Here is a 55,862-nt window from a genome sequence, read left to right on the forward strand (position 1 = left end):
GTCAGTTTCCCGACGTTATTCCGAACCCAAGGGCAGATTCCCACGCGTTACGCACCCGTGCGCCACTAGACCCGAAGGTCTCGTTCGACTTGCATGTATTAGGCATGCCGCCAGCGTTCGTTCTGAGCCAGGATCAAACTCTCAAGTTTGATGTCCGATACATACCAGCCGGAATAAGGCCAATATATACCGCTCATTTCCAGGAGCCATTCCTGCACAATATAGTCTTGTGGAATATATTGAGACATATAGACAACCTACCAAGCAAGCTCAGTAGGCTCCAATAAGGAACGGCTTGAATTTAACCGATCACATGACGCCTGAAAGCCGCCACAGACCGGAGCCGCCGCCCACATGTCCCTTCATCTGACCAACAATGTCAAAGAACCGACAACTAAAGAGGGACAGCCATTCTTCCTCGAAACTGGTTCCGAGGGAGGGCGTCCCGTCCATGTTGGCGACCGTCTGGCGCAGCGCCGCAAAGGCACCGTCCCGTCCGGTGAGAGGCCCTCTAGGCCCCACCTCTGAGTCGGTCAATGACTTTTTTCAAAAACGCGCTCCGATCGCCCATATGGACGGCAGAGAAATCGAAAAATCAGAAAAGCGCCACAGGCATGTAACCTCCATCCCGATCAAAGGGAGCCTTCAAGCAGCCTTCAAGCGGATAGATGGGATCTTATCTTTTATCGTCTGTACGAGAGGGCAGATTCATCGCGATTTCCCTTGCACTCAGGAACCATGCTTGGCACGGTGGAAAGGCATCGGAAATCATGCTTTTCAACAGGATGTTCGGCATCGATCCGCCTTCGGTGATTGACGATCCCTCATGACCACCGCCCCCATTCCCAGCTTCTACCTCTATGGCGAACCCCAGCGCAGCGTGGCGGAAGGCTTCGTCCATGTCGAAAGCCTGGACGATCGGTCCCGCCCCAGCGAATGGACAATCCGCCCGCATGTCCATCGCGACCTCAACCATATCATCCTGATCGGCGAAGGCGGCGGCGCGATGCAGGCGGAGGCGGCGCAGGTCCGTTTCGACGCGCCCTGCCTGCTGCTGATCCCGGCCGGCATCGTCCACGGCTTCACCTGGCACAGCGAGTCGCGCGGCCATGTCACCACCATCGCCGACGCCTATCTACGCCATCTGGTCACTCGCGACGCCGATCTTGCCCCGCTCTTCACCCATCCTCATGCCGTCCCCCTGCCGGTCGGGGACGGCTCTGTGGCCCAAGACATCATCATGCGCATGGCGCAAGAACTGGGCTGGTCCGGCCCAGGCCAGCGCGCCGCCGTCGAATCCGCGCTCCTCTCGCTGATGGTCTTCGCCCTGCGCCACGCAACACTGGCGCAGGCGGCCCGGCCCGGCACCGCGCGCCAGGCCGCACTGGTCGCACGGCTGCGCGAACGGATCGAACAACGCTTCCGCCGGCGCGAACCCGTGGCGGATCACGCTAAAGCGCTCGGCGCCAGCCTCACCGCGCTGCGCCAGGCCTGCGCGCAGGTCGCGGGCAGCGGCCCCGCCCAGATGCTCGACGACCGCGCCTTGCTGGAGGCGCGCCGCCTGCTCCTCTATTCCCAGCTGTCGGTGGCGGAGATCGCCTATGCTATCGGTTTCGAAGACCCGGCCTATTTCTCACGCTTCTTCACCCGCCATATCGGCCAGCCGCCCCGCGCCTATCGCGCCGCGCGGACAGGTTGACGGCGCGCGCCGCGCTCTTACATAGCCAGCCATGACAGCGGAAAAGCTAACCGACCTGCTCGTGGCCCGGCTGGTCCGCGACCACGGCAAAAGCAAGCATCACTGGCGCAAGGTGGTGGGCAAGCTCAGGCTCTACAGCACCGCCACGCATCCCCATTGCAACTGGAATGCCACGCCAACCGGCAGTTTTCAGGATGTAGCGCTGATCGAGCGTCTGCTCGACGACCTGCGCATGACGCACCCGCTGTTGAACGCATGACGCTCGTCTAGCCCTCTCCCGCCTTTCGCGCAAAAGGGCGGACAAGAACAGTCCGCTTCCGGTCGACAGGCGTCAAACTCACCCATTTGCCGAGTCCCTCCTAACGCTCCGCCACCAGCAGCTTGTCGATCTTGCGCCCATCCATGTCCACAATCTCGAATCGCCATCCCTGGTCGTCGATAAAATCGCCCACTTCCGGCAACCGTTTGAGCAGCCACAGCGCATGGCCCGCCACCGTCGCATAGTCGCGGTCTTCGGACAGGTCGATGCCGATCCGCTCGGCCAGTTGGTCAATCGGCATCTGCCCCGACACCAGCAGGCTGCCATCGTCCCGCTCGACCATGTCCGGGTCGTCATAGGCGTCGCGGTCCGACGCGAAATGGCCCGCAATCGCCGACAGCAGGTCGGCCGGGGTCACGATCCCCTCGAAATGGCCATATTCGTCATGGACCATCACCATCGGCACGTCGGACCGGCGCAGCACTTCCAGCGCGTCCATCGCATCGACCTGGTCCGGCACCACTTCCGCCCGGCGCATCAGCGCCCCGACATTCAAGGATTCGCCCCGGAACAGCGCGGTCATGATGTCGCGCGCCTGGACGATGCCGATGATGTCCTCCACCGACCCGCGCCCCACCGGCAGGCGGGTGTGCGGCGTTTCCAGCAACCGGGCGCGGATGGTCGCGTCGTCGGCGGCGATGTCGATCCAGTCGACGTCCATCCGCTGGGTCATCACTTCGCGCACCGGCCGGTCGGCCAGCCGCACGACGCCCGATATGATCGCCCGCTCGCTTTCCTCGATGATGCCCGACTTGCTGGCCTCCGCGACGATCAGGTGCAGCTCCTCGGCGGTCACATGATGTTCCGATTCGCGGTCCAGCCGCAGTAATTTGAAGATCAGGCTGCTCGACCCGTCCAGCACCCAAACGATCGGCGCGGTGATCTTCGACAGCCACAGCATCGGCGTCGCGACCAGCACCGCGATCGGTTCGGGCGCGCGCAGCGCGAATTGCTTGGGCACCAGCTCGCCCACGATCAGCGACGCATAGGTGGTCAGGCCGATGACCAGCGCGAACCCGGCATTTTCCGCCAGATTGGGCGACAGGCCCAGCATCTGCAAACGCTCGCCCGTCGGCCCGCCCAGGCTTGCGCCCGAATAGGCGCCCGCGACGATGCCGATCAGGGTGATGCCGATCTGCACCGTGGACAGGAACTTGCCCGGATCGCTGGCCAGCGCCAGCGCGGTGGTCGCGCCCTTGCGCCCTGCCTTCTCCATCCCCTGCAACCGCGGCTTGCGCGCGGAGACGATGGCCAGTTCGGACATGGCGAAGACACCATTCAAGGCGACGAGCGCCAGGATGATGACAAGATCGGCCCAGGGAAAGGGCGTCGGATTATGGAGGGGGATCGTGGCCATGGTGGTCAACTACCTCCTATAACCGCTAATCTTTCAATTTCACAACATCCCCCTCATCATCGGTTCAGTTCGCATGTGGAACAAACGCCATGTTCGACCATTATGAGGGGCAGTCGCTCCTACAGGCGCGAAAAAGACAAGGGAACAGGATCATGAGGATTTCTCACCGCATCATCGGCGCCGCAGGGCTGGCCGCCATGCTCGCCACCACGGCCTGCACGACGGACCCGACCACGGGCCAGCGCAGCATTTCGAAGGCGGCGATCGGCGGCATCGGCGGCGCGCTGGGCGGCTATCTGCTCGGCGATCTGGTCGGCGGCCGCAACGACCGCACCGAAAAGATTCTGGGCGCGGGCATCGGCGCCGTCGCGGGCGCGGGCATCGGCGCCTATATGGACGCCCAGGAACGCAAGCTGCGCGAAGAAACCGCCGGCAGCGGCGTGGACGTGATCCGCGACGGCGACAATCTGCTGCTGCGTATGCCGTCGGGCATCACTTTCGCCTATAATCAGGCGGATGTTCAGCCCCAGTTCCAGCCGACGCTGAACGACGTCGCATCGGTGCTGGCGCAATATCCCAAAACCTATATCGACGTGTACGGCCATACCGACAGTGACGGCGCCGACGCCTATAACCAGACCCTGTCCGAACGTCGCGCCCAGTCGGTCGCCAGCTATCTGGCTGGCAAGGGCGTCCAGTCGGCCCGCATCGGCACGCGCGGCTTTGGCGAGACCCAGCCGATCGCGTCCAACGCGACCGAAGAAGGCAAGGCCGCCAACCGCCGCGTCGAAATCAAGATCGCCCCGGTCACCGAAGCCGACGTGAAGGGCTAAAGCCCCTCCCCTTCAGGTTCAAACGAGGCACGTGACTCGTTTGAAGGGTTGGGGTGGGGCGTGCTCCACCCCTCACCCTCAAAAACTCGCCTTCAGCCCGTCGATCACGAACTGCGCCGCCAGCGCGGCCAGCAGCACGCCCAGCAGGCGGGTGATCACCGCCTCGATCTTGCGCCCCAGCAGCGCCATCAGCGGTCCCGCCGCGATCAGCGCCCCCAGCATCAGCGCCAGCGTCAACACCACCGCGCCCAGCACCACGCCGCGCTCGGCCATGCCATTGGCGCGCGACATCAAGAGCATCACCGTCGCGATCGATCCCGGCCCGGCGATCATCGGCATCGCCATCGGGAATACTGACACATCCTCGACATGCGGCTCTTCGGTGCTGATCTTGTTCGCCCGGTCCTCGCGCCGCTGGGTCCGCTTTTCGAACACCATGTCCATCGCGATCATGAACAGCATGATGCCGCCTGCAATGCGGAAACTGTCGAGCGCGATGCCCAGCACGCCCAGCAACTGCTTGCCCCACAGCGCGAAGACCAGCAGGATCGCCGCCGCGATGCCGACCGCGCGGATCGCCATCGCCCGCCGCTGCGCCGGGCTCGCCCCGTTGGTCAGGCTGGCATAGATCGGCGCGCAGCCCGGCGGATCGATGACGACAAACAACGTCACGAAGGCGGAAATGAACAGCTCGATCATGATTCCGCCCTCACCTTGTCGTCGATCACCGTCTCATAGGCCGCGCCGGTCCACATGCGCACCGTCACCTGCCGGCCGCCGTCGGTCGCAACGTCCGCGGTCCAGATCAGGCTCTCGTCGGGCGGTGGCGGCGCATCCCCTTGCTTGACCGACGAAGGCGGCGGCGCATCCCCCTGCGGGCCGCGCTTGCAGGTTGCGACTTTGCCGCTCAAAAACTCCGGCGTCGCGCGCGCGGTGGCCAGCCTGTCGCCATGATCCATGATCCATTGCCAGCGCCCCTTCTTGTCGCGCCGCCAGATGGTCGTAAAATAACCGACCGCTCCGTCCGGCCGGGTCCAGTTGCCGGTGCTGGCGGCCAGATTGCCGTCGCACGACACATAGGCCACCGATGGCGACCAACGCACAGACGCGGCCGGATTGGCCTGTTTCTTCAGCCATTCCTTCGCCACCACCTTCTGCGGCACGAACATCACGGCGTCGTCCGCGGCCGTCTGCGCAAAGGCGGTCCATTGCCCCTTCTCCTGCGCCAGCCGGTTGAACGCGATCTCCGCCGCGATCACGCTGCTGGGATCGGGCTGAAAACGCAGCGGCGGTTTGGCGGCGACCAAAGCCGCCGCACCCAAAAGCAACAGCCCCAGCCGCGCCGTCACAACCCCTCCGGCTTGCCCAGCCCCGCCCGCGCATGGGCCGCGACCAGCGTATTGCGCAACAGCACGGCGATCGTCATCGGCCCGACGCCGCCGGGCACCGGCGTAATCGCGCGGACATGGGCCAGCGCCTCGGCCGTGGCGACATCGCCCACAATCCGGGCCTTGCCATCCTCGGTATCGGTCACGCGGTTGATGCCGACGTCGATCACGGTCGCGCCCGGCTTGATCCACTCGCCCTTCACCATTTCGGCGCGGCCCACGGCGGCCACGACGATGTCGGCGCGATGCACCACGCTCGCCAGATCGCGGGTGCGGCTATGCGCGATCGTCACGGTGCAGCTTTCCGCCAGCAGCAACGCCGCCATCGGCTTGCCCACGATGTTGGACCGGCCCACGACCACGGCCTCCAGCCCGGACAGGTCGCCCAGTTCGTCCTTCAGCAGCATGATGCAGCCCAGCGGCGTGCAGGGCACCAGCGCCTCCTGCCCGGTCGCCAGCTTGCCCGAATTGACGACATGGAAACCGTCCACATCCTTGGCCGGATCGATCGCGCCGATCACCGCCGCCTCGTCGATATGCCCCGGCAACGGCAATTGGACCAGGATGCCGTCGATCCGCTCGTCATGGTTCAGTTCTTCGATCAGGTCGAGCAGATCCTCCGCGCCGATGCTGTCGGGCCGCTTGAATTCGAAGCTTTCCATGCCCGCCGCGACCGTCATCTTGCCCTTGGACCGGACATAGACGCTGCTGGCCGGGTCTTCGCCCACCAGAACCACCGCAAGCCCCGGCTTGCGCCCGGTCGCCTCGACGAAGCCCGCCACGCCTTCGCCCACCGTGTCGCGCAGGGTGGCGGCGAACGCCTTGCCGTCGATGATCTTGCCGATGGTCATGTCTGTCCTACCCATGTTTCGATAAGCGCGGTCAGGCGCGCCGACGCGCGGCCGCCACCGATGATGCGCAGCCGCTTTAGCCGGTTGGTGTCGCCCGATTCCAGCAAAATCGCGCTGCGCGGCCAATCCAGCCCTTTCGCCAGCAGCGCGATCAGCGCCGCATTGGCCCGGCCCTTTTCCGGCACGGCGCGGACCCGCGCGGACAGCCAGCGCGCATTGCGCTCATCGATCCAGCCACCGCCTATATCCTCTTTCGCCGCACCCGGCGTCAGCCGGACGGCGATCAACAGGTCGTCGCCCGCTATGGTCCAGACGGGGGTCGGACAGACAGGATTCAGGCCGCGGCCCGCATCAGCGCCGCGAACAGATTCTCGCGCACCGGCCCCTGCAATATGATGACCGCCAGCAACACCACCATCGGCGACAGGTCCAGCGCCCCCAGATCGGGCAGCACCTTGCGCACCGGACGATAGAGCGGCTCGGTCATCCGGTCGAGCGCATAGAGGCCGTTGCGGACATATTCGTTCGACGTATTGATGACGTTGAACGCGATCAGCCAGCTCAACACCGCCTGCACGATGATGATCCACCAGATCGCCTCCAGCACGATATAGACGATGCCGTTCAGGGCGTTGAGAAGTTCGAACAAGCTACCGGCCTTCCATGCTGCGCTGCCGCGAATGTAATGTCGTATCTAGCTATCTGCCCCCTGCGCCACAAGCGCCCGACGCGGCTTATTCGATCAACGACAGGTCAGCCCGTGGGCATCGTCCCCGGCCGGATATGGCCGAACATATGCGCGACATAATCCGCTTTGCCCAGAGCAACCCCTTGCGCCCGCAGGATCGCATAGGCGGTCATGACGTGGAAATAAAATTGGGACAGCGTCCAGTCGCGCGCATATTGCTCCGCCGTCAGGTCCAGGATGATGCCGTTGGGCAGCGCGTGGGCGATTTGCGTACCCGCAGCCCCGTCCAGCGCATCGGCCGACAGGCTTTGCAACAGGGCGAGCGCCTCGCCGATCCGCGCCTTCGCCTCCAGAATCGAACCGGGCCGCTCGCCCGCCTCGCGCCCTTCGTTCAGCAATCCGTCCAGCGCGGCGGGGAACGCCTCGCCCTGCAACCGATAGACCGCCTCATGCGCCTGCACGCAGGCGAAGCGGATCTGCGTCGCCAACGGAAACATGTCGGGCGCCAGTCGCGCCGATAGCAACGCCTCCGCCTGCGCGGCGGGCAACTGCGCCTGCGCCTTGTCCAGCCAGCCCGACAAAGTGCCCAGCATCTGGCTAAAGGTCGGGACGATCAGCGAAGTCAGCGTCATCAGCCGTTCCTTATTTCCGCACCAGCGTACCGGCGCCCTGGTCGGTGAAGATTTCCAGCAGCATCGCGTGCGGCACCCGCCCGTCCAGGATGACCGCGGCGTCCACCCCGCCCTCGACCGCGCGGACGCAGGTTTCCAGCTTCGGGATCATGCCCCCGCTGATCGTGCCGTCCTGCTGCAACACGGCGATCGCCGCCGGGTCGAGGTCGCTCAGCAACTGCCCCTGCTTGTCCAGCACGCCCGCGACATCGGTCAGCAGGAAGAAGCGCGACGCCTTCAGTTCCGCCGCGATCGCACCCGCCATGGTGTCGGCATTGACATTATAGGTATGGCCATCGGTGCCGATACCCACCGGCGCCACGACCGGAATGATGCCCGCCTGCGCCAGCGTGTCCAGGATGCGCCGGTCGACCGACACCGGATCGCCGACGAAGCCCAGATCGACATTGCGCTCGATCCCCGAATTGGGGTCCGCCTCGCGCCGGCCGCCGACCTTCTCGCACAGGACCAGCCCGCCATCCTTGCCCGAAATGCCCACCGCACGACCGCCCGCCCCGGCGATCCAGCCGACGATTTCCTTGTTGATCGATCCGGCCAGCACCATCTCGGCGATCTTGGCCGTCTCCGCGTCGGTCACGCGCAACCCGCCGATAAACTGCGATTCGACGCCCAGCTTCTTCAGCATCGCGCCGATCTGCGGCCCGCCGCCATGGACGACGACGACATTGATGCCCACCGCCTTCATCAGCACGACATCCTCGGCGAAATCGCGCGCGGCTTCGGGATCGCCCATGGCATGGCCGCCATATTTCACGACGAAGGTCTTGCCCGCATAGCGCTGCATATAGGGCAGCGCCTCGACCAGGGTTTCGGCCTTCGCCAGGAGCGCGGGATCGGGGGCGTGCTTGCTGTTCATGCGCGGGCGCATAAGGCTAAAGGACGCCCGCTGCAAGGTTTGCGCATCGCCCGCCGGCGCACTTTGGAGCGGGAACCTTCAACCTAACTCGCCCCGTTCGTGCTGAGTAGGGGCTGAGCGAAGTCGAAGACCCGTATCGAAGCATCAAGCGCTACGTATAATCCTTCGATACGCCATTTCGACTTCGCTCAATGGCTACTCAGGACGAACGGATTTAGCGCATGTCGTGCGAGGGAAGCGGAAGAAAGTCAAATAATTAGTTCGCCAACTAACGAGAATCATGAACCCGCCACAACTGTCGCACTCCCTGTCTCAGTTGCGATCCAGCCGCCGCCCCAGCGCCACCAGCAGATAGATGACAGGCGGCACCAGCAGCGCCGACAGCAGCACCTTGGCCAGCATCTGCCCCAGCAGCAATTCGCCGATCGGAAACACCCCGTAAAAGGCGATCGTCACGAACAGCAATGTGTCGACGATCTGCGACAGGATGCTGGCGACCGCCGCCCGCAACCACAATAGCCGCGCGCCCTCCCTCCCTTTCAGCATCGCGAACAGGGTGACGTTCAGCGTCTGCGAAATGCCATAGGCGATGATCCCGCCTGCCCAAATGCGCGGCGTCCCGCCCATCATCATCGCGAAGGCTTCGGCCCTTTTCGGGTCCATGTCGCCCGCCGCAGGCGCGGCCAGCACGAGGATCGACAGCAGGATCGACGCGATCAGCGGCAGGAAACCGATCTGCACCAGCCGGTTCGCGACCGCGCGGCCATGCAATTCGGCCACCGCGCTGGAAATCGTCACCAGCAGCAGGAAGGCGAAAATCCCCGCCTCCACCGCCAGCGGACCCAGCCCCACCATCGGCCCGACCCCCGCCAGCGGCCCCAACGCGACCTGCTTGTTGCCCAGCACGCCGGCGATGCAGACCATGCCGCCATAAAAGATCGAGAAGGCGAAGAGCGAACGGCTGATGGGCGCGGGGGAAGCAGTCATCGGCCGCCCTTACCGGCAATTACCGCGTAGGGGAAGACAGGTGACGACGGGCCGGAGGGGCGACGGCGCTGACCTCCGTTCGTCCTGAGCCTGTCGAAGGACGCAGCCTCACCTTGCCTAACAAAGCAAAGCCTCCACCCTCACCGCAACAACCGATATTTAACCCCCATCGCCTGCGCCAGATTGCGCAACCGCCGCTCGACCGTCTCGCCATAGAGGTCGGCATCCGAATCCCGCAGTTGCAACTCTATATGCCCCTCCGTCCGGCTCAACCGCGACACCGCCAGCGGCCCTTCGACCCCGCCCGACAGGCGCTGGGCCAGGCGGATCGCCAGCCCCCACAGCGCCGCCCGGCGCAATAATTCGGGCTTCGCCAACAACTCCACGCCCGGCGGACAGCTCATGCCCCCGCCGAAATGGCTATGCAGCGCCTGCGCCAGCATCGCCCGTTCCGGCGCGGTGATCCCCACCCAATTGCTGTGCAGCGCGATCTCCACTCCGCGCTCGGCGCGGAAATCGGGATTGGCGCGCCATCCGACATCGGCCAGCAGGCAGGCGGCCCGGCGGATGCGTCGCGCAGCCGCATCGTCGTCGGCGAACAGCGGCGCAATCCACTTGTCGATCCGGTCGCCATGGCCGCGAAAACGCGCCTGCGCCTCCCCTTCCGCCTCGGCCGCGACCAGCAGCGGGTCATCCGCCCTTATATCCTCCGGCAAAGCTTCATACAGCAGCCCTTCGCGCAGGCCATAGGCCGACACGACCAGCCGACTCGCCTTTAACTGCCGCACCACGACCGACAGCAGGGCGGCCGCGTCGGGCAGCGTCGGCACGCGCGATCCGGTCATCGCCGGGATCTGCTTCAACCGGGTGCGATCGACATGGCTGACGATCCGGGTCAACTGCTCCGCCCGCGCGGCGGTCATCTCATATTGGTGGACGACGGGCAGCGGAAAGCTGGTCAATTGCATGTCGAACCGCGCCAGCGCGCGCCACGACCCGCCGACCAGATAAAAGGGCAGGTCCGGTTCCGGCGTCCATCCCGCCTTCTCCAGCATCTTGACCACGATCCGCTCCAGCATCCGCGGCCCCTTGGCCCGGATTTGCGGCAGGCGCAGCACGCCCAGCGGCAGCGAAATCGTCTGCTCCACCGCTCCGTCCCGGATGCGCGCCAGCTCCAGGCTGCCGCCCCCCAGATCGCCGACGATGCCGTCCGCGTTCGGGATGCCTGACAACACCCCCATCGCCGCGCCGATCGCCTCCTGCGCCCCGGTCAGCAATTCGACCGTCAGCCCCATATCCTTGGCGCGGGCAATGAACTCGCCTCCGTTGGTCGCGTCCCGCACCGCGGCGGTGGCGACGCAGCGTATCTCGGTCACCTTCATCGCCCGGCACAGATGGGCGAAGCGGCCAATGGCGCGCAGCCCCCGGTCCATCGCCTCCGGCTCGATCGCGCCTGTCTTCGCCAGCGACGCGCCCAGCCCCGCCATCACCTTCTCGTTGAACAGGGTGAAAGGAATGCGGCGCGGCCCGTCATAGACGACCAGGCGCACGCTGTTCGATCCGATGTCGATGATCGCGGTGCGCGCATGGGCCGGCTGCGGCGACGTCGCCATGCTCTCGGCGACGGCGCGAACCCGGCTCAGCATCGAATTCATCAGGCGCGTCCACGCAGGCGCAACGTCGGCACCGTTTCATTATCCAGCGCCGCGCCGCGCCCCGACAGCGACGGGTTGGTCATGAAATACCGGTGCAGGTTGAACGGTTTGTCGCCCGCCTCCAGTCGGGTATAATGGCCCTCGCTGTCCAGCGACCAGCTTTGTTCGGTGTCGATCAGGTTGGCGACCATCACCTGGTCCAATATCTGGTCATGCACCGTGGGGTTCTCGATCGGCGCCATGAACTCGACCCGCCGGTCGAAATTGCGCTGCATCCAGTCGGCCGAACTGATGAAGACCTTCGCGCCATTATTGGGCAGCGCCTTGCCGTTGCCGAACACCGCGATGCGGCTATGCTCCAGGAAACGGCCGACGATCGACTTCACCCGGATATTCTCCGACATGCCCGGCACCCCCGGCCGCAGGCAGCATATGCCGCGCACGATCAAATCGATCTGGACCCCCGCATTGCTCGCGGCATACAGCTTCTCGATGATCGCGGGATCGACCACGCTGTTCATCTTCGCCCATATATTGCCCGGCCGCCCGGCGCGGGCATGGTCGATCTCCGCGTCGATCAGGCGGCACAGCGTATCGCGCAGGTCGCGCGGCGACATGACCAGCTTTTCCAGCCGCTCCGGCTCGACATAGCCGGTGATATAGTTGAACAGCGCGGCGGCGTCCCGGCTATAGGCCGGATCGGCGGTGAAGAAGCTGAGGTCTGTATAGATGCGCGCCGTGATCGGGTGATAATTGCCCGTGCCGAAATGGCAGTAGCTGCGGAACTGCTCGCCCTCGCGCCGGATCACCATCGAAATCTTGGCGTGCGTCTTCCAGTCGATGAAGCCATAGACCACCTGCACGCCCGCCCGCTCCAGCGCGTCGGCCCACATCAGATTCTGCTCTTCGTCGAACCGCGCCTTCAACTCGACCACCGCGGTCACGGACTTGCCCGCCTCGGCCGCATCGATCAGCGCCCGGATGATCGCGGACTGCTTGCCCGCACGATACAGCGTCTGCTTGATCGCCACCACATCCGGGTCGACCGCCGCCTGTTTGAGGAAGGATACGACGACGTCGAACGCCTCATAGGGATGGTGGACGACGATGTCCTTGGCCCGGATCGCGGCGAAACAGTCGCCGCCATATTCGCGGATGCGTTCGGGAAAGCGCGGGGCATAGGGTTCGAACTTCAAATCCGGCCGGTCGGCGTCGACGATGCCGGACAGGTCGCCAATGCCGACGAACCCCTCGACCTCGACCACCACCGCTTCATGGCCCTGGAGCATATCCTGCAACATCTCCTCGACCGGTTCGGGGATGCGCTCCTCTATCTCCATGCGGATCACCCGGCCGCGCCGACGCCGCTTGATGGCGCTGCGGAAATGGCGGACCAGATCTTCCGCCTCTTCCTCAATCTCTATGTCGCTGTCGCGGATGATGCGGAACACGCCGCTGTTGCGCACGCGATAGCCGGGGAACAGGTCGGCCGAAAAGCGCCGGATCACCGCCTCCAAAGCCATGTAGCGCGCTGCATCGCCCGGAATCCGCACGAACCGCGCCAGCGTCGGCGGGATCATGACCAGCTCGCGAATCGGCTGCTTGTCCGACAAGCGCTGCAGGTCGAAGATGATCGACAGCCCCTGATTGGGGATGAAGGGGAAGGGATGCGCCGGGTCGAGCGCCTGAGGCGTCAGGATCGGGAAGATCTGCGTCAGGAAATGCTCGCGCAACCATTGGCCGCAGGCCTCGTCCATCTCGCTCGCTGGCCCGATCACCTCGATGCCAACCTGCGCCAATTCGTCGTGAACGGCGCCCCACACCTTCTGCTGCGCCAGCATCAGCCGCGTGCTTTCCTCGGTCAGCGCGGCCAGTTGCTGCGCCGGGGTCAGCCCGTCGGCGGAACGCAGGTCGACATCCTGCAACTGCTGCCCCTTCAGCCCCGCGACCCGGACGGAGAAGAACTCGTCCATGTTCGCGCCGGATATGGACAGGAAACGCAGCCGCTCCAGCAACGGATGGGCGCGGTTCATCGCCTCCTCCAGCACCCGCTGGTTGAACGCCAGCCAGGACAGCTCGCGGTTGAAATAACGGTCACTGGGCAGCGCCAGGCTGGCGGAGGGATCGGCTTCGGCCACGGATTACTCGCGTTGCGGAGGAGGGGGATCGGGCGGGACTATAGGCAGAAAGCCTGCGGCTTGCAGAGCCTCTTTCGCCAGTGCGACAGAAATCTTGCGTCCAGATGACAATGCGGCGCGGTCCAGCAAATGCGTGACCGCCGCGATTGCGCCATAGCTGCGCTCGACCCGGCGCACCAGCCAGTCGGGCAAGTCGGCGGCATAGCCCGCCCCGGCGGTATCGAACGCCCGCTCGATCAGCGCGCGGGCCAGCGCCTCGTCCGGCTCATGGATCGCGACATGGGTCACGGCCGCCAGCCGCGACCGCAAATCGGGCAGCGCCACGGTCCAGCTCGCCGGCGGCGCCAGCCCCACCATCAGCAACGGCCGCCGTTCGGTCTGCGCCGCGTTCCAGGCATGGAACAGCCGATGCTCGTCCTGCCCTTGGGCATCGTCGATGATCTCGCCGCCGCTGATCCGCGCGAAATGGCGCGCCAGCGTGGATCGGCCCGATCGCGGCGGCCCGGTCAGCACGCTCACCGACAGCGGCCAGTCGCGCCACCGTTCCAGATGCGCGACCGCCTGGGCGTTGGCGTCGCTGACCAGAAAGTCGCCATCACCCGCGCCACCATGCCATTCGAAGGGCAGGCTGATCTGGCTCATTGCGGGGGCGGGGACGCCTGTCGCCGCGTAATCCGCAGCGTCGTGCCGGACACCGCGACGCTATAGCCGCGCGCCTGCAACCCCGCGCGCAGCATGTCGGCCGTGCCGTCGAAGCTGACCTGCATCACCGACGTGCCGCCCAGCGCCAGGCTGCTGGTATTGGCGGCCCGCACGCCGGGGATCGACCGCACCGTCGATTCGCCCGCGCCGATCGACCCGACATCGGGCGTGTCGAACTGGATGGAGAAGCTCGTGCCGGTCGTGACCACGCTCGGCAGTTCGACCGCCTCGACCGGCGCCTCGACCGCATTTTCGATCTCCAGCGCGGCCGGATCGACCGGCTCCTCGATGATGAGCGAGGGGTCGGGCCGCAAGCGGCCATCGTTCAGCGCCCGGATATACAGCTCGTCGATCCGCCGCGCGCCCTCGTCCATCATCTTGGGCAAACCGCTGTCGTTCGACGCGCGCAGCGTCACGCTGCCGATCAGGCTGTTGTCGGGACCATAGCGGGCGGTGAAAGTGCCGGTCACCGGCCCGCCGGGATAGGCCCGGTCGAGCCGCGCGATCGGGATCACCACGTCGGCGGCGCCATATTGGTCGAGCAGCACCCGCCACCACAAGCGCCCGCGCCGCCCGGTCTGGCCGGCGTTCAGCAGGATGGGATCGGCGATCGATCCCGCCACCCGGACATAGTCGATCGCGCTGTCGCCGGTGCGGTATCGCGCCCAGGCCTTCTGCCATTCATTGGTGCGCTCATAGGATACGGCCGATCCGCCGTCCCACAGCACCGGGATCACCAGCAGGGGCGGCGACCGCATCACATTGCCCGACACGCCCAGCAGCGCGCCCGTGCGCGCCCGGTCGAACAAGATGCCCAGCGTCGCGACATAGCGGGTCGGCCCGGCCTGCTCATAATCGATCTCGATGCCCGAAACCATCGCCTCGATCTGCGAATCGGACAAAGCGGGCGCGCCGCCGCCGCCATGGGTCCGCGTCCACAGCATCCGCCACGCCTGCCGCTGCGCCATGCGCCACCCGGTGTAGCGGGCCGTATCGGCATCCTTGGCGAACACATCGACCTTGACCCCGCGCACCTCGAAATCGCCGCCGCTGGCGATCGGCGGCACGCCGCGCTCCCCCTCCATCTGCGCGAACAGGGCGGCGGCCGCGAGGCCGAGCGCAATGGCGAACAGGATCTGGACGGGCCGCGAGAGCAGGCGCACAAGGGCTGCGGGGCGGGTTAGGGACTGGCTCAGGCTCACGCGCGCCCTTTTGGCGACAATTGCCCGCCATGCCAAGCGGCAACGCAAGACTTATCCCCACCTCCGTTCGCCCTGAGCCTGTCGAAGGGCGTTGCGTGCGCCCTTCGACAGGCTCAGGGCGAACGGAGCAAAGTGCTGGACCGCGCGAAACTCGACATATTGCTGTTTCGACCGTAGAGCGCTGCCTCATGAGCGACAACGAATCCTACAGCTACGCCAAGGCTGGCGTCGACATCGCCGCGGGCAACGCCCTTGTCCGCGCCATCGCCCCCTTGGCCAAGGCGACCCGCCGCCCCGGCGCCGACGCCGAACTGGGCGGCTTCGGCGGCTTTTTCGACCTCAAGGCCGCGGGCTATGACGACCCGTTGCTGGTCGCCGCCAATGACGGGGTCGGCACCAAACTGAAACTGGCGATCGACCATGACCGCCATGATGGCGTCGGCGTCGACCTGGTCGCCATGTGCGCCAACGACCTGATCGTCCAGGGCGCCGAGCCCCTCTTCTTCCTCGACTATTACGCCACCGGCAAGCTGCAGAGCGGCGTCGCCGAGCGCGTCATCGCCGGCATCGCGCAGGGCTGCCGTATCGCGGGCTGCGCGCTGATCGGCGGCGAAACCGCCGAAATGCCCGGCATGTACGCCGATGGCGATTATGACCTGGCCGGTTTCTGCGTCGGCGCGGTCGAACGGACCAAAGTTCTGACCGGCAACCGGGTCAAGGCGGGCGACGTCCTGCTCGGCCTCGCTTCTTCGGGCGTTCATAGCAACGGCTTCTCGCTGGTCCGCCGCCTCGCCGCCGACAAGGGCTGGAAGCTCGATCGCCCGGCGATCTTCGATCAGGACGTGCTGCTGATCGACGCGCTGATGGCGCCCACGAAAATCTATGTGAAGAGCCTGCTGCCGCTGGTGCGCGCCGGCATGATCCACGCCCTCGCCCACATCACCGGCGGCGGCCTGCTGGAAAATATCCCGCGCGTCCTGCCCGACGGCTGCCACGCGACCGTCGACGCCGACAGGTGGGAACAGCCGCGCCTGATGGCCTTTCTTCAGGCGCAGGGCCATATCGAGCCGGCAGAAATGGCGCGCACCTTCAATTGCGGCGTCGGCATGGTGCTGGCCGTGGACGAAGCCCATGTCGCCGCCGTCACCAAGGCGCTGGAGGATGCGGGCGAAACCGTCTTTCGCATTGGCGCCGTCAGCGAAGGCGACAAGGGCTGCACCGTCAAGGGCTGCACCGAAACCTGGAGCGCCAAAGCCGACTGGTCGGCGACCCATCTGGGCTGATCTAACAATCCCCCTCCCTTCAGGGAGGGGTCAGGAGAGGGCATGTCGGATATGCACAAAGCAAAAGTCGGCGTCCTGATTTCCGGCCGCGGCTCCAACATGGCCGCCCTGCTCTATGCGGCCAAGGCGCAGGATTGCCCCTATGAGATCGTCCTGGTCGCCGCCAACGATCCGCAAGCCCCCGGCCTGTCCCTGGCCGCTGCGGAGGGCATCGCAACCTTCGGCCAGAGCCACAAGAGCCTAAAGCGCGCCGAATTCGACCAGATCATCGACGCGCAACTCCGCGCGGCCGGCGCCCAATATGTCGCGCTCGCGGGCTATATGCGCCTGCTCTCCCCCGCATTCGTATCGGCATGGGAAAACCGGATGCTCAACATCCACCCCAGCCTGCTGCCCAAATATAAGGGGCTGGATACGCACCAGCGCGCCATCGACGCGGGCGACAGCCATGCCGGCTGCTCGGTCCATATCGTCACGGCCGAACTGGACGACGGCCCGGTGCTGGGCCAGACCCCGGTGGCGATCCTGCCCGGCGATACGCAAGACAGCCTCGCCGCCCGCATCCTGATCGCCGAGCATCAGCTCTACTCCCGCACCCTCGCCGACTTCGTCACCCGCGAACGCCAGCCCGACTGGCTGCTGGGCAAGGTGCGCGAAGCCGCTCTGGCCCTGCCGCAGGCGGACGAGATCGTCTCTCACGGAATGCCCTGCTTCGGCATCGTGAAAGGCAAGAAATTCGCTTACTTCACCCGCGACCATCATGGCGACGGCATCATCGCCGTGCTGGTGAAGACCACCGCGCCAGAGGAACAGGCGACGCTGATGGAAGCCGACCCGGACCGCTATTATCGCCCCGCCTATTTCGGCGCCGAATGGGTCGGCATCCGCCTCGACCTGGGCGACACCGACTGGGATCATGTGGCGGAACGGCTGCGATCAAGCTGGCGGCAGGTCGCACCGAAGAAGCTGATGGGCCTGATGGATATCGCCGACGAGTTTTGATCCTCTTCCTTTTGCCGGCTTCGATCCCCATAGAGTTGAGCCATGACCGACAGCCCTGCCCCCGCCGCCATCCAGATCCGCAACCTCACCAAAGTCTATAAGGGCGGCAAGCGCGCGCTCGACGGCATCAACCTCTCCATCCCGCGCGGTCAGATTTACGGCCTGCTCGGTCCCAATGGCGCGGGCAAGTCGACCACGATCAACATCCTGGCCGGCATGGTGAACAAGAGCGCGGGCGACGTCAGCATCTGGGGCTTCGATATCGACGCCAGCCCGCGCAACGCGAAGAACAGCATCGGCATCGTGCCGCAGGAAATCGTCTTCGACCCCTTCTTCACCCCGTTCGAGACGCTGGAAAATACGGCTGGCTTCTATGGCGTGCCCAAGGACCGCCGCCGCACGATGGAATTGCTGCGCGCGGTGCATCTGGACGACAAGGCCCATGCCTATGCCCGTACCCTGTCGGGCGGCATGAAGCGCCGGCTGCTGGTGGCCAAGGCGATGGTGCACAGCCCCCCGATCCTGGTGCTTGACGAGCCGACCGCGGGCGTCGACGTGCAATTGCGCCAGCAACTGTGGGCCTATGTCCGCGAACTCAATGCGCTGGGCGTGACGATCGTGCTGACCACCCACTATCTCGAAGAAGCCGAGCAATTATGCGACCGCATCGGCATCATCAACCATGGCAAGGTCATCACCGACAAGCCGACCCGCGAGCTGATCGCCATGGCGCAGGAGAAGGTCGTGCAGGTCACGGTCGATCGCGACGTGACGGTGATCCCCGACGCACCCTGTTTCGAGAAAATAGACCTGTCGGACGACCGCACCCTGACCATCACCTATATGAAGGACCGCGCCAATGCCGGCCAGGTGCTGAGCGCGGTGCAGGCCAGCGGCCTCGCCATCGTCGACGTGGTCACGCGCGATCCGGACCTGGAGGATGTCTTCCTCAACCTGACGGCGGCGGCTTAGGACAGGCGCCATTGCACCGTTCGCCCTGAGCTTGTCGAAGGGTCGTACTTGCCTTCAAAGAAGGGCTGGGCTTCGACAGGCTCGGCCCGAACGGAAATAGAAAAGCGCTAGGACGAAGATGACCACCACCACCCACGACGTCATCATCATCGGTTCCGGCGCGGCCGGGCTGACGGCCGCCATCAACCTCGCGCAGGACCGCAAGGTGCTGGTGCTGGCCAAGGGCGCGCTCGATGGCGGGTCCACCAACTGGGCGCAGGGCGGTATCGCCGCCGTACTCGACGCGGGTGACAGTTTCGAGGCGCATGTCGAAGATACGATGGTCGCGGGCGCTGGCCTCAACGATCGGGCCACGGTCGAATTCGTCGTCTCCGAAGCCCCCGCCGCCATCGACCGGCTGGCGCAATTGGGCGTCCCCTTCAACGAAGGAGAGGCGTTTGGCGAACGCTGGCACCTGACGCGCGAGGGCGGCCACAGTCATCGCCGCATCGTCCATGTCGACGACGCCACCGGCCATGCCGTACAGATCGCGCTCTTGAAGGCCGCCCGCGCCAATCCCAACATCACCCTGGTCGAAGATCTGATCGCGATCGACCTCATCACCTCCCGCCATGGCGAACGCTATTCGGGCGACGGTCATGTCTGGGGCGTCTACGCCTTCAACAAGAAGACCAAGCGGGTGGATGCGCTGCTCGGCAAGGCGACGATCCTGTGCACCGGCGGCGCGGGCCGCACCTATCTCTTCTCCACCGCCCCGCGCGGCGCGACCGGCGACGGCATCGCCATGGCCTGGCGCGCGGGCTGCCGCGTGTCGAACATGGAAATGAACCAGTTCCACCCGACCTGCCTCTACAATCTGGAGATCAAGAATTTCCTCATTACCGAGGCCGTGCGCGGCGAAGGCGGCCACCTGAAACTTCCCCCCGGCGTGCCTGGCGGCGGCGAGCGTTTCATGCCCCGCTTCGATCCGCGCGAGGAGCTGGCCCCGCGCGACGTCGTGGCCCGCGCCATCGACCATGAAATCAAACGCCTTGGCCTCGACTATGTCCATCTCGACATCAGCCACAAAGACCCGGAATTCGTGAAGCACCACTTCCCGACCATCTATGCCCGGCTGCTGGACCTCGATATCGACATTACCAAGGAGCCAATCCCGGTCGTCCCCGCGCAGCATTATACCTGCGGCGGGGTGGTGATCGACCTGGACGGCCGCACCGACCTGCCCGGCCTCTATGCCGCGGGAGAGGTCAGCGAGAGCGGCCTGCACGGCGCCAACCGCCTCGCCTCCAACTCGTTGCTCGAATGTTTCGTCTTCGGCGAGGCGGCGGCCAGGCATATCCGCGCCCATTGGGACGAGCTGCCCGCTCCGCCGCCGATCCGGCCCTGGGACGAAAGCCGCGTCACCAACAGCGACGAGGAAGTCATCGTCCAGCATAACTGGAAAGAAATCCGCCGCTTCATGTGGGACTATGTCGGCATTGTCCGCACCACCAAGCGGCTGGAACGCGCCCAGCACCGCGTCGCCCTGCTGGCGCAGGAGGTGGACGATTATTACGGCAATTTCCGCGTCACCCCCGACCTCATCGAACTGCGCAACCTGCTCGAAGTCGCCCGACTGATCGTCCGCTCCGCCCTCCACCGCAAGGAAAGCCGCGGCCTCCACTATACGCTCGACTATCCCGAAACGCTGCCCGACGCCATCGACACGGTCCTGGCGCCATAAACGCCGTCAGACCGCCAGAAAATCCTTCAATGCCGCGTTGAAGCGCGTCGGCTGGTCACCCATCACCATATGGCCGCTCGGCCCGATCGCTTTCAAAAGCGTGGCCTTGCGGGGCGCATAAGCGGTACGGAAGCGGCTGGTGATGGCGGCGGCCTGATCGGCGTCGCTGCCCACGGCATAGACCACCTCCAGCGGCGCGGCGAGCTGCGGCAATTGGGGCGTCAGGTCGATATTGGCCAGGTCGCGCAGCGCATTGGCGATGACATCGGGGTCGCTGCCCCTGGCGCCGGGCGTCTGCGCGACCATCTGCCCCAGATAGCGCCGCCCCGCCTGCGTGCCCGTCAGATAACCGCTCAACTGGTCGGCCAGAAAGCCCATGCCGCTGGCCGTTCCACCCACCATCGCCGCGCCGGCGGGCAGCATATCCACCACCATCACCCGACGCGCCAGGCCTTTGAGGCCCAGCAGCATCGCCAGCGTACCGCCCATGCTATGCCCGACGATCGCCGGGCGTTTCAGCCCGGCCGCGGCGATATAGCGGGCGATCTCGTCTGCGACCGACTGGATCAGCGCCCCGCTGGCGTTGGCTTCCGGGGCCAGCCCGGCAAAGCCGCGCACATGGACCAGATGATAGCGATAGCCCGGCACCCCGCCCAGCACGCCGTTCCAGATGCCTGGGCCACTGGCCAGGCCGGGAATCAGGATGACGTCGGCGCCAGAGCCACGCACCGTCATCGCGATCCGGCGCGACGCGAACGGCGCAGCCTGCGCCACCCCGCTCCACATTGCGCCACCTGTCGCCAGCGCGCCCAACATCAGCGCGCGCCTGTCCATCTTCGCATCGTTCATGCCGCCCTCTTGCCCACCCGGCCCTGAACCGCAAATGAGCGATGGCGCATCCTGTCAATCGGTTGCATCATTCATCCTCCTTACATCGCGTTTGTGGAATCATTCGTCGCATCGGTCTTGCCGGACAAGCGGTAGACCGCCCCTATGTCGCCAAGAGAGTGCGGGGACGCTAATGACATTGCAAAAAAACCGGGGCGGTTCCGCGCGCCTGGTCCTGTTGATCGCGGCGCTGTCGGCCTGTGTGAGCGCGCCGGAACCACCAGCGGCACGGGCCGCTGCCGCGCCACCGCAAGAACCGCAACCCACCACCAACACCTGGCCGATCCGCCAGGTCGCCAATCCGCCTTTGCCCTATCGCGACATCGACCAGAATGAAACGCCGCCGCCGGCGCTGGTCAGCGTCGTGCGCAATCTGGGCCAGAGCTTTCATGGCAAGGTCGGCATCGCCGTCCGCCGCATCGGCGCGGACTGGACCGTCGCCTGGAATGGCAATGCCCTCTTCCCGCAACAGAGCGTGTCGAAACTGTGGGTGTCGATGACCTTCCTCGACGCGGTGGATCGCGGCAAGCTGCGCATCACCGACACGACCACCATCACCCGCAACGACCTGACTCTGTTCCATCAGCCCAGCGCGGCGCTGGTGGCCAGGGAGGGCGGCTGGACCACCAGCTACTCCGACCTGATGCGCCGGGCGATGACGCAGAGCGACAATACCGCCAACGACACGCTGCTGCGCGCCGTTGGCGGGCCGGAGGCGGTGCGCAGCTTTCTGGCCCGGCGGATGATCAAGGATATCCGCTTCGGCCCCGGCGAACGGCTGCTGCAATCGGCCACGGCTGGGCTGGACTGGCGGCAGGATTATTCCGTCGGCCGCAATTTCTACGCCGCCCGCTCGAAACTGCCCATGTCGGTGCGGCAAAAGGCGCTGGACAATTATCTCGCCAGCCCGCCCGATGGCGCGGCCCCGTCCTCGATCGTCCAGGCGCTGGCGAAGCTTAAGGAGGGCCAGATGCTCTCCCCCGCCTCCTCGCGCTTGCTGCTGTCGATCATGGCGGAGGCCAAGACCGGGCCGCAGCGGATCAAGGGCGGCGTGCCGCCGGGCTGGCACTATCTGCACAAGACCGGCACCGGCCAGGATCTTCCCCCGCGATCGACCGGCTATAACGATATCGGCATCATGAGCGCGCCTGATGGCGCAAACTATGCCGTAGCGGTGATGATCGGATCGACCACCGTGTCGATCCCGGAACGCTGGGCGCTGATGCAGGCGGTGGCGAAGGCGGTCGTGGCGAATCACGAACCGCGATAGCCGGGCTGGAGGGGCGGCGCGTAACCCGCTATCCCCCTCCCCATGACCCAGAATCACCTCTATCTCGTCGATGGCAGCGGCTATATCTTCCGCGCCTATCACCAGCTTCCCCCGCTCACCAATCAGCATGGCCAGCCGGTCGGCGCCGTCTATGGCTACACCACCATGCTCTGGAAGCTGGCCGAGGAACTGGGCAAGGCGGAAGGCCCGACCCATATGGCGGTCGTGCTGGACAAGGGATCGCACACTTTCCGCAACGACATGTACGACCAGTATAAGGCGAACCGACCGCCCGCGCCCGAAGACCTCGTCCCCCAGTTCCCCATGATCCGAGACGCCACCCGCGCCTTCTCCCTCCCCTGTATCGAAGAAGCCGGGTTCGAGGCGGACGACATCATCGCCACCTATACCAGGGCGGCGGTCGCGGCCGGCTGGCACGTCACCATCGTCAGTTCCGACAAGGATCTGATGCAGTTGATCCAGCCTGGCGTCGACATGTACGACACGATGAAGAATGAACGGCGTGGGCCGGACTATGTCATGGGCAAGTTCGGCGTGCAGCCCGAACAATTGGGCGACGTGCTGGCGCTGATGGGCGACAGCGTCGACAATGTGCCGGGCGTGCCGGGCATCGGCCCCAAGACCGCGTCGAAGCTCATCACCGAATATGGCGACCTGGAAAGCGTGCTGACCGCCGCGCCGGCCATGAAGAAGTCGAAGATGCAGGAAAACCTCATCGCCCATGCCGACATGGCGCGGCTGTCGCGGCGGCTGGTGGCGCTGCACGACAGCATGGACCTGCCCGAACCGCTGGACGACCTGACGCTCAAGGGCATTCCCAAGGAACCGCTCCAGCAATTTCTGTCCCACCACGGCTTCAAGACGCTGCTCAATCGCCTCGGCGCGCCCGCCGCCGCCGTCGCAGTAGCCAGCGTCGCCGCCACGACCGCAGCCCCCGCCGCCCCAGCCGCTGTCGAACATCCCCCGATCGACTGCGCCCTGTACGAAACCGTCACCACGGTCGCGCAACTGGAAGCCTGGATCGCCGAAGCGCAGGCGCTGGGCGTCGTTGCGGTCGACACCGAAACCGACAGCCTCGACAGCATGGAATCGGGCCTGGTCGGCATCAGCCTGTCCACCGGGCCGGGCCGGGCCTGCTACATCCCGCTCGCCCACCGCTCCGCCGACGACATGTTCGGCGAGGTGCCGCCGCAAATCCCGCTCGACGCCGCGATCCGCCTGCTCCGCCCGCTGCTCGCCGACGACGCCGTGCTCAAGGTTGGTCATAATATCAAATATGATCTCAACGTCCTCGCCCGCGTCGGGCTGGAGGTGACGCCGATCGACGATTCGATGGTGATGAGCTTCGACCTCGACGCCGGCAAGTCGCTGGGCGGCCACGGCATGGACGAAGCGGCCAGCGTCCATCTCCAGCACACATGCATCAGCTTCAAGGAGGTGACCGGCACCGGCAAGAAGGCGATCAGTTTCGCCCATGTCCCGCTGGACAAGGCGACCGCCTACGCCGCCGAGGACGCCGAAGTCACCTGGCGGCTGTGGCATAAATTGTCGCAGCGCCTGGCGGCCGAGCGCGTCACCCGCGTCTATCAACTGGTCGACCGGCCGCTGATCCCCGTCGTCGCAGGCATGGAGCGGCACGGCATCAAGGTCGATCGCGAGCAGCTCTCCCGCCTGTCCGGCACCTTCTCCCAATCGATGGCGGGGCTGGAAGCCGAAATCTACGAACTGGCCGGCCACCCCTTCACCATAGGATCGCCCCAGCAGCTTGGCGTCGTCCTGTTCGACGAAATGGGGCTGAAGGGCGGCAAGAAGGGCAAGAGCGGCACCTATTCCACCGACGTCACCGTGCTGGAAAAATTGAAGGCCGAAGGCTCGGCGATTTGCGGGCTGGTGCTGGAATGGCGCCAGCTCTCCAAGCTCAAATCCACCTATACCGACGCCCTGCAACAGCAGATCAATGCCGATACGGGCCGCGTCCATACCAGTTACTCGCTGACCGGCGCGCAGACCGGCCGCCTCTCCTCGACCGACCCCAACCTCCAGAATATCCCGATCCGCACCGAAATCGGCCGCCAGATCCGCCACGCCTTCGTCGCCGAACCCGGCAATGTCATCCTCGCCGCCGACTATAGCCAGATCGAGCTGCGCCTCGCCGCGCACATGGCCGACGTGCCCGCGCTCAAGGAGGCGTTCGAACAGGGCGAGGACATCCACAACCGCACCGCCCAGGAATTGTTCGGAGAGGTCAATCGCGACACCCGCGGTCGCGCCAAGACGATCAACTTCGCCATTCTTTATGGCATCTCGCGCTGGGGGCTGGCGGGCCGGCTGGAAATCAGCGCGGACGAAGCGCAGGACATGATCTCCAAATATTATGAGCGCTTCCCCGGCATCAGCGTCTATATCAACGAAACGCTGGAAAAGGCGCGCGCCAACGGCTTCACCGAAACGCTGTTCGGCCGCAAGACCTGGTTCCCGCGCATCACCGCGCCGATCCAGCACGAACGCCAGGGAGCCGAACGCGCCGCGATCAACGCCCCGATCCAGGGCACCAGCGCCGACATCATCAAACGCGCCATGGCGCGCATGGGACCGGCGCTGGAGGCGGCAGGGCTGCACCGCGTGCGGATGCTGCTTCAGGTCCATGACGAACTGGTGTTCGAACTGCCGCAAGGCGACGTCGAAGCCGCCAGCGCGGTCATCCGCAGCGTCATGGAAAGCGCCGCCGAGCCGATCGTGACACTGAGCGTGCCGCTAGGCGTGGAAATCGGTGCCGGGCCGAGTTGGGGTGCTGCGCATTGACGACGGAACGAGAAGAGAGATTCGCTCAATGCGCGGAATAAGCGCAGAAAATTAGGAGCCGGTTTTGCCCTTTTCGCACGAGTACGCCATGCATCCGCGCATTCCCGACCGTCCGGAAACGCCCTACCCCGCCTCCGCCAGCACCAGCGCGAATAGCCCTTCGTCGTCGGTCCACTCGGCCGTCGGCTCCCATCCACCTGCGCGCAGCAGCAGGCGTTGATCGCGCGCGCCATATTTATGGCTGCTTTCGGTATGGATCGTCTCGCCCGAATCCATGTGGAAACATTGACCCGCAACATGGAAATGCAGCGGCCGCCGCGCTTCCAGATGCATTTCGATCCGCGCCTTTTCGTCGTTCCAGATGGCGCGATGGGCAAAGCCGTCGATCGGCAGGTCGCCCTCCAGTTCGCGGTTGATCCGCTCGATAAGGTTGAGGTTGAAGGCGGCGGTCACGCCCTGCGCATCGTCATAGGCCGCAATCAGTCGATTACGATCCTTGATCCGGTCCATCCCGATCAGCAGCTTGGCCTCATCGCCCAGCAGTCGGCGCATCGCCCGTAGCAGATCGACCGCGGCGTCCGGCTCCATATTGCCGATCGTCGATCCAGGGAAGAAGCCCAGTCGCGACATTCCAGCTATCGCGGCGGGCAAGGCCAGCGGCCGGTTGAAGTCACCCACCACCGGCAGGACCGGCAGACCGGGAAAGGCCGCCGCCAGCGCCGCGCTGCTCGCGTGCAGGAAGTCGCCGCTGATGTCGATCGGCACATAGGCGGCAGGCGCGATCGCACGCAAAAGATGCGGCGTCTTGCGCGAACTGCCCGCACCGAATTCCACAACCGCGCGCCCTGCGCCCACCGCTGCGGCGAAATCCGCGCCATGCCGCTCCAGCAGGGCGGTTTCGGTGCGGGTGGGATAATATTCGGGCAGATCGGTGATCGCTTCGAACAATTCCGACCCGCGCCGGTCATAAAACCATGTCGGCGGCGTAGCCTTGGGACTGCGCGACAGACCCGTTACAATGTCATGGTAGAACGCCGGATCGATCGAGCGGGCGTTTTTGGGGGCGTCCTGCGTCAGCAACATGGCGCTTACAGATCCTTGGCCAGCCGCAGTCCGGTGAACTGCCAGCGGTGATGGGGGTAAAAGAAATTGCGATAGCTGCCCCGCGCATGGCCGCGCGGAGTGGCGCAACTGCCGCCCTTCAGCACGAACTGGCCGGACATGAACTTGCCGTTATATTCGCCGACCGCGCCCGGCGCAGCGCGAAAGCCGGGATGGGGGCGATAGGCGCTCCCCGTCCACTCCCACACATCGCCGAACATCTGCGTCAGCGCGGAACCGTCTTCTGCCGGCTTTGGCCTGGGGCAGGCGGGGCCGTCCAGTTGGTTGCCGCTGACCGCCGCGACATTTTGCGCCGCGCTTTCCCATTCGGCTTCGGTCGGCAGTCTCGCCTCGGCCCAGCTGGCATAGGCGTCGGCTTCATACAGGCTGATATGTGTGACCGGCGCGGCCGGATTGACCGGCTGCCGCCCGTCGAGGCCAAAGCGGGTCCAGCCCTGTTCGCCGTGCTTCCAGTAAAGCGGCGCATCCACGCCCCCGCCCTGGACCCAGGCCCAGCCGTCCGACAGCCAATGCGCCGGGTCACGATAGCCGCCATCCTCTATGAAGGCGATCCATTCGCCATTGCTGATGGGCCGGTGCGCGAGCGCGTGCGGACGCAACACCGCTTTGTGCCGCGGTCCCTCGCAATCGAAGGCGAAGCCGCCGCGTCCGTCCTCGCCAATCTCGACCAGGCCTTCGCGCCCCTCGATCCAGTGGAGCGGGCCGGGCAGGGCTACTGGCGCGGCGCTGGGTGCGCCAAACAGCGCCGGCTCCAGCGGATTGAGCGAAAAGAGGTGCAGCAGGTCGGTCAGCAGCAATTCCTGATGTTGCTGCTCATGCTGCAGCCCCAGCATGACCAATGCTCGCGCAGATTGCGGCAGCATACCCAGCGCACCGATCAGCGCCGCGTCGATATGCGCGCGATAGGCGCGAATGTCGGTCAGCGAGGGGCGGGTCAGCATCCCCCGCATCGGCCGGGCGTGGCGCGCGCCCTCCGCCTCATAATAGCTGTTGAACAGAAAGGCGTAGCGCGGATCGAACGGCCGGTATCCCGCCACATGGTCGCGCAGCACGAACGTCTCGAAAAACCAGGTCACATGCGCCAGATGCCATTTGGCTGGCGATGCGTCGGGCATCGACTGGACCGTGGCGTCGGCGTCCGACAGCGGGGCGGCCAGAGCTTCGCTTAGGGCGCGGACGACGCGATAGCGCTCTTCCAGGTCGTCCTGATGCGCGTCCGTCCAGCTTTTCGCCATGCCTGTCCTTTCCGATACGGTTGCGCCGTTCTCTACCAGGGACAAGCGCATAAGGCGGCGGGCGGTTCCAGACAGTGATCTTTAGGGCAGGATCACAACTCCTGCAAAATCGGCGCGGCGCGGCAGACCCGATCGCGGCCCGACTGCTTGGCTTCGTACAGCGCATCATCGGCGCGGCGCAGCGCCGCATCGAGTTCGCCGCCGGTCCAGCGGCACACGCCGGCGGAAAAGCTGATCGGCCGGTCCTGCACGCGGCCGATCGGTTCGCTGCGCATCCGGCTGGCGATCCGCGCCAGCGACCAGCTTGCCTCGTCCTCGATACAATCCTGGAAGAAGATGGCGAATTCCTCCCCGCCCCAGCGGGCGACCATGTCGACGCGGCGAACCAGTGCGGACAGGCGGGTGGCGAAGCTGGCCAGCACCCGGTCGCCCTCCTCATGGCCCAGCAGATCGTTGACCCGCTTGAAATAGTCGATGTCGATGATCGCGATACAGCCCCTGCGCCGGTCATCCGGCAGCGCGTCCATATGGGCCAGGAAGCCGCGACGGTTGGCGATGCCGGTCAGCGGGTCTTCATGCGCGGCCTGATGCAGGTCGTCCAGCCGCTCGCGCGTGGCGCTGGCGACGCGCTGCACTCCCGCGTAGAGGGTATGGATGACGTCGCCGACGTCCGGCAGCGCAGGCGCTTCGCCTTCGCCGCGATGCAGCGTCTGCGCCAGCGCATGGATCGGATTGAGCAGCGCGCCGATGCCCAGCAGGGCTATGCCGGTGCCGATGACCGTGGCCATCGTCAGCAGGATGAATTCGGCGAGCGCGATGCGGCCGCTGGCGAAGCCCCAGCCTAGATAGGCCAGCAACGGCATATGGGTGGCGACGAAACAGAGGGTGAAAAGGCGCAAGCGGAGCGAACGCGGAAAGATGAAGGATGTGGCTAGGTAGAAATGCATGACGGTCCCCCGGACGGTGCGTTTGGAGCGCAACGTCCGGGGACGGTCTAAATGCCGCCTGAAGAAACAGGGTTAAGCCGATGTTACCGGATGGCCCGTGCGGCGGGCGAGTCGAGCGGAGTCAGCGCGATGCGCCCGGCACCCATTTGACGTCCGCCGCGCCATTGTCGTTCAGGCGACGCGCCAGCACGAACAGCAGGTCCGACAATCGGTTGAGATAGGCCAGCGCCTGGGCATTGAGCGCGACCTCCACGGCCGCGGCGGTCGCGCTGCGTTCAGCCCGGCGCGTGATCGCGCGGGCGAGGTGGACGGCGGCGGCAGCCGGCGAACCGCCGGGCAGGATGAAGCTGTCAAGCGGGGCGAGATCACCGTTCATAGCGTCGATCTGCTGCTCCAGCCGGGTTACCTGGCTGGCGATGATGCGCAGCGCCCAGGGTTCGTCGGCGCCGTCGGGAATCGGCGTCGCCAGGTCGGCGCCCAGGTCGAACAGGTCGTTCTGGATGACGGTCAGCCAGGCGGCTTCGGGCCGCTCGCCCAAGGCGACGATGGCCAGGCCGATCGCGCTGTTGGCTTCATCGACATCGCCCACGGCCTGCATCCGCGGCGCATATTTGGGCAGGCGCGATCCATCGACCAGGCCCGTCGTGCCATTGTCCCCGGTCCGGGTGTAGATTTTGTTCAGCTTGACCATCTTTGTAGGCACGCCCTTTGGCAACCGAATGAATTTGAAGCACCCGTTCGTCCTGAGTAGCCATTGAGCTTGTCGAAATGGCATATCGAAGGACATGGCGCGGTATCCATGTTCGATATGGACCTTCGACAAGCTCAGTCCCTACTCAGCACGAACGGCGTGACAACAGGGCAAGTTGCTGGCCTCAGCCATGCCCCTTGGCCATCAGCAAGATCGCCACGATGATGATCGCCGCGGCCTGGAACAGGATGCGGTTCATCATCATCTTATTCTGTTTCAGGCTGGACGGCCGCACCGCGCCTTCGGGCAGGTTCAGCTCTTCCTTCGTGGTCTGGAGAAAGGCGACGATGCCCCGGATCAGCGCGACCAGCGTGGCGATCATGGCAAGGATCAGGGCGATGACGAGGATCGTGTTCATGGGACCAGTCTAGGCGCTCGCCAGCGCGATTCCAACCGGAAAGCGTCCTGCGCGCAGGTCGGCGGCCAGCGCGTCGGGCGCAACGCCCTGCGCGCGCAATTGAGCGATCGCGATCGACCCACTGCGCTTGGCCAGGCGCTTGCCGTCCGACCCGACCAGCAGGGGATGGTGGACATAAGCGGGGCTGGGCAGGCCCAGCAGCGCCTGCAGCAGCCGGTGAATGTCGGTCGCGCTGCGCAGGTCGTCGCCGCGCAGCACATGGGTCACGCCCATCGCCGCATCGTCCAGCGTGCAGGACAGGTGATAGCTGGCCGGCGCGTCCTTGCGCGCCAGAACGACGTCGCCATGGGCGATGGGATTGGCATTTATGCTGCGGTTGGTATCGAGGCCGGGCGGAAAAGGGAGCGCTGCCCATGTCAACGCCCCAACCCGCGCCACCGCCTGAGCCATGTCGATGCGCCAGGCATGGGCCTCCCCGGCATCAATCCGCCGCGCCCGCCCGGCATCGCTCAAGCCCCGGCATGTCCCCGGATAGACCGGCCCCTCCGGCCCGTGCGGCGCGGTCAGGCTGGCTTGGATGTCGGCGCGCGTGCAGAAGCAGGGATAGAGCAGCCCTTGCGCGCGGAGCAATTCCAACGCCGCTTCATAGGCGTCCAGCCGCTGCGACTGGAAGACGATATCGCCGTCCCACGCCACGCCCAGCCATGTCAGGTCGGCGATGATGCCCGCGACATGATCGGGCCGACTCCGGGCGCCATCGATATCCTCGATCCGCAGGCGAAAGGCGCCGCTGGCCGCGCGGGTCAAGTCATGTGCCATCAGGGCCGACCAGCCATGGCCGACATGCAGCAACCCAGTGGGGCTGGGGGCGAAGCGGGTCACCATATGCGGTAGTGCGGCGGATAGAGTCATACAGGCTCTTGACGAGCGATATTCGTTAATGCTGTCATGCTCATGTCACGTTGTTGGTGGATCAGCGGCGTCGGCAAGGGGGTAGAAGCGTTTCTATGTACCATCCCGACCTTATACGGCACCCGGAAAACTGCCCGGCGCTTGTGCTCAATGCAGATTACACGCCGCTCAGCTATTATCCCCTGAGCCTCTGGCCCTGGCAGACCGCTATCAAGGCGGTGTTTCTGGACCGGGTGGACATCATCGCCAGCTATGAGCGGCAGGTCCACAGCCCCAGCCTGGACATGAAGATCCCGTCGGTGATCGCGCTCAAACAATATGTGCGTCCGTCCGAACATCCCGCCTTCACCCGATTCAACCTGTTCCTGCGCGACAAATTCTCCTGCCAATATTGCGGCACGACGAGCGACCTGACCTTCGACCATGTCGTGCCCCGCCGCGCGGGCGGGCGCACCACCTGGGAAAATGTCGCGACCGCCTGTTCGCCCTGCAACCTCAAAAAGGGCGGGCGCACGCCCAAGCAGGCGGGGATGCGCCTGCATGTCGAACCGATCCGCCCGACCAGTTGGCATTTGCAGGAACATGGCCGCGCCTTTCCGCCCGGCTATCTGCACGAAAGCTGGCACGACTGGCTCTATTGGGATGTCGAGTTGATGGCGTGAGGCGGCGGCCAGCGGCGCTGGCGGCGCTCTTGCTCCTGCCTCCGGGCGCGGCCTTCGCGCAGGAGGATCATTCGGCGCTCACCCGCGCCAAATATGTCCGCAACTGCCTGATGTGCCACAATCGCGCCGCGCCCGAAGGCGTGTCGCCCGCGATCCTGGCGGGCCTCTATCCCGAACGCGGGCTGACCCCGGTGATGGCAATGCCGGGCGTCACTTGCTGGCGTCGTTGCGATCGCTGCTTCGCACCCGATCGCAGGGACAGCAAATAGCTTAGCTGACCGGCAACCAGTCCAGATCCATGTCTTTCAGGCGGTTGGTATAATGGCCAATCTCCTCCAGCCGGGCCATGTCGTTGAGGGTGATGCGCCCGTTGGATCGGCTGATCAGGCCTTCCAGCTCCATCTGCCGGATCATCCGGTTGACATGGACCGACGTCAACCCGATCGAATCGCCGATTTCCTCCTGCGTCAGCTTCAGGTCGAAACTGTCGACGATGCTGTCGTCGGTGACGCGCAGCCGGTCGAACATGTCGAGCAGGAAGGCGGCGACGCGCGCCTTGGCCGATGTCCGCCCCAGCGCGGCCAGCCGGTCGGTCATCGCCACCCGCTCCGCATTGGACAGCAGGAACAGCAGCGCCGCGACCCGCGGCGATTCCTCCAGCAGCCGGCGCAGCGCATGTTTGTCGAACGGGCACACGATCACATCGGACAGCGCAACCAGCGATTCGGGCGCCTTGCTATAGATGGTGCTGGCGGACCCGATGAAATCGCCGGGGAAATAGACGCGCAGAATCTGGCGACTGCCGTCGGGCAGGATGACGAAGCTCATCACACGGCCTTCGCGCAGCACGAACAATTCCGTCACCGTGTCGTTGACCCGCTGGATCATTCCGCCGCGCTTCACCTTGCGCGGATTTTCCTCAAGCCGAATCAACGCCCTTTTTTCCGCGTCGGACAGGGGCACCTGTTTTGCCAGCCTTTCCGCGAAACAGCTCGTCGCCACCCAAAACACCTTTTTCCAATTGTCGTTACGATGGCAGAACGCCCCATGCGCCTTTTGGCTGCATTTTCAGGATGCGCACTAAACTCGATCAAGGTTGCCGCCCGCTTTGCAATTATGTTGCATATGTTTGCCGCCGCGCCAGATTAACCATGTCGAATGGCGGTCGAGCTGCCTTGCAAGGGACGCAATAGACGCTATGAACCCTGTCCAATGGACCGCATTCACATCCGCGGCGGCAACGCGCTCAATGGCCGCCTCCCCATCTCCGGCGCGAAGAACGCCGCTCTGACGCTGCTGCCCTGCGCGTTGCTGACCGACGAGCCGGTGACGCTGCGCAACCTGCCGCGGCTGGCCGACGTCGACAGTTTCGGCCATCTGCTGAACCAGTTGGGCGTATCGACCATGATAGAGGGCGCCCGGCCGGAGGATTTCGGCCGCGTCCTGACCATGCGCGCGGGCCGCGTCACCTCGACCGAAGCGCCCTATGACATCGTGCGCAAGATGCGCGCGTCGATCCTGGTGCTCGGCCCGCTGCTCGCCCGTGTCGGCGAAGCGCGCGTGTCGCTGCCCGGCGGCTGCGCCATCGGCAACCGCCCGATCGACCTGCATCTCAAAGCGCTCGAAGCCTTCGGCGCGACGCTCGAAACGACCGCGGGTTATGTGCGCGCCAGCGTGCCGGACGGCGGCCTTCCGGGCGGCATCTACACCTTTCCGGTGGTGTCGGTCGGCGCCACCGAAAATGCGGTGATGGCCGCGTCGCTCGCCAAGGGCACCTGCATCCTGGAAAACGCCGCGCGCGAGCCGGAGATTGTTGACCTTTGCAACCTGCTCGTCGCCATGGGCGCGGATATTGAGGGCATCGGCACCGACAAGCTGGTCATCCACGGTCGCGAGCGGCTGCATGGCGCAACCTACAGCGTCATGCCCGACCGGATCGAAGCGGGCAGCTACGCCTGCGCCGCCGCCATCACCGGCGGATCGGTCGATCTGATCGGCGCCAATGCCGACGACATGCACGCCATCCTCGCCGCGCTGCGCGACGCGGGGGTTCAGGTCGATCCGCACAAGAACGGCATCCGCATATCGTCCGATGGCAAACTGAAGCCCCTGACCCTGTCGACCGCGCCCTTCCCGGCCTTCCCGACGGATATGCAGGCGCAGTTCATGGCGATGCTGACCAAGGCGAACGGCGCGTCGGTCCTGACCGAAACCATCTTCGAAAATCGTTACATGCATGTGCCCGAACTGGCGCGCATGGGCGCGGACATCGCCGTCAACGGCCGCACCGCCGTCGTGCGCGGCGTCGACAGGCTGGTCGGCGCGCCGGTGATGGCGACCGACCTGCGCGCCTCGATGAGCCTCATCCTCGCCGGTCTGGCCGCCGAAGGGGAAACCCAGGTGCAGCGCGTCTATCATCTCGATCGCGGCTATGAGCGGCTGGAGGAAAAGCTATCGGCCGTCGGCGCCGATATCGAGCGGGTCAGCGATGGCTGAGGAACGCGGACTGGCGACCGATCGGGCGACGTTGCTGTCGCTCTACGACCTGGATGCCGGCGGCTTCCGTAACCTGGACGAGATCACCGGCTTCGCCGCGCAATTGTGCGGCGTGCCGATCGCCCTGGTCAGCATTGTGGAGGATGTGCGGCAACGCTTCCTGTCCCGCGTCGGCATCGATGCCGAAGAAACGCCGCGCGACGTCTCCTTCTGCGCGCTGGCGATGCTGGGCGCGGATATCTTCCTCGTCCCCGACGCGACCCGCGACCCCCGCTTCGCCGACAATGGGCTGGTCACCGGCCCGCCCTATGTACGCTTCTACGCCGGCGCGCCGCTGGTGGGGGCGGATGGCGAAGCGCTGGGCGCGCTCTGTGTCATCGACACCGTCCCGCGCGCAGACCTGACCCCGTTGCAGCGACAGGGCCTGACCCTGCTCGCCCGCCAGGTGATGGTGGAACTGGAAGGGCGCCGCCGCGACCGCGACATGATCCTGCGCCAGCGCATGGACGCCGCCGCCGTCGCCGAAAGCGACCGCATGTTTCGGACCCTGTCGGATGCGATGCCGCAGATGGTCTGGTCGACCCTGCCCGACGGCTATCATGATTATTATAACGCGCGCTGGTACGACTATACTGGCGTGCCGACCGGATCGACCGATGGCGCGGCGTGGAACGGCATGTTCCATCCCGACGATCAGGATCGCGCCTGGGCGCGCTGGCGCCACAGCCTGGCCACCGGCGAGCCTTACGAAATCGAATATCGGCTGCGGCACCATAGCGGCGACTATCGCTGGACGCTGGGCCGGGCGCTGCCGATCCGCGATGGCGACGGCATGATCATACGCTGGATCGGCACCTGCACCGAAATCCACGAACAAAAGCTGATGATGGAAGAGCGCGAGATGATCGCGCATGAACTATCGCACCGGATCAAGAATATCTTCTCGGTGATCGCGGGCCTGATCGGCCTGTCGGCGCGGCAGCACCCTGAAATCGCCGATGTGGCCGACGATCTGCGCGACCGCATCCTGGCTCTGGGCCGCGCCCATGATTTCGTGCGGCCGCACAGCGCCGAATCTGCGCCGCAGGCGGGCGGCGGGCAGGGCAGCCTGTGGGGCATACTCGACCAGATTTTCGCGCCCTATCGCGGTGCGGCGGGATCGCGCATTGCGTTGTCGGGCGATGACCCGGCGATCGATGATCGCTCGGCGACGCCGCTGGCGCTGCTGTTCCATGAACTGGCGACCAACACGGCCAAATATGGCGCGTTGTCGGTGGCCAACGGCATGGTGCATCTGCATGTGTCGGTGGAACGGGGCGACGTGCGCATCGACTGGCGCGAAGAAGGTGGCCCGCCGGTCGTGCCCGGCCGCCTCGATGGGTTCGGCAGCCGATTGATGACGCTCAGCGTCGAACGGCAACTGGGTGGCCGGATCGAACGCGACTGGCGGCCGGACGGCCTGCGTCTCAGCCTCTGGATTCCATCGCGTTCCATGAGCCGGGCAGCGGAAACGGCGTGAAGCCGGCAATTTCGGCAGCGGTCAGGTCGGGCTGCTCGGCAGCGGCCAGTTGTAGCGTCGCGCTGATGCTATGGGCACGGAACGGCTTGGTGATGACGCCCAGCGCCGCGATCGACGCCGCGCCGATCTGCGACGGATTGGCGGTCACATAGATCACGCGGATGCCGTGACGCGCCGCCAGTTCCATGCCGATCTGCGGCCCGGTCGGGCCATCGCGCAGGTTGAGGTCGACCAGCGCTATATCGCAATCTTGTGCGCAGGCGAGCGCGCCTTCCCGGTCGGCGGCGATCGCCCCGACCTGGAATCCAGCGTCTTCGACAATCTGCTCGATCTCCAATGCGACGAAAATTTCGTCTTCGACTATCAGAACCTTCTTGCTCATCACCTGATCCGTTGAACTTGGAGCCAATAAAGTCCCTGGCCGCCGCTTGGTTCCGCTGCGCTCCAAAACCTGCCCTAAAGGACAGGTCAGTCCGCAACGCTGGTCCACAGCGTTTCGAACTGCGCCCCATGCATCAACAGCACCGACGCGGGATAGCCCGCCTCGCTCGCCTGCCGCGCCGTGCCGGTGGCGCTGTCCACGGCCAAAGCCTGCGTCGGGAACGGGCCGTAATATCTGTTGTCCAGATTGATCTTCCAGACGCCCTCATGTTGAAGGACGATGTAGCGGGCGTGCGGGAGAGTCATGTCAAAATACCTCGGTGTTATAATGGTGCCAGGCCATGATCGCGGCGGCGCCGCGATGCGGGCGCCAGGCTTGGGCGACTTCGCGGGTCAGTTTTTCGCTCGGCCGTTCGGGCAGGCCCAGGATGCGGCCGATCTCGATCTGCACCGCCAGGTCGCCGGCGGGCCAGATGTCGGGTCGCCCCTCCGCGAACAGCAGGTAGATTTCCGCCGACCAGCGGCCGATGCCTTTGATGCGGACGAGTTGGGCGATCGCCTCCTCGTCATCGGCGGGCAAGGCGTGCAGATCCAGCGCGCCCGACAGGATCAGGTCGGCCAGGCTGCGGGCATAGCCCTGTTTCTGACGGGACAGGCCGCAGGCGCGCAAAGTGTCGAAGTCGCGCGCGATCAGTGCGTCGGGCACGCAGCCTTCGCCCAGTTCCGCTTCCAGCTTGCGCCACACCGCCGCCGCGGCCGCCACGCTGACCTGCTGGCCAACGATGGTCCGGAGCAGCGTTTCGTAACCGGGCGCCCGCGCGCGCGGCGCGGGATAGCCCACCCGGCCGATCGCCGCGCCAAAGCCAGGCTCCAACAATGCGATGGCGTCCAGGCTGGCGCGCAACTCTTCTGCACTTGTAACCATGTCTCTGCTGTCCAGCCCTTGATTTCCCGGCGTCTGTGGGTCAGAGCGGCGGAGAAAATTCGAGGGGATTGGATAGATGCCGAAATTGATCGTGGTCAACCGTGCAGGTGAAGAACAGGCTGTCGATGGCGACAATGGCCTGTCGGTGATGGAAATCATTCGCGACAACGGTTTTGACGAATTGCTGGCGCTGTGCGGCGGTTGCTGCTCCTGCGCGACTTGCCATGTCTATGTCGATCCGGCCTTCGCCGACGCGCTGCCGGCCATGAGTGAGGACGAAAACGACCTGCTCGACAGTTCCGACCATCGCAACGAAACCAGCCGCCTGTCCTGCCAGGTGATGCTGAGCGATTCGCTCGACGGCCTGCGCGTCACCATCGCGCCGGAAGACTGAAGCGTCTTTGAACATGGCGGGTGCGATATGTCTTGTCGCACCAAAGCATGACCTGTGATGCGAATATATGTGTCCCCGCGGAGGCGGGAACCCAGTCGAAACGTCCGAACTGGGTTCCCGCCTCCGCGGAAACACGCCATTATGCCATTATGCCATTATGGCTTCACCCGCAGCGTGGCCGCTGGGGCATCGCTGGTCAGCGGCGATATCGTCCAGATGATCCGCTTGCCTTGCGGCGTGGTTTGCGCGCCCTCTTCCTGATTCTGGCTGACGATGTCCGCGTCGGTTGTCAGCGTGAAGCGGCCGTTCAGCGCCTTGGCCGCCTCGTCCCCTGCCCCATTTCCCATGCCGGCCGGTCCCTGGCTCTTGTCGAACCCGTTGGCGAAGCCGGGCGCCTTGACCCGCACCCGGTCGTCGCCGCGCAGTTCCACCGCGACGAAGGGCAGTATGATCTGGGCGTCGATGTTGAAGGGGAAGAGGAAGGCGTGGGTCAGTTTGCCCGTCATCGCATAATCGATCTCGAACTTGCGGTTGCCCATGTAGCGGGCCGAGCGAAACCCCTTTTCCTTGGTCAGCGCGGCGGCGATCGCCAGCATCTGCGCCTCGTCGCCCTTGTCCGCGCCATCGGCGACCGCGTCGCTGAAATCCTCGTCGCGCGCGGCGATCTGCATCAGCGTCGGCGCGGCCTCGGCGTCGTCTTGCGTGTCGTCGGTGGAGGGCCCGCCGCCGGCCAGGCCGCTCTTGCCCATGTCCGACGCCAATATCTCGCCCTTATAGGCGAAGGCGAAGCTGCGGTCGGCACGGATGTCCAGGCTCGATTCGAACGCGCCCGGCGTCACCAGGCAGGCGGAGAGCGCCAGCAGCCCCGCCAGCGCCCCCAGGGTGCGATACAGGCGGTCCATGGCGCTTCCTTTCTATAGGCCGGTTAGCGAACCGTTGCGGCGTACAACGCGATCGCTGCGGCGTTCGACACGTTCAGGCTCTCCATCCGCGGGCTGATCGGCAGCTTGGCGATGATGTCGCAATGGGCGATCGTATTGTGGCGCAGCCCTTCGCCCTCGGCCCCCAGCACCAGGGCGACACGCGATTCGCCGATCGCCTCGCCCAATATGGTGTCGGCGTCGCCGTCCAGCCCGATGCGCCAATAGCCCGCTTCGGCAATCTCTTCGAGCGCGCGGGCCAGGTTCACCACCCGCACCCAGGGCACATTTTCCAGCGCGCCCGACGCCGCGCGCGCCAGCACGCCCGATTCGGGCGGGGCGTGCCGGTCCTGCGTGACGATGCACAGCGCGTCGAAAGCGGCGGCGGAGCGCAGGATCGCGCCGACATTATGCGGATCGGTCACCTGGTCCAGCACCAGGATCGGCCGCCTGTCGTCCTGGCCTTCCTCCAATATCTCGCCCAGCCAGACATCGTCCAGCGGCTCGACTTCGGCGACGATGCCCTGGTGCGGCGCGTCGGACGGGACCATGCGGCCCATGTCGGCGACGTCGGAATAGATGATCGGCAGCACCGGCGGCAGATCGAGGGCGCCCAGCGCTTCGCGCGTGCCCCATATCTTGCGCACGATGCGGTTAGGGTTGGCGAGCGCCGCTATGACGGCGTGACGACCATAGAAGCGCGGAAAGGCGCCCTTGGACTTGGTGGAGCGATTGGGCTTTTTCATGATTGCGCTCTTTTCACATCACCCCATTGACAGGCAAGTCTCCTTTCGCCATTGAGCCGCCTCCAGCGAGGCGGGAACGCAAATTTCTTGTCGCGCAGGGCACTGGACAGGTGGCCGAGTGGTTAAAGGCAGCAGACTGTAAATCTGCCCGGGTTTCCCGTACGCTGGTTCGAATCCAGCCCTGTCCACCACTGCATCGGGCCGATGCAGGCGGTCCTTTAACGGACCGGAACAGGCCGGTGTGGACGCATAGCTCAGTTGGTAGAGCAGCTGACTCTTAATCAGCGGGTCCTTGGTTCGAGCCCAAGTGCGTCCACCATAGCCTTCCCCAGACATTCCCCGCATCGCTGGCCCCCACCGCGGACGAACGCGCCGCGCCGCAGGGTCGTTGCCGCGGTGCAACAAAATCCGCGCGCTCGCGTTGGCTGGACAAGTTTCATTCATCCTTGTCCGGTTACGCCCTCCCCACATGACCTTCGATCGCCGCGACCTTCTCATCCGCACGCTGGGCGGCGTCCTCGCCCTCGGCCTCCCCCGCCGCGCCCTGGCGCAGACCGACGTGGCGTGCGTCGACGCCCTGATCGCGAAGATGACGCTGGAGGAAAAGGCCGGGCAAATGACCTGCCTCGCCGACAGCTTCCGCCCCTTCAATCCCCCCAACCCGCAGGTCGGCATCCAGGACGAAAAGCGCCTCGCGCAGGAAATCCGCAAGGGCCGGGTCGGCTGCCTCTTCAACGGCATCGGCGTCGCAGGCGGCCGCCGCGCGCAGGAGATCGCGGTCAAGGACAGCCGCCTCGGCATCCCCTTGCTCTTCGCGGGCGACGTCATCCACGGCCTCAAGACCATCTTCCCGGTCCCCCTCGCCGAAGCCTCCAGCTTCGACCCCGCTTTGTGCGAGCGCACCGCCCGCGCCCAGGCGATCGAAGCCACCGCCGCGGGCCTCCACCTCACTTTCGCCCCCATGGTCGATGTCGCCCGCGACCAGCGCTGGGGCCGCGTAGTGGAGGGGGCAGGGGAGGATGTGACCCTCACCGGCCTCCTCTCCGCCGCCCGCATCCGCGGCTATCAGGGCCGCGACCTGCGCCGCGACGACGCGCTGCTCGCCTGCCCCAAACATTTCGCCGCCTATGGCGCGGTCGCCGCGGGCCTGGAATATGGCAATGTCGACATCAGCGAGGAAACGCTGCGCGAAACCCATCTGCCCCCCTTTGGCAAGGCGTTCGCGGCCGGCGCGCTCACCACCATGGCCGCCTTCAACGAGATCAACGGCGTCCCCGCCACCGCCGACAGCGAACTCCTCACCGACATATTGCGCGGCGAGATGCAGTTTCGCGGCTTCGTCTTTTCCGATTACACCGCCGACGAAGAACTGGTCGCCCACGGCTTTGCGGAGGATGACCGCGACGCCGCCCGCCTCGCCGTCCTCGCAGGCGTCGACATGTCGATGCAGAGCGGCCTCTATATCCGCTACCTCCCCGATCTGGTGAAGAGCGGCGCGGTGCCGATGGGCACGATCGACGTCGCCGTGCGCCGCATCCTCTATGTGAAGGCCGCCATCGGCCTGTTCGACAACCCCTGGCGGTCGCTGAACGAGGAAGCGGAAAAGACCCGCATCTTCACCCCAGCCCACCGCGCCCTGTCCCGCGAAGCCGCCACCCGATCGGTCGTGCTGCTCAAAAATGAAGGCGTCCTGCCGATCGACCCGGCCAGGAGGCAGGCCATCGCCCTCATCGGCCCCTTCGCGCAGGACACCGCCAATCTCTACGGCCCCTGGGCCTTCTATGGCGATCCGGACAAGGGCGTGGACATCGCCACGGGCCTGCGCGCCTCGCTCCCCGACCCGACGAAACTCACCGTCACGCGCGGCAGCGACATCAGCGGGCCGATCGAGGGCGGCATCGCCCAGGCGGTGGCGGCGGCCAAAGCGGCGGACATCGTCCTGCTCGCCATCGGCGAATCGCAGGCCATGTCGGGCGAAGCCCAGTCCCGCACCGTCATCGAAATCCCGCCCGCGCAACAGGCGCTGGCCGACGCGGTCGCGGCCATCGGTAAGCCGGTCATCATCCTGCTGCGCCACGGCCGCGCGCTCGCCCTGCATGACGGCGTCGCCAATGCGCAGGCGATCCTCGCCACCTGGTTCCTGGGGAGCGAGGCGGGCCACGCCATCGCCGACATCCTGCTGGGGAAGGTCGATCCATCGGGCAAACTGCCCGTCAGCTTCCCCTGGGAAAGCGGGCAGGAGCCTTTCTATTATGACCGCAAATCGACCGGCCGCCCGGTGCTGGGCAATGGCAGCACCGAATATAAGGCCCGCTACGCCACCACCGACAACAGCGCCCGTTTCCCCTTCGGCCACGGCCTGACCTATACCGATTTCGTGCTGGACCAGCTCAAACTGTCCGATAGCGCGCTCCGCTGGGACGCCGCGATCGAAGTGACCACCCGCATCACCAACAAGGGCGACCGCAAGGGCAGCGAAGTGGTCCAGCTCTACACCCGCGACCGCGTCGCCAGCCGCACCCGCCCGATCCGCGAACTCAAACGCATGGCCCGCGTGACGCTGGCGCCGGGCGAAAGCAAGACCGTCCGCTTCTCGTTGTCGCGCGTCGATCTGGAATTCGTCGGCGCCCGAAGCCAGCGCATCGCCGAACCCGGCGCGTTCGACCTGTGGGTCGGGCAATCGAGCGTGGGCGGATTGAAGGGCGAGTTTACGCTTTATGCGCAGGGACCGGCGAAGGGGTAGAGCCTAAAGCCCCTCCCCTTCAGGGGAGGGGTTGGGGTGGGGGCTGTCGAGATTGCGCCAATCTAAGCCATTCAGGCGAGTTTTTAGCACGCCTCTGACCAGACATTCAGATTAGATAGGGCCTGAGGCAATCGAAGGGACTTGGGCTAAGATGACAAGCAGAACCAAAATTTTCAGCCGCTTCGCGCAGCTCTTGGAGGAGGCTGTAAAGCTGGAGAGCACAAAGCATACCGACAGCTCGGCGATGTATGGCTCAGCGGAATATATTGACCATGAGGCTTTTACCACTTGGGGCATCAAGGTGCAAAATCTGCTCCGCCTAGCCTGCGGGTCGGATTCTATTCATCTAAAGGAATTTCAGGGCAAAGAGGGCAAAAATTGGTCGACCAACTATGGCATTTTCAAAGCGCAGCGGGCCGTCTTGATTGCCGCGCAGGATGACTACGACAATGGCCTGTGTGCCTCAATCCGAGATCTGGTTGCAAGTGAGCTGTTTGACGATGAACTGGAGCAGGCCGAGGAACTAACGGGCAAAGGATACCATGGTCCGGCAGCCGTGATTGCGGGTGCGGTTCTGGAAACGGCTTTGCGCACTCTTTGCACTGACGAGTCGATCGAACTCGATAGCAGGCCAAGGCTCGATAAGATGAATGCAGACCTCGCCAAGGTGGGGCGGTTCACCAAGCTTATCCAAAAGCGCATCACGGCGATTGCCAATATCCGCAATTCAGCCGCACACGGCAAGTGGGACGAGTTCAGTCGTGACGATGTGGAGCTTATGATCCGTGATGTACGTCATTACCTGACCAATGGGTTTCAGTAACTGCTCCGGTCCAAACATTCGCTGTTGGAATGATGGCTTGGTACTGACGTGACGCAAGCAAAGGTCAGCTTCGCCAGATGCCAAGCCCAAACCGGACGGTCGCCTACCGGCCACTTCCCCTCTGTCCTACACCCCGCCACCCATGCCATAATTCCCTCGGCTCTTTCCCACCGTCCGCCTCCCGCCCACCGCGCCACACCCCCGCGCGGCCCACCCCCATTTCGCAAAAATTCTCCTATTGCGAAATCCACACCACCCGTCCGTCCCCACGCTTTTGCGTCAGCCACGACGGTGTGAACTTCGCAACGCCACGCCGCCTTGCAAAACGCCGCGACCACGGCTTTCCGACCCCGCGCACCCATGCTAAGGGCGCGCCCATGCTGAATCTCAACGCCATCACCGTGCGCCTTGGCGGCCGCGTCATTCTCGATCGTGCCGCCGCCGCCCTGCCGCCGCGCAGCCGTGTCGGCCTCATCGGCCGCAACGGCGCGGGCAAGTCCACGCTGATGAAGGTGATGATCGGCCAGCTCGATCCCGACGAAGGGTCGTGCGACATGCCCCGCGACACGCGGCTGGGCTATATCGCGCAGGAAGCCCCGTCCGGCACCGCGACCCCCTTCGACACCGTGCTCGAAGCCGACAAGGAACGCGCCGAATTGATGGCGGAGGCGGAGCATACGCAAGACCCCGATCGCCTGGGCCATATTTACGAGCGGCTGACGGCGATCGACGCCTATACCGCCCCCGCCCGCGCCGCCCGCATCCTCGTCGGCCTCGGCTTTGACGAGGAAATGCAGGGCCGCCCGCTCGACAGCTATTCGGGCGGCTGGAAAATGCGCGTGGCGCTCGCTTCGCTGCTCTTCTCCAACCCCGACCTGTTGCTGCTCGACGAACCGTCGAACCATCTCGACCTCGAAGCCACGCTCTGGCTGGAAAATTTCCTCAAGGCCTATCGCGGCACCGTGGTCGTCATCAGCCACGAACGCGACCTGCTCAACAATGTGGTCGACTATATCCTACATCTGGAAGGAGGGAAGGTCACCCTCTATCCCGGTGGTTACGACGCCTTCGAACGGCAGCGCGCCGAACGGCTCGCCCAACTCGAATCCGCCCGCGCCAAGCAGCAGGCGGAGCGCGAAAAGTTGCAGGACTATGTCGCCCGCAACTCGGCCCGCGCCTCGACCGCGAAACAGGCCCAGTCCCGCGCCAAGGCTTTGGCCCGGATGCAGCCCATCGCCGCGGCCAGCGAAGATCCGACGCTGCATTTCGGCTTTCCCAGCCCGGCCGAACTGCGGCCGCCGCTCATCACCATGGACATGGCCTCGGTCGGCTACACCGAAACGCCGATCCTCAAGCGTATCAACCTGCGCATCGATCCTGACGACCGCCTGGCGCTGCTCGGCCGCAACGGTAACGGCAAGACGACGCTGGCCCGCCTGATCGCCGCGCAACTCGCCCCGATGGAAGGGACGATGCAAAGCTCGCCCAAGATGAATGTCGGCTATTTCACCCAATATCAGGTGGAGGAACTGGACGTCACCGACACGCCGCTGGAACATATGACCCGCGTCATGAAGGGCGCGACGCCCGGCGCGGTCCGCGCCCAACTCGGCCGCTTCGGCTTTTCCGGCGAGCGCGCGGTGCAGAAGGTCGGCTCCATGTCCGGTGGCGAGCGCGCCCGTCTGGCTTTGGCGCTCATCACCCGCGACGCGCCGCACATGCTGATCCTGGACGAACCGACCAACCATCTCGACGTCGACAGTCGCGAAGCGCTAGTCCAGGCGCTCAACGACTATAGCGGCGCGGTGGTGATCGTGTCGCACGACCGGCACATGATCGAACTGGTCGCCGATCGTCTGGTGCTGGTCGACAACGGCACCGCCCAGCCGTTCGACGGATCGCTCGATGACTATACCGACATCATCCTGCGCAAGGCGGACGGCAACAGCAGCAGCGGCGACGCCCCGAAGGTCGATCGCAAGGCGGACAAGAAGGCCGCCGCCGAATGGCGCGAAAAGCAGAAGGTGCTGAAAAACGCGGTCAACAAGGCGGAGCGCGAAATGACCACCCTGATCGCCGAGCGCAAGCGTATCGATACGGTCCTGTCCGACCCCAAGGCGGCGACCGGCGCGGAAGCGAAGATGACCACCAGCCAGCTGATGATGAAGCGGGCCGAGGTTGAAAAGAAGCTGGAGAGCGCCGAGGAAATCTGGATGGAGGCCGGCGCGGCGCTCGAAGCGGGTTAACGCCCCATCAGGATGAACGGCGCCCAGATATAGGGCTGGGCGGCGCCGGGCCGCTTCGATCCGATCAGCTTGAGCATCGCCCGCTGCAGCGCCACGGCGCGGGGCAGGCCGCGCGCCGCGCCCTTCACCGTCTCCAATGTGACGAAAGCGCTGGCGTCGTCCCGCACCGGCCAGTGCGACACCAGCAGCGATCCCGCCCCGGCATAGCGAAACGCCTGCGCCAGCCCCGAATAGGCCGGGGCCTGCGCGTCGTTCCCCGCCGCGGTGTTGCACGCCGACAGGATGACCCAGTCCGCGCCGATCCGCATCGCCGCCACTTCCGACGCCGTCAGCAGCCCGTCGTCGCCGACCGCATCGGCGGCCGGGGGGGACAGTAGCAGCGCGGGCTCGGTCACGCCCTCCATCTCGCCGCTGACCAGCCCATGGGTCGCGAACAGGATCACGGCATAGCCGGACAGGTCACGGTCCCGCAGCGCAGCTTCGCTGGCGTCCCGTCCGATCAGCAAGGTGGTGCGATCCATGCCGAAGCGATGCGCTACGGCTTGCAATTCAGCCTGCGATCCGGGCAGCGGCGGCAATTGCGACAGCGCCCGCGCATCCGCGCCGCCAGTGCGGAAATAGGCGTTGGCGGCCAGCATCGCCCCGGCGCCGCGCGGCGCATCGGTCGTCTGGACAGCGCCGAAGGTCAGCGGCGCGCCAATGCCCAGAAAACGCTGGTTCCGCGCCGCCATCTGCTGTCGCCGATCTCTGGTCGCGGTAAATCCGGGCTGCACCTCGATTGCGAAGCGGCGGATCAGCCAGGGCGCATGGCGCGTCACCGCGGCCATCGGCCGCTGCGGCAGCATCCCGAAGGGTAGCGAGGCGAAGGCGCCGGTCGGCACGATGCGCAGCATCCGCGCCTTGCCCAGCGTGGCGAGGATGCCGGGGGTGAAGATCTGGCGATATAGCGTGTGTGCGCTGCCCTGGTCGAAACCGGCTGGACTAAGCGAACCGCGCAGCCGCCCCACCAACGCCACCAGCGCGGCGCGATCCATCTGCGCCCGCTCGATCCGCGTGCCCCCGGCGCTGACCGCGAGCAGATAGACTCCGTTGAAAGCGGGCATCACCGCCAGCAGCGCTTCGTCCTCACCCAGCCCGGCGCGCACAGTCTCCAGATCGGGCCGCTTGCCGCCCTTCGCCTCCACCCAGCGTGGATAGTCGCGGGCGATGGCGGCGCGCTCGGCATCGACCTTTGCCGCCACGGCGGCGCGTTCGGTGCGGGCCGCCGCGACGCCGTGGTCGGTCGCCAAGGCCTTGAGCAGGCGGCTGTCGGCGGCCTGAAGCGTCTTGGTACGGTCTTGCAGGCGGCGCACCCGCGCAGCCAGCGCCGGATCGGCGACCAGCCGCTGGGCGACCAGCCGGTTGGCCTGGGCGATGCGCGATCCGGCCAGGATCGCCATCGCGTCCAGCGCCAGCGCGGCGTCCTGCGCCTGCGTCGCCACCGCCAGGATCGTGTCGAGCGCGGCCCGCTGCTCCTCTGTCAGTTCGGCGTCGTCATGGACACTGGCATCGTCGCGCAGCAGGCCGGCAAGGCGTCGCGCCGTCTCGCCGAGCGCCGCCTGGTCCGATCCGGTCCAGGCGGACAGCATCGCCGCCTGCGCCAAGGGAATTGCAGGCGCATTGTCGAGCTGGCGCGTTTCAGCCGCAAAGGCGGCAGCGGCGGCGCGGGCCTCTTCGCCATGTCCGGCGGCGATCAAAGCCGGGATGAGATAGGGATAGACCCGCTGGCCGATATCCCGGTCCTTGTCCGATCCGGCGCGCACCCGCGCCAATGCAGCGTTGAACCGCTCGACACTCTGGTCGCGCCGCCCCTCTGCCAGCGTTGCGGATGCGGCGAAGGCGAGGGCGCGAGCCGATTGCGGGCTATTTTCCCCTTCGATCCCACGAAAGCCGCGTTCCGCCTCCATGAACAGGGTTTCAGCGTCGGCATAGCGTTCCAGCGGCAACAGCACGGTGCCGAGATTTTGCAGGCCGAACTGGAAATAGAGGCTGCCGGCGCCGACCGTGTCGCGCTTGATGGCGATGGCGCGCTGCAGATAATCGAGGCTCTCGTTGCGCCGTCCGGTGCGCGACAGCAGCAGGCCCAGCGCTTCGAGTGCGCGAGCGTAGCTGGGATGTTTGCGGTCGACATGATCGGTGGCGATGTCGACCGCCATGCGCGCATATTTTTCCGCCTCCACATCGCGGTCGGCGCGCTGAAGCATCTGCGCATAGCTGTAATAAGAACCGATCGTGTCGGGGCTGTTGGGGCCGGCCGCCGCGATCCGCGCCTCCATGCTGGCTTTTTGCGCGTCCACCGCCTCGTCATTGCGGCCAAGCCGGGTCAGCGCCTGGGCGTGGGAGAAGGCGATGTTCGATCGCAGCATATGCGTCGACGGGTCAAGCTTGTCGGACGGCGTGCGAGCAATATAGCCGTCCATATAGCGGCTGGCCTGCGCCAATATCTCCGCTGCGCCGGTCACGTCGCCCAGCGCCGCCTGGACATAGCCCTTGATCGACAGGCCCTGCATCCAGGCCACGGGATAGGCGTCGGCGAAGGGCGCGAGCAGCGCCAGGCCTGCATTGGCATGGGCCAGCGCGTCGGGATTCTTGCCGTCGATCTGGTCCATGGAGGATAGGTTGATCCAGGCGACCCCGGCGAGCGGGTGGGGCTTGCCCGCGACCTTTGTCTTCATTGCGGCGCTATGCAGTCGGGTCCAGGCGTCGCGGGTCTTTTGCGACATGGACAGCGCATAATCGTCGCTGTCGAACAGAGCAGTCGCCTGCCGTTCAAGCAAATAGAGCCGGGCATGGCGCAGGTCGGTGGGCGAAAAAGCCCCCGTCGGGGCGGCCGCGGACGCCGCATGGGTCGGCAGGGCCAGCGCCAGAATCATGGCCGCACACCGCGTGGAAAGCTGCACGACACCACCCCCGCTTTTGACTCGACCCGCCTGTCTCTTGGGTCGGCGGAAAGCGGCCGTCAAGGCCGATGCCGGTGCTTGACCGTCAGCCCAGCGTCAGCCGCCAGTCCCAACGCAGCGGATCGCCGTCCATCACCTCGACCCCGCGGGCGATCAGGGCGTCGCGAATCTCGTCCGACAGGGCGAAGTCCTTTTCGGCGCGGGCGACGGTGCGGCGCTCCAGTTCGGCCTCGATCGCCTCCGGCGCGATCTGCGCATCCTTGGGCTGGAGGCGCAGGTCCGCACGGCTGAGCGTCAGCAGGTTCAGGCCCAGCGCCTGATCGAAGGCGGCGATCAGGCAGAGCTTTTCGTCCACCGGCACCTTCTTGATGCCGATCGCCTCTTCCAGCAGCGGAAGGGCGCGCGGCGTCATCAGGTCGTCGGTTATCGCCGCGTCGAACTGTTCGAGCAGCGGCGTCAGCTTGGGATGGAGGTTGGCGCGCAGATAGTCGAGACGCGGGGATTGCCAGGTCACGCCCTCGGCGCGGGCCTTCAGGCCCTCGACCCCCATGATCAGTCGCTTGAGCCGGGTCAGCGCGGCGGCCAGATTGTCGGCGCTGAATTCCAGTTCGGACCGGTAATGGGCGCCCAGGCACAACAGACGGTAGGCGATGGGATGCACGCCCGCGTCGATGAGGCTGAAGAGGGTAGTGAAGCCGCCCTTCGACTTTGACATTTTGCCTTGGCGGTCGACCAGGAAGTTGTTGTGCATCCACCAGCGCGCGCCGGTGAAGCCGGCCGCCGCCACACCGGGATCGCCGCAGCAGACATGGAAAGCCTGGTTCTGGGCGATTTCATTGGGATGGTGGATTTCGCGATGGTCGATGCCGCCGGTGTGGATGTCGAACGGCTGACCCAGCCGGGTCTGCGACATGACGGAACATTCCAGATGCCAACCCGGCGCGCCCTTGCCCCAGGGGCTGTCCCATTCCATCTGGCGCTGCTCGCCGGGCGGCGACTTGCGCCAGATCGCGAAGTCGGATGGGTTGCGCTTGCCCGCGACGGGATCGATCCGGGCGTGCGCCGCATCGTCGCGGCCGCCGGCCAGCGCGCCATAATCGGGCACGCTGCTGCTGTCGAAATAAAGGCCGCTGTCCAGTTCATAGCAATGTGTCGGCGCGATCTTTTCGGCAAAGGCGATCATCTGCGGCACATAGTCGGTCGCGACCGTCCATTCGCTGGGCGACAGGATGTTAAGGTCGGCGATGTTCTGCTTGAAGGCCTGCGTATAATGGGCGGCGATATCCCAGATGCTCTTGGCCGATGCGCGCGCGGCCGCCTCCATCTTGTCGTCGCCTGCGTCGGCGTCACTGGTCAAATGGCCGACATCGGTGATGTTGATGATGTGGGTGACGGCCAGCCCTTTCCACAACAACGTCCGGCGCAGCGTGTCGGTGAAGACATAGGCGCGCAGATTGCCGATATGGGCGTAATTATAGACCGTCGGGCCGCAGCTATAGACGCGCGCATGATGATCCTCGATCGGCGCGAATGGCTCGATCGTGCGGATCAGACTGTTGAACAGGCGCAGCGGCGCGGGGATATGCTGGTCGTCGGACATGGGATACGCCATGTCGCGAAGCGTCGTGAGGGTCAATCCTTCCTTGCCATCCCCATGAGGTCATTATGTTACTTAGCTAAGTAACGACAATGGGTGAAGCAATACAAATGTCCAACTTGCTGTCTCTTTCGCGCAGGGCCGCCCCCGTCCATGACCTGCTGTCCATGACGTGCGCGACATCGTCAGATTGTAATAAAATGTTGCAGGCGGGCTCATCCCTTGCGGCCGGGCATTGAGCATCCGATATTGTCGATGCGGGCCGGGCCCCTCTGGCGACATGGATTTCCCCCTTATCCCTGTCGCGATGTCGGACCGCATCGGGTGTGCCCGGTGCTGGTTTTGCGGTAATTTGCCCCCTCTCGTTGCCGCAGGAGACCGCACCGGGCCACTCGAACCACATTGGATGATGGAGTGAGTGTTTCCCATGAATAATCCCGTTCGCATGTCGGGCTATGGCGCCAGCCAGACGGCGCAGACCGACGCCGGCCTGCGCGCACACATGCTGGGCGTCTTCCGCAATATGGGTCTTGGCCTGGTCATCACCGGCCTGGTCGCGGCGCTGGTCGGCAATATGCCGACGCTGGCCGCCGCCATTTACGGCACGCCGCTCAAATGGGTGGCGATTTTCGCGCCGCTGGCCTTCGTGTTCTTCTTCAGCTTTCGCATCGACAGGATGACGACCGCGACCGCGCGCATGACTTTCTGGGCGTTCGCGGCGGTGATGGGCGTGTCGCTGGGCAGCGTGTTCCTGGTCTTCACCGGCGGCAGCATCGCCCAGGCCTTCTTCTCGGCCGCGGTCATGTTCCTCACCATGGCACTGTGGGGCTATACAACCCAGCGCGACCTGACGAAGATGGGCAGCTTCCTCATGATGGGCCTGATCGGCATCATCGTCGCCAGCCTGATCAACATCTTCCTGGGGTCTTCGGCGATGCAGATGGTCATCTCGATCATCGGCGTGGTGGTCTTCACCGGCCTGACCGCCTGGGACGTGCAGCGCATCAAGTCGGACTATTTCGTCTATGCCCGGCATGAAGTGGCGCAGAAGATGCAGGTCATGGGCGCGCTGTCGCTGTACCTGAACTTCGTCAACCTGTTCCAGATGCTGCTCAGCCTGACCGGCGAGCGGGAATAAGCGGATGCGGGATCAGGCTGCCGTATCGGCCATGCTCTGCCCGGTCTGTCATGTCGGATTGGCGATGACGGATCGGCAGGGGGTGGAGATCGATTATTGCCCGCAATGCCGGGGCGTCTGGCTGGACCGGGGCGAGTTGGACAAGATCATCGAGCGGTCGGGGCAGGCAATCGCCCCGTCGCCGCCGTCCGCGCCCTTTGGGCAGGCCAGCTATCGTCCCGATCGCGATTATCGGGATGATGATCGGGGCTACCCGAAAAAGCGAAAGAAAAGCTTTTTGGAAGAGTTGTTCGATTAAAAGAAGGCCGGTCCGTTGAGGGCCGGCCTTTTCTGCAATGGGCGTGCGAAAGAAGAGAGACCTCTTAAATTCACGGAACAAGCGCAACATCTGCGAGAGAATGCGTCGTTAAATATAATGGAAGTCGCGCGCTCTATTTTTTCATATCCTTTTAGGCGAAGGCGCGGGCCTTATTTTTCTGCGCGATGCGCTATCTGCTCGGATTGCATCGACCACGCAACGTGCACCTAGCGCCCTAAAAAAAGGGGCCGCCCTTGCAGGCGACCCCTTCCCTATCCTCTCCCCTGTAACAGGGATGATCCGTCAGCGCCTTAGTCGGCCTTAGACTGGAGATTCACCGCGGCGTATTTGCCGCGACGATCGACTTCCAGTTCGAAGTCAAGCCGGTCGCCCTCATTCAGGGCGGCCATGCCGGCGCGTTCGACGGCGCTGATGTGCACGAAGGCGTCGGGCTGGCCGTCATCACGCTGAATGAAGCCGAAGCCCTTCATCGCGTTGAAGAACTTCACGGTGCCGCTGGAGCGCTCGCCGGTCAACTGACGCTGCGGGCCGCCACGGTCCGGCGCGCCACCGAAACCACCGGCGCGAGGTTCACGCGCTTCACGCGGCGGACCGCGATCGGTGACGGGGAGCGGTTCACCGTCGATCACCAGATCGGTCGCCGACACCTTGCCGCCACGATCGACCAGGGTGAAGCCGAGCGGCTGTCCTTCGGCCAGACCGGTCAGGCCGGCCTGCTCGACGGCGCTGATGTGCACGAACACGTCTTCGCCGCCATCGTCACGAACGATGAAGCCGAAGCCCTTTTGTCCGTTGAAGAATTTTACGACGCCCTTGCCTTCGCCGACGACCTGGGCAGGCATGCCGCGACCACCACCGCCGCCGCCGCCGCCGCCGCCGAAACCACCGCCGCCGCCGCCGAAGCCGCCGCCACTGCGACCACCGCCAAAGCCGCCGCCGCGATCACCGCCGCCGAAACCTCCACGATCGCCACCGAAGCCGCCGCCACCGCCGCCGAAGCGATCACCACCGCCGAAACCGCCGCCGAAGCCACCGCCGCCGCGGCCGCCCTGATCGTAGAAATTGTCGTCGCCGAAACCGTCGCGCTTGTCCTTGCCGCGCCCGCCGCGGCGACCTCTATCAAAACTCATGCCCTGTTAGTCACTTTCGCTTCGCCCCAAGACCAATCGGACAAACACATGTCGGGCGAATGACATGCAGAATCCACCGCAGACGCGGGTTTGGGAATCACTATATCAACTTTTCAGACCAGCGCGAATGATTTTCACTGTTGCGGTCCTGTTCCGTTCCAATTGGCCAAAATGACCTCCAACGACCACCATTCGCCGAGCGAATACGGCCTTTTGTCGCGAAGATCCGGCCCGGCAAAGCCTTGATTGCGGTCGGCTCTGTTTCGCCATAAGGGAAGAGCATGACCGTCCATTTCCATGAAGAAGATCTGCCCGCTGGCGTGCTCGCCCCCGGCCCGATCGCCATCGACACCGAAACCATGGGGCTGATCACCCCGCGCGACCGCCTGTGCGTGGTCCAGATCAGCGATGGCAAGGGCGACGAGCATCTCGTCCGCTTCAAGCCCGGCAGCAATTACGCCGCGCCCAACCTGCGCGCCGTGCTGGCCGATCCTGAGCGGCTGAAACTCTATCATTTCGGCCGGTTCGATCTGGCAGCGATCAAATATTATATGGGCGTGGTCGCCGCGCCCGTCTATTGCACCAAGATCGCCTCGCGCCTGATCCGCACCTATACCGACCGTCATGGATTGAAGGAACTGGTCCGCGAACTGCTGGGCCAGGACATCAGCAAGCAGCAGCAGTCGAGCGACTGGGGCGGCCCCGTCCTGTCCGACGCGCAGAAGGATTATGCCGCCTCGGACGTGCGCTACCTCCATGCGCTGAAAGCCGAACTGGACAAGCGCCTGATCCGCGAAGGGCGGATGGAACTGGCCCAGGCCTGTTTCGACTTCCTGCCCCATCGCGCCGAACTCGACCTGGCCGGATGGCCGGAAATCGACATCTTCTCACATATGTGACGCAGGCTGAAAGGTCCAACCATGTCCGTCCAGGCCGATCAGCAACGCGATGTCCGCCGCCTATGGGCGCAGCCGGGCGGTAGTCACGACCGGCTGGTCGCGCTGCTCAAAAACTGGCTGCCGGTCGCGGTCGGCGTGCTGGCCGCGCTGCTGGCGACCGCGCCCTTCACCGGCGGCGACAAGGTCAGCTTCGTGCTCGACAAGAACAAGGTCGAGGTGGCGAAGGACCGGATGCGGCTGACCGAGGCGCTGTATCGCGGCGAGGACAGCAAGGGCCAGCCCTTCTCGCTGCGCGCTGGCTCTGCGGTGCAAAAAAGCTCGCGCGAACCGATCGTGGACCTCAACAGCATGTCGGCGCGCATCCTGCTGTCGGACGGCCCCGCCGTCCTGACCGCGCAGAAGGGGCGATATGACATGGATACCGAGCGGGTCGGCATCGAAGGGCCGGTGCAGTTCGAGGCTGCAGGCGGATATCGCCTGACCACCCGCGACGTCGGCATCGACCTCAAGACCCGGCGGATGCGCAGCGCGGGCCGCGTGGACGGGCGCATCCCGATCGGCACCTTCAGTGGCGACCATCTGGAAGCGGACATGGGCGCGCGCACGGTGACATTGAATGGCCGGGCAAGCTTGCGTATCGAACAAAATGGCCTCAAAGGGCGAAACTGATGACACGCACCCTGATCCTGCTCTCGACCGGCTTGGTGGGCGCCGCCGCGATGATGTTCGCCGGCGCGAGCGCCCCTTCCTTCGCGCAGGTGTTCAGAAATCATGACAGCAATGCGCCCGTCAATTTCAACGCCGATCGGATCGAGGTGCAGGACCGCGCCGATCGCGTCGTGGTATCGGGTAATGTCGTGGTGACGCAGGCCGGCATGACGCTGAACGCCGCGCGCATGACGGTCGCCTATAGCAAGCAGCCGAGCGGCGGATCCAATGGCGTGGACATCGACCGGATCGACGCATCGGGCAACGTCGTGGTGACCAAGGCGGATCAGACTGCGCGCGGCAACGTGGCCATTTACGACCTCAACAGCAAACTCATCACCATGTTGGGCAATGTCACGCTGACGCAGGGGTCGAACCGCCTGAGCGGCGGGCGTCTGGTCATGGACCTCAACAGCGGCCGATCGACTGTCGACGGTCGATCGTCGGGCGGCGTGCCCGGCGCCGCGACCAGCCCCAGCGGGCGCGTGTCGGGCACATTCACGGTGCCCCAGCGCAAGAATTGACGGGCTAGAGGGGCTTGTCGCCCCATCATCCTATTGCGTCGCCAGCAACAGGTCGCGCAGGTCGGTGAGGCTGGGCAATATCTGCGCGCAGGCGAGGACCAGTTCCTCGGTCGGGGGCAGCAGGTCGGGCACCATCACCGTCGCGATGCCCGCCGCCATGGCGGAGCGGACGCCAACATGGCTGTCCTCGACCGCAACGCAGTCCGCCGGATCGACCCGCAGCAGACGCGCCGCCAGCAGATAGGGTTCCGCGTGCGGCTTAGGCTGGTCGACATCGCTGCGCGTCACCACCACGTCAAAATAATGGAGCAGGCCGCTCTTCTCCAGCCGTTGCTGCGCATAGGGTGCGGCGGTCGACGTGGCGAGCGCCATCGGGACGCCCGCCTGCGCCAGATGATCGAGCAGCAGGCGCGCGCCGGGGCGCAGCAGGATGCCGGCGTCAACAGCCGCCTCGAACAGCGCGTCGCTGTCGGCGTAGAAGCGAGCGAGCGGAAAGTCCGGCCCCAGATGCGCCGCCAACATCCGCTGATTTTCGTCGCGGTGGATGCCGACCATCGACAGCAACAGGTCATCCGCCATCGGCCAGCCGATCGCTTCGCCCGTTTCGGCAAAGGCGCGCCGATGCGCCGCCTCGGTATCGAGCAGGGTGCCGTCCATATCGAAGATCACCGCGCGGACCGGGTTCGGCAGGGTGGATGCGGCAGTCGCGGCGGTGGATTGGCGTAACGCTTGGATCATGGCGCCAATATGGCCGCCTATCGTTCCAATTCCATTGCAAAGCGCGGCGCGGCGGTTGCGTGGGATGGCCGCCGCAAGCTGCGCTTTGCCGTGAAACTATTCCGTCACCTGCGCCGACCATGTCCTGATCCAGTGCCAGGCGCCGCGGCATTCGCCCATGCTGGTGGCTTCGATCAGGCGGAAGCGGGCGCCGTCCCAGACATAGGCTTCGCTGCCGCCGCAATCGCCGATGCCGCGCCCCTTGGCGAAGCTGTCGAGCCGCAGCTTGTCGGCGGTCCAGCCGACATTGACCAGCATTGGCCGGGCCTCCTCCTCGCTCCAGCCTGGTTTATAGTCGAAGCTGGCGAGGCGGAAAGCGCGCCGGCCGGCGATGCCGGTGGCGATGACCGGGACCGAGGTGAAATTATAGGCGCCGCTGCCGCAGGGGACGAGGATCAGCGTTTCGGTGCGCGACAGGCGATAGAGTTGCGGCGGCTCCGCGCCCTTCATCTCGTCGGTGCAGCGGGTGAATTTGCCGAGCGCGGTCAGTTCCTCCCGCCACAGCGCGGCGGGTGCGGTCGCACCGGGCAAGGGTGCGCGCTTGATGATCGGTGCGGCAGGCGCAGCGCGCACGGCGAGCGGGCCGAGCGGGCCGGTGACGACCAGTGCGGTGCTGGTCCCGGCCCGCCCCTGCCGCGCATCCATATAGCGCAGGGCCGCGCCGGACCCGGCCAGCGACGGCTTGCCGATCGCGCGATTGCCCATGCGCAGTTCCAGCACGTTGCCGCGCGCCATGGCGATGGCCAGCGCGGCGGCCTGCGGCCCTCTTATGGTAGCGTCGCCGTCGCGACTCATGGCGCTGGCGATCCGGCGCCCATCGACATGAAAGCTGATCTCGCCGCCGCTATTGGTGTCGCGGCTGACCCAGACTTCGGTGGCGGCATCAGGCCCGGCGTCGCGGACCACCCCGACCATCACCGGACTGTCCGGCCAATCCGCACCCTCGGCGAGCAGGGACACGGTTTCGCATCGGTTGCGATTGTCGCAGCCAATGGTCCAGTCCTTGTAGGTTTCCAACACGCCGGGCTTGGGCGCCAGCATCCTGGCCTGCGTTGCAGGCCCCTGCGCGGACCCGACGCCCGACCAGCCTAGGGCCGCCAGAGCGACCATGAAAAAATCTTTTGCCCCCATGGGTTAACCATAACCGATTTGCAGGGACGATGGTAGCGTTTCCGTTACGGAGCCGACCTGATCGACATTACAGGCTAAGCATCAGGCCCGCCAGCGCCGCGCTCATCAGATTGGCGAGGCTGCCGGCGACCAGCGCCTTCAACCCCAGCTTCGCGATCATCGGCCGCTGGTTGGGGGCGAGGTTGCCGGTCA

At 65.3% G+C, this 55,862-nt stretch carries 54 protein-coding genes, 2 tRNA genes and 1 rRNA gene (2 of these 57 running past the window's edge); 24 read left to right on the plus strand and 33 right to left on the minus strand.

Annotated elements, in window-relative coordinates:
* Positions 1 to 149 (minus strand): 16S ribosomal RNA (locus tag sphantq_RS06670) (it extends 1,338 nt beyond the left edge of the window).
* Between the two features lie 677 nt (positions 150 to 826).
* Here sphantq_RS06670 and sphantq_RS06675 point away from each other — a divergent pair.
* Positions 827 to 1,699, plus strand: a complete 873-nt coding sequence (locus sphantq_RS06675; protein WP_272799880.1) for a helix-turn-helix domain-containing protein — start codon at positions 827 to 829, stop codon at positions 1,697 to 1,699.
* Between the two features lie 31 nt (positions 1,700 to 1,730).
* On the plus strand, positions 1,731 to 1,958 hold the full coding sequence (locus sphantq_RS06680; RefSeq protein WP_066605706.1) for a hypothetical protein: 228 nt from the start codon (positions 1,731 to 1,733) through the stop codon (positions 1,956 to 1,958).
* Positions 1,959 to 2,058: 100 nt separating this feature from the next.
* On the opposite strand, the gene sphantq_RS06685 is transcribed toward sphantq_RS06680, so the two are convergent.
* Positions 2,059 to 3,375 (minus strand): hemolysin family protein, encoded by a 1,317-nt coding sequence (locus sphantq_RS06685; protein WP_066605707.1) that lies wholly within the window; start codon positions 3,373 to 3,375, stop codon positions 2,059 to 2,061.
* A gap of 152 nt (positions 3,376 to 3,527) precedes the next feature.
* On the opposite strand from sphantq_RS06685, the gene sphantq_RS06690 reads away from it, so the two are divergent.
* Positions 3,528 to 4,208, plus strand: coding sequence for an OmpA family protein (locus sphantq_RS06690; protein WP_066607368.1), 681 nt, complete (start codon positions 3,528 to 3,530; stop codon positions 4,206 to 4,208).
* A gap of 78 nt (positions 4,209 to 4,286) precedes the next feature.
* On the opposite strand, the gene sphantq_RS06695 is transcribed toward sphantq_RS06690, so the two are convergent.
* From sphantq_RS06695 to sphantq_RS06750, 12 genes are all read right to left on the minus strand, one after another.
* Positions 4,287 to 4,907, minus strand: coding sequence for a MarC family protein (locus sphantq_RS06695; RefSeq protein WP_066605708.1), 621 nt, complete (start codon positions 4,905 to 4,907; stop codon positions 4,287 to 4,289).
* Positions 4,904 to 5,557 (minus strand): YybH family protein, encoded by a 654-nt coding sequence (locus sphantq_RS06700; RefSeq protein ID WP_066605709.1) that lies wholly within the window; start codon positions 5,555 to 5,557, stop codon positions 4,904 to 4,906. Before sphantq_RS06700 ends, sphantq_RS06695 begins: the two co-directional genes overlap by 4 nt.
* Complete coding sequence (gene folD / locus sphantq_RS06705) at positions 5,554 to 6,447, minus strand: bifunctional methylenetetrahydrofolate dehydrogenase/methenyltetrahydrofolate cyclohydrolase FolD (protein ID WP_272799881.1); 894 nt, start codon at positions 6,445 to 6,447, stop codon at positions 5,554 to 5,556. The genes sphantq_RS06700 and folD overlap by 4 nt, the downstream gene beginning before the upstream one ends.
* Positions 6,444 to 6,785 (minus strand): DUF167 family protein, encoded by a 342-nt coding sequence (locus sphantq_RS06710; protein ID WP_443021553.1) that lies wholly within the window; start codon positions 6,783 to 6,785, stop codon positions 6,444 to 6,446. The genes folD and sphantq_RS06710 overlap by 4 nt, the downstream gene beginning before the upstream one ends.
* Positions 6,782 to 7,096: a YggT family protein gene (locus sphantq_RS06715; RefSeq protein ID WP_066605714.1), complete on the minus strand. Its 315-nt coding sequence runs from the start codon at positions 7,094 to 7,096 to the stop codon at positions 6,782 to 6,784. The genes sphantq_RS06710 and sphantq_RS06715 overlap by 4 nt, the downstream gene beginning before the upstream one ends.
* Positions 7,097 to 7,200: 104 nt before the next feature.
* Positions 7,201 to 7,767: a DUF1993 domain-containing protein gene (locus tag sphantq_RS06720; protein ID WP_272799882.1), complete on the minus strand. Its 567-nt coding sequence runs from the start codon at positions 7,765 to 7,767 to the stop codon at positions 7,201 to 7,203.
* Positions 7,768 to 7,777: 10 nt separating this feature from the next.
* Positions 7,778 to 8,695 (minus strand): acetylglutamate kinase, encoded by a 918-nt coding sequence (gene argB, locus sphantq_RS06725; protein WP_066605722.1) that lies wholly within the window; start codon positions 8,693 to 8,695, stop codon positions 7,778 to 7,780.
* A gap of 300 nt (positions 8,696 to 8,995) precedes the next feature.
* Positions 8,996 to 9,670: a queuosine precursor transporter gene (locus sphantq_RS06730; RefSeq protein WP_272799883.1), complete on the minus strand. Its 675-nt coding sequence runs from the start codon at positions 9,668 to 9,670 to the stop codon at positions 8,996 to 8,998.
* Positions 9,671 to 9,810: 140 nt separating this feature from the next.
* Positions 9,811 to 11,325, minus strand: coding sequence for a Ppx/GppA family phosphatase (locus sphantq_RS06735; RefSeq protein ID WP_066605727.1), 1,515 nt, complete (start codon positions 11,323 to 11,325; stop codon positions 9,811 to 9,813).
* A complete protein-coding gene (locus sphantq_RS06740; RefSeq protein WP_272799884.1) occupies positions 11,325 to 13,463 on the minus strand; it encodes an RNA degradosome polyphosphate kinase in 2,139 nt (712 codons plus the stop codon). Before sphantq_RS06740 ends, sphantq_RS06735 begins: the two co-directional genes overlap by 1 nt.
* A 3-nt stretch (positions 13,464 to 13,466) precedes the next feature.
* On the minus strand, positions 13,467 to 14,105 hold the full coding sequence (locus tag sphantq_RS06745) for a chromosomal replication initiator DnaA (protein ID WP_066605730.1): 639 nt from the start codon (positions 14,103 to 14,105) through the stop codon (positions 13,467 to 13,469).
* Complete coding sequence (locus sphantq_RS06750; protein ID WP_066605733.1) at positions 14,102 to 15,367, minus strand: hypothetical protein; 1,266 nt, start codon at positions 15,365 to 15,367, stop codon at positions 14,102 to 14,104. Before sphantq_RS06750 ends, sphantq_RS06745 begins: the two co-directional genes overlap by 4 nt.
* Positions 15,368 to 15,555: 188 nt before the next feature.
* On the opposite strand from sphantq_RS06750, the gene purM reads away from it, so the two are divergent.
* The 4 genes from purM (at position 15,556) to nadB (ending at position 20,347) form a co-directional block, all read left to right on the plus strand.
* Complete coding sequence (purM, locus tag sphantq_RS06755; RefSeq protein WP_066605736.1) at positions 15,556 to 16,650, plus strand: phosphoribosylformylglycinamidine cyclo-ligase; 1,095 nt, start codon at positions 15,556 to 15,558, stop codon at positions 16,648 to 16,650.
* Between the two features lie 51 nt (positions 16,651 to 16,701).
* Positions 16,702 to 17,652, plus strand: a complete 951-nt coding sequence (gene purN / locus sphantq_RS06760; RefSeq protein WP_066607371.1) for a phosphoribosylglycinamide formyltransferase — start codon at positions 16,702 to 16,704, stop codon at positions 17,650 to 17,652.
* A gap of 42 nt (positions 17,653 to 17,694) precedes the next feature.
* On the plus strand, positions 17,695 to 18,624 hold the full coding sequence (locus sphantq_RS06765) for an ABC transporter ATP-binding protein (RefSeq protein WP_066605737.1): 930 nt from the start codon (positions 17,695 to 17,697) through the stop codon (positions 18,622 to 18,624).
* A 118-nt stretch (positions 18,625 to 18,742) separates the two neighbouring features.
* A complete protein-coding gene (gene nadB, locus sphantq_RS06770) occupies positions 18,743 to 20,347 on the plus strand; it encodes an L-aspartate oxidase (RefSeq protein ID WP_272799885.1) in 1,605 nt (534 codons plus the stop codon).
* Between the two features lie 6 nt (positions 20,348 to 20,353).
* Here the strand turns inward: nadB and sphantq_RS06775 are convergent, their stop codons facing one another.
* The gene (locus tag sphantq_RS06775) at positions 20,354 to 21,196 is read right to left on the minus strand and encodes an alpha/beta fold hydrolase (RefSeq protein WP_066605742.1); all 843 of its coding nucleotides are present in this window, start codon (positions 21,194 to 21,196) and stop codon (positions 20,354 to 20,356) included.
* A gap of 172 nt (positions 21,197 to 21,368) precedes the next feature.
* Here sphantq_RS06775 and sphantq_RS06780 point away from each other — a divergent pair, with 172 nt between their 5' ends.
* Positions 21,369 to 22,505, plus strand: a complete 1,137-nt coding sequence (locus sphantq_RS06780; RefSeq protein ID WP_272799886.1) for a serine hydrolase — start codon at positions 21,369 to 21,371, stop codon at positions 22,503 to 22,505.
* A 42-nt stretch (positions 22,506 to 22,547) separates the two neighbouring features.
* Positions 22,548 to 25,328: a DNA polymerase I gene (gene polA / locus sphantq_RS06785; RefSeq protein WP_272799887.1), complete on the plus strand. Its 2,781-nt coding sequence runs from the start codon at positions 22,548 to 22,550 to the stop codon at positions 25,326 to 25,328.
* A 123-nt stretch (positions 25,329 to 25,451) separates the two neighbouring features.
* Here the strand turns inward: polA and egtD are convergent, their stop codons facing one another.
* The 6 genes from egtD to gluQRS all read right to left on the minus strand — a co-directional run bounded on the left by egtD (position 25,452) and on the right by gluQRS (position 30,653).
* Positions 25,452 to 26,411 carry an L-histidine N(alpha)-methyltransferase gene (egtD, locus tag sphantq_RS06790; protein WP_066605751.1) on the minus strand — a complete coding sequence of 320 codons (960 nt, stop codon included), beginning with the start codon at positions 26,409 to 26,411 and terminating at the stop codon, positions 25,452 to 25,454.
* A gap of 5 nt (positions 26,412 to 26,416) precedes the next feature.
* Positions 26,417 to 27,685, minus strand: coding sequence for an ergothioneine biosynthesis protein EgtB (egtB, locus tag sphantq_RS06795; protein ID WP_272799888.1), 1,269 nt, complete (start codon positions 27,683 to 27,685; stop codon positions 26,417 to 26,419).
* A gap of 92 nt (positions 27,686 to 27,777) precedes the next feature.
* Positions 27,778 to 28,632, minus strand: a complete 855-nt coding sequence (locus sphantq_RS06800; protein WP_066605754.1) for a GGDEF domain-containing protein — start codon at positions 28,630 to 28,632, stop codon at positions 27,778 to 27,780.
* 121 nt (positions 28,633 to 28,753) lie between these two features.
* Positions 28,754 to 29,323, minus strand: a complete 570-nt coding sequence (locus tag sphantq_RS06805; RefSeq protein WP_066605756.1) for a cob(I)yrinic acid a,c-diamide adenosyltransferase — start codon at positions 29,321 to 29,323, stop codon at positions 28,754 to 28,756.
* 184 nt (positions 29,324 to 29,507) lie between these two features.
* On the minus strand, positions 29,508 to 29,741 hold the full coding sequence (locus sphantq_RS06810) for a twin transmembrane helix small protein (protein ID WP_066605757.1): 234 nt from the start codon (positions 29,739 to 29,741) through the stop codon (positions 29,508 to 29,510).
* A 9-nt stretch (positions 29,742 to 29,750) separates the two neighbouring features.
* The gene (gene gluQRS / locus sphantq_RS06815) at positions 29,751 to 30,653 is read right to left on the minus strand and encodes a tRNA glutamyl-Q(34) synthetase GluQRS (RefSeq protein ID WP_272799889.1); all 903 of its coding nucleotides are present in this window, start codon (positions 30,651 to 30,653) and stop codon (positions 29,751 to 29,753) included.
* 95 nt (positions 30,654 to 30,748) lie between these two features.
* On the opposite strand from gluQRS, the gene sphantq_RS06820 reads away from it, so the two are divergent.
* The gene (locus sphantq_RS06820; protein WP_066605761.1) at positions 30,749 to 31,315 is read left to right on the plus strand and encodes an HNH endonuclease; all 567 of its coding nucleotides are present in this window, start codon (positions 30,749 to 30,751) and stop codon (positions 31,313 to 31,315) included.
* Complete coding sequence (locus sphantq_RS06825; RefSeq protein WP_129927358.1) at positions 31,312 to 31,584, plus strand: hypothetical protein; 273 nt, start codon at positions 31,312 to 31,314, stop codon at positions 31,582 to 31,584. Before sphantq_RS06820 ends, sphantq_RS06825 begins: the two co-directional genes overlap by 4 nt.
* A 1-nt stretch (position 31,585) precedes the next feature.
* Here the strand turns inward: sphantq_RS06825 and sphantq_RS06830 are convergent, their stop codons facing one another.
* On the minus strand, positions 31,586 to 32,317 hold the full coding sequence (locus tag sphantq_RS06830) for a Crp/Fnr family transcriptional regulator (protein WP_201785524.1): 732 nt from the start codon (positions 32,315 to 32,317) through the stop codon (positions 31,586 to 31,588).
* 210 nt (positions 32,318 to 32,527) lie between these two features.
* Between sphantq_RS06830 and murA the strand changes: the two genes are divergently transcribed.
* Both murA and sphantq_RS06840 read left to right on the plus strand, forming a co-directional pair.
* Positions 32,528 to 33,811, plus strand: coding sequence for a UDP-N-acetylglucosamine 1-carboxyvinyltransferase (gene murA / locus sphantq_RS06835; RefSeq protein ID WP_129927359.1), 1,284 nt, complete (start codon positions 32,528 to 32,530; stop codon positions 33,809 to 33,811).
* Positions 33,804 to 35,330, plus strand: coding sequence for a PAS domain-containing protein (locus tag sphantq_RS06840; protein ID WP_272799890.1), 1,527 nt, complete (start codon positions 33,804 to 33,806; stop codon positions 35,328 to 35,330). The genes murA and sphantq_RS06840 overlap by 8 nt, the downstream gene beginning before the upstream one ends.
* Here sphantq_RS06840 and sphantq_RS06845 read toward each other — a convergent pair.
* The 3 genes from sphantq_RS06845 to sphantq_RS06855 form a co-directional block, all read right to left on the minus strand.
* Entirely contained in the window at positions 35,278 to 35,712 is a 435-nt protein-coding gene (locus sphantq_RS06845; RefSeq protein WP_129927361.1) for a response regulator, read from the minus strand. The genes sphantq_RS06840 and sphantq_RS06845 overlap by 53 nt on opposite strands.
* Before the next feature lie 86 nt (positions 35,713 to 35,798).
* Positions 35,799 to 36,017 (minus strand): DUF2188 domain-containing protein, encoded by a 219-nt coding sequence (locus tag sphantq_RS06850; RefSeq protein WP_129927343.1) that lies wholly within the window; start codon positions 36,015 to 36,017, stop codon positions 35,799 to 35,801.
* A gap of 1 nt (position 36,018) precedes the next feature.
* Positions 36,019 to 36,636: a DNA-3-methyladenine glycosylase family protein gene (locus tag sphantq_RS06855; protein WP_129927342.1), complete on the minus strand. Its 618-nt coding sequence runs from the start codon at positions 36,634 to 36,636 to the stop codon at positions 36,019 to 36,021.
* Positions 36,637 to 36,712: 76 nt separating this feature from the next.
* Here sphantq_RS06855 and sphantq_RS06860 point away from each other — a divergent pair, with 76 nt between their 5' ends.
* Positions 36,713 to 37,030, plus strand: a complete 318-nt coding sequence (locus sphantq_RS06860) for a 2Fe-2S iron-sulfur cluster-binding protein (RefSeq protein WP_066605787.1) — start codon at positions 36,713 to 36,715, stop codon at positions 37,028 to 37,030.
* 155 nt (positions 37,031 to 37,185) lie between these two features.
* On the opposite strand, the gene sphantq_RS06865 is transcribed toward sphantq_RS06860, so the two are convergent.
* Together sphantq_RS06865 and rlmB are read right to left on the minus strand one after the other, a co-directional pair.
* Positions 37,186 to 37,932, minus strand: a complete 747-nt coding sequence (locus sphantq_RS06865) for a hypothetical protein (RefSeq protein ID WP_129927341.1) — start codon at positions 37,930 to 37,932, stop codon at positions 37,186 to 37,188.
* A 23-nt stretch (positions 37,933 to 37,955) separates the two neighbouring features.
* Complete coding sequence (gene rlmB, locus sphantq_RS06870; protein ID WP_066605794.1) at positions 37,956 to 38,696, minus strand: 23S rRNA (guanosine(2251)-2'-O)-methyltransferase RlmB; 741 nt, start codon at positions 38,694 to 38,696, stop codon at positions 37,956 to 37,958.
* Between the two features lie 104 nt (positions 38,697 to 38,800).
* Here rlmB and sphantq_RS06875 point away from each other — a divergent pair.
* The 5 genes from sphantq_RS06875 (at position 38,801) to sphantq_RS06895 (ending at position 44,508) form a co-directional block, all read left to right on the plus strand.
* Positions 38,801 to 38,887: transfer RNA gene (locus sphantq_RS06875), tRNA-Tyr, on the plus strand.
* Between the two features lie 52 nt (positions 38,888 to 38,939).
* Positions 38,940 to 39,015 (plus strand) — tRNA-Lys (locus sphantq_RS06880).
* Between the two features lie 150 nt (positions 39,016 to 39,165).
* Positions 39,166 to 41,439 carry a glycoside hydrolase family 3 N-terminal domain-containing protein gene (locus tag sphantq_RS06885; protein WP_272799891.1) on the plus strand — a complete coding sequence of 758 codons (2,274 nt, stop codon included), beginning with the start codon at positions 39,166 to 39,168 and terminating at the stop codon, positions 41,437 to 41,439.
* Positions 41,440 to 41,590: 151 nt separating this feature from the next.
* The gene (locus tag sphantq_RS06890; RefSeq protein ID WP_272799892.1) at positions 41,591 to 42,262 is read left to right on the plus strand and encodes a hypothetical protein; all 672 of its coding nucleotides are present in this window, start codon (positions 41,591 to 41,593) and stop codon (positions 42,260 to 42,262) included.
* A gap of 377 nt (positions 42,263 to 42,639) precedes the next feature.
* On the plus strand, positions 42,640 to 44,508 hold the full coding sequence (locus sphantq_RS06895; protein ID WP_066605811.1) for an ABC-F family ATP-binding cassette domain-containing protein: 1,869 nt from the start codon (positions 42,640 to 42,642) through the stop codon (positions 44,506 to 44,508).
* Here sphantq_RS06895 and sphantq_RS06900 read toward each other — a convergent pair.
* Together sphantq_RS06900 and sphantq_RS06905 are read right to left on the minus strand one after the other, a co-directional pair.
* A complete protein-coding gene (locus sphantq_RS06900; protein WP_272799893.1) occupies positions 44,505 to 47,447 on the minus strand; it encodes a CHAT domain-containing tetratricopeptide repeat protein in 2,943 nt (980 codons plus the stop codon). The two genes, sphantq_RS06895 and sphantq_RS06900, sit on opposite strands and share 4 nt — an antisense overlap.
* A gap of 85 nt (positions 47,448 to 47,532) precedes the next feature.
* Positions 47,533 to 49,047 (minus strand): cysteine--tRNA ligase, encoded by a 1,515-nt coding sequence (locus sphantq_RS06905; RefSeq protein WP_066605816.1) that lies wholly within the window; start codon positions 49,045 to 49,047, stop codon positions 47,533 to 47,535.
* Positions 49,048 to 49,471: 424 nt separating this feature from the next.
* Here sphantq_RS06905 and sphantq_RS06910 point away from each other — a divergent pair, with 424 nt between their 5' ends.
* A complete protein-coding gene (locus tag sphantq_RS06910; protein ID WP_272799894.1) occupies positions 49,472 to 50,182 on the plus strand; it encodes a Bax inhibitor-1/YccA family protein in 711 nt (236 codons plus the stop codon).
* Positions 50,183 to 50,186: 4 nt separating this feature from the next.
* Positions 50,187 to 50,480 carry a TFIIB-type zinc ribbon-containing protein gene (locus sphantq_RS06915; RefSeq protein WP_272799895.1) on the plus strand — a complete coding sequence of 98 codons (294 nt, stop codon included), beginning with the start codon at positions 50,187 to 50,189 and terminating at the stop codon, positions 50,478 to 50,480.
* A 311-nt stretch (positions 50,481 to 50,791) separates the two neighbouring features.
* Here sphantq_RS06915 and sphantq_RS06920 read toward each other — a convergent pair whose 3' ends face one another.
* Entirely contained in the window at positions 50,792 to 51,631 is an 840-nt protein-coding gene (locus tag sphantq_RS06920; protein WP_272799896.1) for a cold-shock protein, read from the minus strand.
* 281 nt (positions 51,632 to 51,912) lie between these two features.
* Here sphantq_RS06920 and sphantq_RS06925 point away from each other — a divergent pair, with 281 nt between their 5' ends.
* From sphantq_RS06925 to sphantq_RS06935, 3 genes are read left to right on the plus strand one after another with little or no spacing between them, the layout of a single operon-like run.
* Positions 51,913 to 52,530 (plus strand): ribonuclease D, encoded by a 618-nt coding sequence (locus tag sphantq_RS06925; protein ID WP_066605827.1) that lies wholly within the window; start codon positions 51,913 to 51,915, stop codon positions 52,528 to 52,530.
* 21 nt (positions 52,531 to 52,551) lie between these two features.
* Positions 52,552 to 53,199, plus strand: coding sequence for an LPS export ABC transporter periplasmic protein LptC (locus sphantq_RS06930; protein ID WP_066605830.1), 648 nt, complete (start codon positions 52,552 to 52,554; stop codon positions 53,197 to 53,199).
* A complete protein-coding gene (locus tag sphantq_RS06935; RefSeq protein ID WP_066605832.1) occupies positions 53,199 to 53,762 on the plus strand; it encodes an LptA/OstA family protein in 564 nt (187 codons plus the stop codon). Before sphantq_RS06930 ends, sphantq_RS06935 begins: the two co-directional genes overlap by 1 nt.
* A gap of 30 nt (positions 53,763 to 53,792) precedes the next feature.
* Here the strand turns inward: sphantq_RS06935 and sphantq_RS06940 are convergent, their stop codons facing one another.
* The 3 genes from sphantq_RS06940 to sphantq_RS06950 all read right to left on the minus strand — a co-directional run.
* Complete coding sequence (locus tag sphantq_RS06940) at positions 53,793 to 54,500, minus strand: HAD family hydrolase (protein ID WP_272799897.1); 708 nt, start codon at positions 54,498 to 54,500, stop codon at positions 53,793 to 53,795.
* A gap of 96 nt (positions 54,501 to 54,596) precedes the next feature.
* Complete coding sequence (locus tag sphantq_RS06945) at positions 54,597 to 55,670, minus strand: DUF1176 domain-containing protein (protein ID WP_066605837.1); 1,074 nt, start codon at positions 55,668 to 55,670, stop codon at positions 54,597 to 54,599.
* A 67-nt stretch (positions 55,671 to 55,737) separates the two neighbouring features.
* On the minus strand, positions 55,738 to 55,862 hold the 3' end of the coding sequence (locus sphantq_RS06950) for a NupC/NupG family nucleoside CNT transporter (protein WP_066605839.1). The gene runs 1,198 nt beyond the window's last position; only the last 125 of its 1,323 coding nucleotides appear in the window; its start codon lies beyond the right edge, outside the window; the stop codon is at positions 55,738 to 55,740.

The organism is Sphingobium sp. AntQ-1 (assembly GCF_028538045.1).
Classification (GTDB): domain Bacteria; phylum Pseudomonadota; class Alphaproteobacteria; order Sphingomonadales; family Sphingomonadaceae; genus Sphingobium; species Sphingobium cupriresistens.

What these genes read in the sequence shown, in the direction of transcription:
- nadB (WP_272799885.1), top strand. Translation starts at nt 18,743, where the DNA reads ATGACCACCACCACCCACGACGTCATCATCATCGGTTCCGGCGCGGCC.
- sphantq_RS06935 (WP_066605832.1), top strand. Translation starts at nt 53,199, where the DNA reads ATGACACGCACCCTGATCCTGCTCTCGACCGGCTTGGTGGGCGCCGCC.
- gluQRS (WP_272799889.1), bottom strand. Translation starts at nt 30,653, where the DNA reads ATGACTCTATCCGCCGCACTACCGCATATGGTGACCCGCTTCGCCCCC.
- sphantq_RS06895 (WP_066605811.1), top strand. Translation starts at nt 42,640, where the DNA reads ATGCTGAATCTCAACGCCATCACCGTGCGCCTTGGCGGCCGCGTCATT.
- rlmB (WP_066605794.1), bottom strand. Translation starts at nt 38,696, where the DNA reads ATGAAAAAGCCCAATCGCTCCACCAAGTCCAAGGGCGCCTTTCCGCGC.
- sphantq_RS06925 (WP_066605827.1), top strand. Translation starts at nt 51,913, where the DNA reads ATGACCGTCCATTTCCATGAAGAAGATCTGCCCGCTGGCGTGCTCGCC.
- sphantq_RS06910 (WP_272799894.1), top strand. Translation starts at nt 49,472, where the DNA reads ATGAATAATCCCGTTCGCATGTCGGGCTATGGCGCCAGCCAGACGGCG.
- murA (WP_129927359.1), top strand. Translation starts at nt 32,528, where the DNA reads ATGGACCGCATTCACATCCGCGGCGGCAACGCGCTCAATGGCCGCCTC.
- sphantq_RS06745 (WP_066605730.1), bottom strand. Translation starts at nt 14,105, where the DNA reads ATGAGCCAGATCAGCCTGCCCTTCGAATGGCATGGTGGCGCGGGTGAT.
- sphantq_RS06855 (WP_129927342.1), bottom strand. Translation starts at nt 36,636, where the DNA reads ATGGTTACAAGTGCAGAAGAGTTGCGCGCCAGCCTGGACGCCATCGCA.
- purN (WP_066607371.1), top strand. Translation starts at nt 16,702, where the DNA reads ATGCACAAAGCAAAAGTCGGCGTCCTGATTTCCGGCCGCGGCTCCAAC.
- sphantq_RS06940 (WP_272799897.1), bottom strand. Translation starts at nt 54,500, where the DNA reads ATGATCCAAGCGTTACGCCAATCCACCGCCGCGACTGCCGCATCCACC.
- sphantq_RS06680 (WP_066605706.1), top strand. Translation starts at nt 1,731, where the DNA reads ATGACAGCGGAAAAGCTAACCGACCTGCTCGTGGCCCGGCTGGTCCGC.
- sphantq_RS06860 (WP_066605787.1), top strand. Translation starts at nt 36,713, where the DNA reads ATGCCGAAATTGATCGTGGTCAACCGTGCAGGTGAAGAACAGGCTGTC.
- sphantq_RS06690 (WP_066607368.1), top strand. Translation starts at nt 3,528, where the DNA reads ATGAGGATTTCTCACCGCATCATCGGCGCCGCAGGGCTGGCCGCCATG.
- sphantq_RS06890 (WP_272799892.1), top strand. Translation starts at nt 41,591, where the DNA reads ATGACAAGCAGAACCAAAATTTTCAGCCGCTTCGCGCAGCTCTTGGAG.
- sphantq_RS06850 (WP_129927343.1), bottom strand. Translation starts at nt 36,017, where the DNA reads ATGACTCTCCCGCACGCCCGCTACATCGTCCTTCAACATGAGGGCGTC.
- egtB (WP_272799888.1), bottom strand. Translation starts at nt 27,685, where the DNA reads ATGGCGAAAAGCTGGACGGACGCGCATCAGGACGACCTGGAAGAGCGC.
- sphantq_RS06945 (WP_066605837.1), bottom strand. Translation starts at nt 55,670, where the DNA reads ATGGGGGCAAAAGATTTTTTCATGGTCGCTCTGGCGGCCCTAGGCTGG.
- polA (WP_272799887.1), top strand. Translation starts at nt 22,548, where the DNA reads ATGACCCAGAATCACCTCTATCTCGTCGATGGCAGCGGCTATATCTTC.
- sphantq_RS06685 (WP_066605707.1), bottom strand. Translation starts at nt 3,375, where the DNA reads ATGGCCACGATCCCCCTCCATAATCCGACGCCCTTTCCCTGGGCCGAT.
- sphantq_RS06885 (WP_272799891.1), top strand. Translation starts at nt 39,166, where the DNA reads ATGACCTTCGATCGCCGCGACCTTCTCATCCGCACGCTGGGCGGCGTC.
- sphantq_RS06805 (WP_066605756.1), bottom strand. Translation starts at nt 29,323, where the DNA reads ATGGTCAAGCTGAACAAAATCTACACCCGGACCGGGGACAATGGCACG.
- sphantq_RS06915 (WP_272799895.1), top strand. Translation starts at nt 50,187, where the DNA reads ATGCGGGATCAGGCTGCCGTATCGGCCATGCTCTGCCCGGTCTGTCAT.
- sphantq_RS06800 (WP_066605754.1), bottom strand. Translation starts at nt 28,632, where the DNA reads ATGCATTTCTACCTAGCCACATCCTTCATCTTTCCGCGTTCGCTCCGC.
- egtD (WP_066605751.1), bottom strand. Translation starts at nt 26,411, where the DNA reads ATGTTGCTGACGCAGGACGCCCCCAAAAACGCCCGCTCGATCGATCCG.
- purM (WP_066605736.1), top strand. Translation starts at nt 15,556, where the DNA reads ATGAGCGACAACGAATCCTACAGCTACGCCAAGGCTGGCGTCGACATC.
- sphantq_RS06735 (WP_066605727.1), bottom strand. Translation starts at nt 11,325, where the DNA reads ATGAATTCGATGCTGAGCCGGGTTCGCGCCGTCGCCGAGAGCATGGCG.
- sphantq_RS06775 (WP_066605742.1), bottom strand. Translation starts at nt 21,196, where the DNA reads ATGAACGATGCGAAGATGGACAGGCGCGCGCTGATGTTGGGCGCGCTG.
- sphantq_RS06845 (WP_129927361.1), bottom strand. Translation starts at nt 35,712, where the DNA reads ATGAGCAAGAAGGTTCTGATAGTCGAAGACGAAATTTTCGTCGCATTG.
- sphantq_RS06930 (WP_066605830.1), top strand. Translation starts at nt 52,552, where the DNA reads ATGTCCGTCCAGGCCGATCAGCAACGCGATGTCCGCCGCCTATGGGCG.
- sphantq_RS06840 (WP_272799890.1), top strand. Translation starts at nt 33,804, where the DNA reads ATGGCTGAGGAACGCGGACTGGCGACCGATCGGGCGACGTTGCTGTCG.
- sphantq_RS06720 (WP_272799882.1), bottom strand. Translation starts at nt 7,767, where the DNA reads ATGACGCTGACTTCGCTGATCGTCCCGACCTTTAGCCAGATGCTGGGC.
- sphantq_RS06905 (WP_066605816.1), bottom strand. Translation starts at nt 49,047, where the DNA reads ATGTCCGACGACCAGCATATCCCCGCGCCGCTGCGCCTGTTCAACAGT.
- sphantq_RS06810 (WP_066605757.1), bottom strand. Translation starts at nt 29,741, where the DNA reads ATGAACACGATCCTCGTCATCGCCCTGATCCTTGCCATGATCGCCACG.
- sphantq_RS06765 (WP_066605737.1), top strand. Translation starts at nt 17,695, where the DNA reads ATGACCGACAGCCCTGCCCCCGCCGCCATCCAGATCCGCAACCTCACC.
- sphantq_RS06820 (WP_066605761.1), top strand. Translation starts at nt 30,749, where the DNA reads ATGTACCATCCCGACCTTATACGGCACCCGGAAAACTGCCCGGCGCTT.
- sphantq_RS06695 (WP_066605708.1), bottom strand. Translation starts at nt 4,907, where the DNA reads ATGATCGAGCTGTTCATTTCCGCCTTCGTGACGTTGTTTGTCGTCATC.
- sphantq_RS06780 (WP_272799886.1), top strand. Translation starts at nt 21,369, where the DNA reads ATGACATTGCAAAAAAACCGGGGCGGTTCCGCGCGCCTGGTCCTGTTG.
- sphantq_RS06730 (WP_272799883.1), bottom strand. Translation starts at nt 9,670, where the DNA reads ATGACTGCTTCCCCCGCGCCCATCAGCCGTTCGCTCTTCGCCTTCTCG.
- sphantq_RS06675 (WP_272799880.1), top strand. Translation starts at nt 827, where the DNA reads ATGACCACCGCCCCCATTCCCAGCTTCTACCTCTATGGCGAACCCCAG.
- argB (WP_066605722.1), bottom strand. Translation starts at nt 8,695, where the DNA reads ATGCGCCCGCGCATGAACAGCAAGCACGCCCCCGATCCCGCGCTCCTG.
- folD (WP_272799881.1), bottom strand. Translation starts at nt 6,447, where the DNA reads ATGACCATCGGCAAGATCATCGACGGCAAGGCGTTCGCCGCCACCCTG.
- sphantq_RS06865 (WP_129927341.1), bottom strand. Translation starts at nt 37,932, where the DNA reads ATGGACCGCCTGTATCGCACCCTGGGGGCGCTGGCGGGGCTGCTGGCG.
- sphantq_RS06920 (WP_272799896.1), bottom strand. Translation starts at nt 51,631, where the DNA reads ATGAGTTTTGATAGAGGTCGCCGCGGCGGGCGCGGCAAGGACAAGCGC.